This is a genomic window from Nocardiopsis sp. NPDC058631, from assembly GCF_042716955.1.
Taxonomy (GTDB): Bacteria; Actinomycetota; Actinomycetes; order Streptosporangiales; family Streptosporangiaceae; genus Nocardiopsis.
On the sequence record NZ_JBHXQY010000055.1, the window covers coordinates 1 to 43,656 of the forward strand.

A 43,656-nucleotide genomic window follows, 5' to 3' on the forward strand; every position below is an offset into this window, starting at 1 on the left:
CCTCCCGCTCGTAGCCGTTGCCGTAGACGGTGGCGCTGCCGGTGCCGAACCTGGCCGCGAGCAGCAGGCCCGCCACACCGGCCATGACGCGGCGGGAACACCCCCGTGCTCCCCGCCGGGTACGGGCTCCACGTGCGCACCGCCGTCAGCGGAGGGGTTCCCCTGACCGGACGGCACCTGCTGGTCGGCGGGCTCGGCGGGAAGGTGGGCGTTCCCGGTCGCCGCACCGTACTCGGTACCTGTACTCGGTTCGTTGGGGTTCAACTCATCCTCCGACTGGCGGGACGATGTCTAGTGGACGGGCTCCATCATGGGCCGCATGGGTTAGAACAGGGTGAGAGCCCGATATACCAGGGTTTCGAGTCCACGGAGCACACGGGGACCGGGCGCGGTGGAGGCGGGCGCTCCCGGAACCGCCGCAGGGGTCGACCCCTGCGGTGCGTGGGTCTCCCGTACCTGCAAGAACCTTATGCACCACAATGTCCGGAACGATACCGCGCTGAAGCCCCAGTCACACCGGAGAAGGGCTGACCTTGATCAAGATCGTGCTGGCCGATGACGAACACCTCGTCCGAGGGGCCATCGCGGCCCTCCTCGGACTGGAGGACGACCTGGAGGTCGTCGCGCAGGTCGGCCGCGGCGACCAGGTGGTCGACACGGTCCTCGAACACGCCGCCTCCATCGCCGTCCTGGACATCGAGATGCCCGGCGCCACCGGCCTCGACGTCGCCGCGCAGCTCAAGAAGAGCGCCCCGGACTGCGGTGTCGTCATCCTCACCAGCTTCGGCCGTCCCGGCTACCTGCGCCGGGCCCTCGCCTCCGGGGCGCGCGCGTTCCTCGCCAAGGACGCCCCGGTCGACCAGCTCGCGGGCGCCATCCGGCGCGTCCACGAGGGCGGGCGCTACATCGACACCGACCTCGCCGCCGCCGCCATGGTCGGAGGGGAGAGCCCTCTGACCGACCGGGAGGCCGAGGTGCTCCGCGCCGCGTCCGACGGCGCCACCGTCGCCAGGATCGCCGCAGCCCTCCACCTGACCGAGGGGACGGTCCGCAACTACCTCTCCAACGCCATCGGCAAGACCGGCGCGGGCAACCGCATGTCCGCCATCCGCACGGCGCAGGACATGGGATGGCTGTGACACGGGGGTGAGGGCCCGGGTCCTACGGCGGCCCCGGGCCCGTCACAGGAAGCGCAGCACCATCATGGCCGTGTCGTCCGTGTGCCCGCCCGGTGCGTACTCCTCCAGTTCACGGTCGATCCGGCTGATGACCGCCTGCGCGGTCAGGCCGGAGCACCCGGAGAAGATCTCCATCAGGCCCTCGTCGCCGAGCATGTCCATGTTGCTGCGCCGCTCGGTGACACCGTCGGTCACCGCGAGGACCACCTCGCCCGGACGGATGTCCACGCTCTCCGTGGTGAAGCCCACGTCCTCGAACGCGCCCAGGAGCGGCTGCGAGCTCCCGAAGTTCTCCACCTTGCCCTTCTGGGTGAGCCGCATCGGCAGCGGGTGTCCGGCGGACACCATCCGCACCCGCATGCCGCCGCCCTCGTCGGTGGCCGGGGTCATCTCGCCGTAGAGCATGGTGAGGAACCGGGTGGAGGTGTTCTCGTCGAGGATGGCCATGTTCAGCCGCTGCATGATGTGCGACGGGGTGAACCCCTCCTTGGCGAGGGCGCGCAGGGTGTGCCTGGCCAGACCGGTCACCGCCGCGGCCTCCGGGCCGGTTCCGCACACGTCGCCGATGGCGAAGCACCAGCGGCCGCTCGCCGCGAACACGTCGTAGAAGTCGCCGCCGACCTGGTTCTTCTCGTCCGCGGGGCGGTAGAACACCGCGTGGTCCACGTGCGGGATCACCGGCTCCTTCTCCTTCGCGGGAAGGAGGCTGCGCTGGAGGGCGCTGCTCATCGCGGCCTGCTTCTCGTGCAGGCGTGCGTTCTCCATGGCGGAGGCCACACGGCGGCTCAGGTCGTCCGCGACGTCGACCTCCTCGCGGGTGAAGTCGTCCGCCTCGTTCTTGCCGATCGTCATCCGGCCGAGCGCGCGGCCGTGCGCGACCAGCGGAATGCTGATCGCGGGGCCGCTGGCCAGCTCGCGGCCCAGCTGCTCGTCGAGTCCCTCCTCGGCGAGTTCGGCCGTGGACCACAGCGGCTGCGGTTCGCGCTGCTCGCGCGGCGGCAGCCCGATCAGCAGGGCACGCAGGACGTCGTTGTAGTTCTCGTCCCCGTGCACCACATGGGTGAGCTGGGAGCTGCCCAGCTCGTTGATGGTGTGGATGGCGCACCACCGTCCCAACCGGGAGGTGATCAGCTGAGCGGCGAGCGCCCCCGTCATCCGCTCGTCGAGCGTGCCGGCGAGCAGATCACTGGCCTCGGCCAAAAAGCTCAGCGACGCACGCCGGTTGAGCTCCACCTCGGCCAGGCGCGAGCGCTCCACCGGCAGCGCGATCAGGTCCGCGCCCTCCTGGAGCCGTTTGGCGGCCGACGGGCCGAAGTACCTGGCACGCATGGAGGCGACCCCGAGCAGCCCGGCCACCCGGCCGTCCACGATCAGCGGCGCCGTGACCAGTGAGCGCATCCCGGCGCGCGACAGGCGCCCGCGCCCGGTGCGGGCGATCATGAGGTCGTCGTTGATCACCGCGCCCGGTTCGGGGGCCGCGGACGGGAACGTCTCCTCCGTGCGCACGCGCAGCGGACGCCACGGCGCACCGCCCGGCGTCAGCCCGACGGCGGCGCGGACCTCCCACATGGTCTCGTCCGAGGTCGCCAGTGTGATGTAGGCGGCGTCCCCGCCCAGGGCGGTGGTCGCGTACTCCACGGTGCGCTCCAGCAGCTGCGGCAGGGAGAGCCGCGAGCCGAGGGCGGCGTCCAGAGCCGACCACGGGGCGGGGCGCACCGGGCGGGCGGGTCCCCGCCGCACCTGGGGCGACTCCAACGAGGGGTGCGCGCCGGGGGAGTCCTCGATTCGGAACCACACCGCCTTGTCGTTGCGCCCGTAGCTCACACCCCAGCTGGACGCGATCGCCGAGGCCAGGGCCAGCCCCAGCCCGCCGCTGCGCTCGTTGTCCCTGGAAGGAGAGGTGTCCACGGTCAGGGGGCCCGCCTGCGGGACGGCCCGCTCGGGCGCGGAGTCGGTGACCATCACCTCGGTCGCCCCCTCGGAGCGGCGCACGGTCACGTCCAGGGCCGACCTCGCGTGGATGACGGCGTTCGTGACCAGTTCGCTGACCAGCAGGATCACGTCGTCGAACGGATCGGGAACGCCCCAGGTCAGGAGGGTGTCGTGAACGAACTCACGGGCAGCGGCCGCGGTCTCCGGGGCAGGAGGGAACTCTCGTCGAGCGACCTTCAACGCGTCGTGTGCTGGCAAGCCGTCGGTGTCCTTCGTCGCTGGATACGGGAGCGGGGGGAGGTGGTCACTGACACGATACGCGTGCGTCCGGGGTCGGATCCCGAGGTATCCCGCAGAACCTCCGAATCACGGGACCAGGTGTGCCGCACTCCGTGATACCACTCCACCCTCCGGGGGAGGAGCCCGCGGGGCGGCTGCGCGCTGCCGGGCTACGGGCGGGGGCGGGGAGCCCAACATGGCGAACCCGCCTGTCTGCTACGTTCCGGCCGGTTAGTGTAAGTCGACACATCCGCTTCTTTCGGGTGGTACTTCGCGCGGGTAGCGTGACGGGGTGTCACCAAGGGTACGTGGGACGGTCCGCGCACCCCCTGTCCGTGAGCCTCCGCCACGGCCCGGCCCGCCCCGACGGCGAGCCGGTACCGGCCGGGGCGGGCGCCCTGACGGGACATCGAGGTGGCAAGGCAGGTTGAGGAGGGGGTCCGATGCCCGAGGCGGTCAAGGAACTGGTGGCCGACGACCAGCTCGACGAGATTCTGCGTGCCCTGTACCGCATGCGCGACGGCGACTTCAGCGTCCGTCTCAGGAAGCGCGGCAGCGGCACGGTCCGGGAGATCGCCTCCGTCTTCAACGAGGTGGTCGACCACAGCGAACAGCTCAGCAAGGAGCTGCAGCGCGTCGGTGACGTCGTCCGCGACGAGGGACGGCTCAACGAGCGGATCAACGTCAACCCCTCCCGCGGGGCGTGGGGCGAGAGTGCCCAGGCCCTCAACGAACTGCTGGACGAGGTGGCCGAACCCCTGTCCGAGGTCGCGCAGGTCCTGGACTCGGTCGCCGAGGGCCAGCTGAGCCGCCGCGCTTCCACGGACGGCCGCCGCGGCGAACTCAGGGGCGACCTGCTCCGCCTGGCCACCACCGTGAACCGCATGGCCGACCAGATGAGCGGGTTCACCGAGGAGGTCACCCGGGTGGCCCGCGAGGTGGGCACCGAGGGCAAGCTCGGCGGCTCCGCCCGGGTCGAGGGCGTCTCCGGTGCCTGGCGCGAGGTCACCGAGTCCGTCAACCAGATGGCGTCCCGCCTCACCGTGCAGGTCCGCGACATCTCCGAGGTGACGACGGCCGTGGCCCGGGGTGATCTGAGCAAGAAGATCACCATCGACGTCCAGGGCGAGATGCTCGACCTCAAGGACACCGTCAACACGATGGTGGACCAGCTGTCCACGTTCGCGGACGAGGTCACGCGTGTGGCCCGCGAGGTGGGCACCGAGGGCAAGCTCGGCGGCCGGGCCAACGTGCGCGGCGTGCAGGGCATCTGGAAGGACCTCACCGAGAACGTCAACTCGATGGCGGACAACCTGACCAACCAGGTGCGGGACATCTCGCAGGTGACGACGGCGGTCGCCCGGGGCGACCTCACCCAGAAGGTCCAGGTCGACGTCCAGGGCGAGATGCTGGCCCTGAAGAACACCGTGAACACCATGGTCGACCAGCTCGACTCCTTCGCCGACGAGGTCACGCGCGTGGCGCGCGAGGTCGGTACCGAGGGCAAACTGGGCGGTCGCGCCAATGTCAAGGGCGTGTCGGGGATCTGGAAGGACCTGACCGACAACGTCAACTCCATGGCCAACAGCCTCACCTACCAGGTCCGCAACATCTCGCAGGTGACCACCGCCGTCGCCGCCGGTGACCTCGCCAAGAAGATCACCGTGGACGCCCAGGGCGAGATGATGGAGCTGAAGGACACCATCAACAAGATGGTGGACCAGCTCGACTCCTTCGCCAGCGAGGTGACCCGCGTGGCGCGCGAGGTGGGCACCGAGGGCAAGCTCGCCGGACAGGCCCACGTCCGCGACGTGTCCGGGGTCTGGAAGGACCTGACCGACAACGTCAACTCCATGGCCAACAACCTGACCTACCAGGTGCGCCAGATCTCCATGGTCACGCGCGCGGTCGCCGCGGGCGACCTGACCAAGAAGGTCACGGTCAACGCCAAGGGGGAGATCCTCGAACTCAAGGACACCATCAACGTGATGGTCGACCAGTTGTCCGCCTTCGCCGACGAGGTCACGCGTGTGGCCCGTGAGGTGGGCACCGAGGGCAAGCTGGGCGGTCGCGCCAACGTCAAGGGCGTGTCCGGCATCTGGAACGACCTCACCGAGAACGTCAACTCGATGTCGCACAACCTCACCACGCAGGTGCGCAACATCTCCGAGGTGACGACGGCCGTCGCGGCCGGCGACCTCACGAAGAAGATCGACGTCAACGCCCAGGGCGAGATCCTGGAGGTCAAGACGACGGTCAACACCATGGTGGACCAGCTGTCGGCGTTCGCCACGGAGGTCACCCGCGTCGCACACGAGGTGGGCAGCCAGGGCCAGCTGGGCGGTCAGGCCAAGGTCGACGGCGTCTCGGGTACGTGGAAGCAGCTCACCGACAGCGTCAACGGGCTGGCGGGCAACCTCACCACCCAGGTGCGCGCCATCGCCGAGGTGGCCAGTGCCGTCGCCGAGGGCGACCTGACCCGCAACATCCAGGTCGACGCCCGCGGTGAGATGGAGCAGCTCAAGGACAACATCAACCTGATGGTGTCCAACCTGCGCGAGACCACCGCCACCCAGCGGGACGCCGACTGGCTCAAGTCCAACGTCGCCCGCATCTCCGGCCACATCCAGGGCCACCGCGACCTCAGGGAGCTGGCCCGCCTCATCATGACCGAGGTGACGCCGCTCATCGGGGCGCAGCACGGAGCCTGCTACCTGCCCGAAGCCCAGGACGACCAGGAGAACTTCCAGTTCTACGCGGGCTTCGGCTTCGACCCGGGGGAGAGCCGCCGCCGCGTCCGCAAGGGCGTCGGGCTCATCGGCGAGGCACTGGCCCAGCAGGTGGAACAGCAGGTGGGCAACATTCCGCCGGGGTACGTGAAGGTCGAGTCGGGCCTGGGCGAGGCCTCGCCCCGCAACCTGTACATCCTCCCGATCGTCTCGGAGGGGCGCGCCCTCGGCGTCGTGGAGTTCGCCTCCTACGACGAGTTCCGCGAGATCCACAAGAACTTCCTGCGGCAGCTGGTCGCCCTGCTCGGCACGACGATCAACACCATCCTGGCCAACAACCGCACCGAGCACCTGCTGGAGCAGTCACAGCAGCTCACCAGCCAGCTGCGGGAACGCTCCAACGAGCTCCAGCGCCAGCAGGAGGAGCTGCGGGGCAAGAACGCCGAACTCCGGCAGAAGGCCACCCAGCTCGCCAACCAGAACCGGGCGATCGAGCTCCAGAACCAGCAGATCCAGCGTTCCAGGAACGCGTTGGAGGAGCGGGCGCACCAGCTCCAGGTCTCCTCCAAGTACAAGTCCGAGTTCCTGGCGAACATGTCGCACGAGCTGCGCACGCCACTGAACAGCCTGCTGATCCTGGCGCGCCTGCTCGCCGACAACGGGGAGCAGAACCTCTCGCCCAAGCAGGTCGAGTTCGCCCAGACCATCCACAAGGCGGGCAGCGACCTGCTGCTGCTCATCGACGAGATCCTCGACCTGTCCAAGGTGGAGGCGGGCCGTGCGGAGGTCCAGCCGAGCGAGGTGTCCATCGAGCAGTTGGTGGACTACGTCGAGGCGACCTTCCGCCCGGTCACGGGGGAGCAGGGGCTCGCGTTCGCGGTCGACGTGTCGCCGGACATCCCGGGGACGCTGTGGACCGACGAGCAGCGGCTCCAGCAGATCCTGCGCAACCTGCTGTCCAACGCGGTCAAGTTCACGTCGCAGGGCGAGGTGCGCCTCCTCATCGAGCCCGCGTGGGCGCTGGAGGACACCGACCTGGAGATGTTCGTGGAGAACGAGGAGGTCATCGCCTTCACGGTCGCGGACACCGGGATCGGTATCGCCGAGGACAAGCTCCAGGTCATCTTCGAGGCCTTCCACCAGGGAGACGGCGGCACGTCCAGGCGGTTCGGCGGCACCGGCCTGGGGCTGTCGATCAGCCGGAACTTCGCCCGCCTGCTGGGCGGGGAGATCCGGGTGCAGAGCGTCGCGAACCAGGGGTCGACCTTCACCCTGCTGCTGCCGGTCCGCCTGCCCGAGGACGCCGGGGACCGGGACGACCGGGCGGTCGGCGGTGCGTCGTCGGTGCCCATGCTGGACACCGGACGAGGCGACGCGGACGCCTTCACGGACGCCTTCACGGACGCCTTCGGCCCGGGGAGCGGGAACGACGTCTCGCTGCACGACGACTTCGCCATGCCGGACGAGGACTTCGACGCGGCGGTGGCCGCCCTCACCGACATCGGTCACGAGCCGCTGCCGACGGTTCCGGTGCTCAAGGCGCCGGAACCGGCCGCACCGGCCGGCCACGAGACGGCGGAGGAGTCGAAGGAGGTCGAGGCGCGCACGGATCCCGAACGGCGCGCGATCCTGGCCGGCCAGCGGGTCCTCATCGTCGACGACGACGTGCGCAACGTCTTCGCCCTGACGAGCGCCCTCGAAGTACAGGGGCTGGAGGTCCTCTACGCGGACAACGGCCACGCGGGCATCGCCAGGCTGGAAGCCAACGAGGACATCTCCCTGGTCCTCATGGACGTGATGATGCCGGAGCTGGACGGCAACCAGACGACCCAGCGAATCCGGGAGATGCCGCAGTTCGCGGACCTGCCGATCATCTCGCTCACCGCCAAGGCCATGCAGGGGGACCGCGAGCGCAGCCTCGCGGCGGGTGCCACGGACTACGTGACCAAGCCCGTCGACCTGGACCACCTGCTGGACGTCATGAGGCGCTGGCTCACCGCGGGCCGCGAGGAGACCATCGCCGGAGCGGCTGCCCAGGACGCCGCCGCCGCGGCGGCGTCCGACAACACCGGAACCGACGGTTCCGGAGGAGGCGAGCCGGGGGGCGAAGACGCGGAGGGCGCGCAGAAGGGGCAGAATGACGCGACCGCCGGTAACGGTAACAACACCCGCACCAGCACCAGGGATAACACCGACCCGAACGGGGACACTGGCACCAGCACCCCGACCGAAGACCTGGAGTAACCCGAAGTGACCCAGAAGGCCAACATCCTTCTCGTCGACGACCGCGACGAGAACCTGATCGCGCTGGAGGCCGCCCTCACGTCCCTCGACCAGAACCTGGTCCGTGCGAACTCCGGTGAGGAGGCGCTCAAACACCTCCTGGGCACCGACTTCGCGGTCATTCTGCTCGACGTGGTCATGCCGGGAATGGACGGGTTCGAGACCGCCGCGCACATCAAACAGCGTGAGAAGACCAAGGACGTGCCGATCATCTTCCTGACGGCCCAGGAGATCGACCGGCACCAGGTCTTCCGCGGCTACGCGTCGCGCGCGGTGGACTTCCTGCTCAAACCGTTCGACCCGTGGGTGCTGCGTTCCAAGGTCGAGGTGTTCGTGGAGCTGCACCAGCTCAAGGCGCAGATGCGCGAACAGGCCCGCGCCCTCCAACGGGACCTCGGACAGGAGACCGGAGAGCCGGGCAAGGTGCTGGCCGAACAGCTGGCACAGCGCGCCCGCCAGGTACAGTCCGACCTCGCGGAGCTGCGCGAGCACATCGTCACCAACTACCAGGACGTGGACCAGCCACTGGTCAACGGCGTGCGGAGGATGGACCGCTCCGTGGCGCAGCTGACCACGCTGGTGGACACCCTGCACGGCCCCGAGTAGGTGTGCCTGCTGCTGTGCTTGTTGTGGGGCTCCGCTGTGTTTGTTTTGGGGCTCCGCTTCGCTTCGCCCCGGGTTCGGGCGCCCCGAAGCCGGAATGCTTCGTGCTTGTTTTGGGGCTCCGCTTCGCTTCGCCCCGGGTTCGGGCGCCCCGAAGCCGGAATGCTTCATCCTCGTCTGCGCCTGACGCTCGTTCCTCGCTAGCGGCTTGACTCGTCTTGCAGCATCCCGGCGGCGCCCTCACGGGTACCCCTCTGGGGTTGGGGGTGGTTGTCTCGTGGGGTGCGGGGGGCTTGGTTTGTCTTGCGGCATTCTGGCGGCGACCCCTCTGGGGTTGGGGGTGGTTGTCTCGTGGGGTGCGGGGGGCTTGGTTTGTCTTGCGGCATTCTGGCGGCGCCCTCACGGGTACCCCTCTGGGGTTGGGGGTGGTTGTCTCGTGGGGTGCGGGGTGGCTCGTGTGGTTGTGCGGCCTTCCGGCGGCGCTCTCACGGGTACCCCTCCGGGCGGGTTGACCGCGCCCCGGTCCCGGAGTCAGGCGGAGGGGCGGGGAGGCAGCGCGAGCCCGATGTGCTCGCCGATCTCCTCGATGAGGCCGAGGTCGGCCAGGCGGAAGCTGCTCCGGTTGCTGCGGCGGATCAGGGTGAGAGCGCCGCGTACGCCACGGCTCCCCCGGAGCGGGACGGAGAGGATCGACCCGGCCCCGAGCACTGCCAGGAGGGGGGCACCCGACGCGGCCACCCCCAGCACCGACTCGTCCTCGATGAGCGGGAACAGCAGCGACTGGCCCCGGCTGAGCACCTCCCCGGGGATGTCGGACCCTCCGGGCGCCACCGCCGCGACCTCCTCCCGCAGTCCGGGAGCCGCGTCGGGAGGGCCGGCGACGACGGCGCGCCGGGCGACCCCGGGGTCGGTGGGAAGGTCGCACACGTCCACGACCACCCAGTCCGCGTAGGAGTCGGCGAGCAGGTCGGCGGCGTCGGCCAGGGCGAGCGGCTTTCCGGCCCCGCCGGGGCCCGCGGAGCGCAGCAGCAGCCGCGTCATACGGGTCAGCACGTCCAGCCGGCGCGCGGCCAGGACCACGACCTGGTCCTCCACCTCCGGTTCGAGCGGGGAGGGTCCCTCCTCCTCGGTACCGTTCATCGGCGGCGCCATCGCCACCAGGACCAGCGGGTTCGGCTCGGTGGGCAGTTCCACCCGGGTGAGGGTGAGGTGGACGTCCTCCGCCCACCCCCGCTGCGCCAGCCTGGTTCCCAGGGAGGCCGGCCCGTCACCGCGCAGCACCGCGGCGAGCCAGGACTGCATCGCGGCCCGCTTGCGCAGGTCCACGAAGTGGGCGAAGGGCTTGCCGGTGAGGTAACCGGGCGCGCTGCCGAGCTGGGCGGCGCCCGCGTTGTTGATCCGGCGGACGTACCCCTCGTGGTCCAGGAGGACGACCGGGACGCTCAACTCCGTGAACACCGCACGGAGCAGCGTGCGGTCGTCGTCGTGCTGGCGGCGCGGTCCGGGCTGGCTGTGGGACCGCGCCAGCTGTGCCCCCGCGTCGTTGAGCAGGCGCTCCGCGTACTCCAGCTCCGCCAGGGCCGCCTCGGCGGTGCCCTGGGCGTCGTCCGGGTACATGGTGTGCGTGTTTCGGAGGGCGCTTATCCGCTCGCTGAGAGCAGTGGTCTCGCGTTGCAGCCCGGCGAGGTTCTCCGACACGCTCAGGTCTCCCGTCGTGGCTGGTCTCTCCCGGATGTCCGGGTCGATGGTCCCCCAAGGTTACGGTTAGTGGGCGAGCCCCCGACGCGGAAGGAGGGCCCACCGTGTGGATCGAACGCCTGGCCCGCGACATCGGTGCCCTCGGACAGCTGGAGAACACCACCCTCGAACGCGCCCTCGACCAGATGAGCAGGGCAGCCGCCGTCGGGGTCCCCGGTTGCTCGGCCGCCCTCGTGGTGGTCTGGCGCGAGGTCGAGGGACCCGACGGGTCGGTCCGCCACGTGGTGACCGACTACGGTGCCTCCCACGCCGACCTCTCGGTCGCCTTCGAGCACCAGTACACGACCGACCAGGGTCCGACGGTGGAGGCCGTTCGGGAGATGTCCCAGGTCAGGGTCGGTGACGTGCTCAGGGAGCCCCACCGGTGGCCGCGCTACACCAGCATGGCGGTCCAGTGCGGTGACCGGTCCTCCATCACCCTGCCCAGCCTGCTGCTCGGAGACGGCGCCGACGACGGCCGCGTGGTCACGTTCGGGGTGCACTCCGGCCGCGCCGACGCCTTCGACGAGCAGGTCGTCGCCCCGCTCACCGCCCTGCTGGCGGAGCACGCGGCCGCGGCCCTGCACGCGGTCGGCCGCCAGGCGGACGTGGCGCGGGAGACCGCGCACATGCGCCGGGCGATGTCCGCGCGCACGCTCATCGACCAGGCCAAGGGCATCATCATGCACGCACGCGGCTGCGACGCGGACACGGCTTTCGCCTCGTTGCGGGAGGTCGCCCAGCGCAACCGCAAACGGGTCGTGGACGTAGCCAGGGAACTCGTCATCGAGAACACGGCGGGTGACGAGTCCCGAGCGTGATCGAAAACCGCCATGATGAGGCTCCTACCCGCAGCGACAAGGAGAAGCGACCGTGACGTCAGACATCTCGATCCGCCGCGAGCACGACGTCGTCGTCGTCGCGCCCGTGGGGGAGATGGACGCGGTGACCTCTCCCGGCCTGGCCGACGTCCTGGAGGGCGTCCTGGCCGCCGACCGCCCGCGTGGCGTGGTGGTCGACCTCGCCAAGGTCGGCTTCTGCGACTCGCGCTGCATCGGGGTACTCGTCGCCGCCTACCGGCGCAGCCGCGACCTGGACGTGGGGTTCATGGTCGCCGAACCGCAGCAGCAGGTCAACCGCCTGTTCGTGATAGCGGGGATCGACCAGGTCATCCCGATCGTGCCGAGCACCGCAGGGGCAGTCGACTCGCTCAGAAGCTGAGCGCGCCGAGCCCGTCCACGAAGTGGAGCCGCACCGTCGAACCCTCGCCGTTCCCGCTGATCTCCATGAAGTCGCAGATCTGCCGTGTGATCCAGAGCCCGTAACCGCGCGGGCGCATGCTGTCTACGGGGCGGTAGCCCGCCAGCGGGTCGGCGAGGCCCCCGTGCTCGTCGAACACGTCGCACACCCACCTGTCCGGACCCCGCCAGACGCTGACGGAGCCCTTGCCCGCCCCGTGTTCCAGCACGTTCGCGGCCAGCTCGTTCACGGCCACCACCAGGCCCTCGGCCCGGTGCGGCGCGATCGGCAGGGACACGCAGAGGGCGGTCAGCTCCCGGCGCAGCCGGGGCAGGGACATCCCGATCTCCAACCGGTGCACGGGCCCGGTTGCCGACAGGGGCTCCGGTGCGTCCGGTCTCGCACCGGACGCCGCCGTGCCCAGGTAACCGGGGTTGGGGCGGGGGCCGTCGGGCCCGACCATCGCCGGATGGGTGGCGCGCACCGCGGCACGGGCCCCCGCGGTGAGGGCCCGTGCGTCGTAAGCACACAGCAGTCGCAGGCGCAGGGGGGCCAGCGCCGTGCACAGGACCGACTCCAACCGCCGCCACTCGCGTGACTCCATCGCCTCGGAGGAGGACGGAGGCTCCGCCACCAGCGTCACGGGTTCATGGATGAGGGCCAGGCGGTGCAGGGCCGCCAGGGCGCGTCCAGGGGCTTCGTAGAGCCCGTCCCTGTCGATCACGTGGACACGTGCGCCCTCCGACGGTGTCAGGGAGTCGACGAGCACGGCGGCACGGGCACCGGAGACGGCGAGGACCGCGTGGGCGTTCTCGCCCAGCGCGGACCGCAGCCGATCCCGGGCCGTGTCGAGGAACAGCCCTTCGTCGTCGAAGAGGAGTCCCTCGTGGTCGAAGGTCATCGGGGCACGGCTCCGCGCCCCGGCGGCGGCCCGGAGGGGGTTCCGCCGTGCTCGGGGCGCGGACACACGAGGGGAGTGGGAGACCACACGGATCAGCGAGCGGCTCCGGACAGCAGGAGGCCGTCCACTTCGTCGGCGCCCTCGTCCTCCTCCGCCTGCTGCGGGAGGGCCCGCTCGTAGGCGATCGCGGTCTCCACGGCGATCCGCTGCCACGTGAACCGCGAGCGGGCGCGGTCCACGGCGGCGATCCCGTACGCGGTGCTCATGGTCGGGGTGCTGAGCACGGCGCGCACGGCGCGGGCGACCTCGTCCGGGCGGCCGAACCGCATCAGCACACCGCTGGTGCGGTGCAGGACCGCCCCCGGGGTCGCTCCGGTCGCGGTGGCCACGACGGGAAGTCCGCAGGCCATGGCTTCCAGGACGGCCCCGCCGTAGGGGTCGTAGGAGGCCGCGGACACGTACACGTCCGCGGAGCGCAGCAGGCGCGGCAGCTCCTTGCGCTCGACCGGTCCGACCAGGTGGACGCGGTCGTCGACCCCGGCCTCCTTGGCCAGGACCTCGACCCTGCGGGCGTTCTCGTCGAGGGCGACGTCGAGGTCCTCGGCGGTGGAGACGACCAGCAGCTCGGCCTCGGGAAGGCGGGTCATGGCCTCGACGAGGCGGTCGGCGCCGCCCGCCTCGGTCAGGGAGGTGACCGACACCAGCCGTGCGCGCTCCTCCCGACGCGAGGTCCAGTGGTCGGCGGACGTGCCGCCCTCCATGCTGAAGTGGTCGGCGTCCACGCCGAAGGGGACGACGCTCACGTGGTGGCGGGGCACGCCCAGGCGGGCGAGCTCACCCTGCTGGTCGGTGGAGTTGACCAGGACGTGATCGGCGCGGGAGGCGAGGATCGTCTCCATGCGGGCGCGTTCCGGGTGGTGGGCCAGCCCGGAGCGCTGTTCGCTGGCGTTCAGGGAGTGGAAGGTCTGGACGATGGGGGTGCCGCTCTGGTCGCCCTCGCTGCGCGCCTGGGCGTGCAGCGCCGCCAGACCGCTGGTCCAGCCGATGGCGTGCAGGACGTCGGGGGTGTCCTCGTCCAGGACGGCGGCGAGGGCGGTGCCGAAGGCGCCGGTGTGCTCGGCGTGCTCCTCGGCGGAGAGCGGCCGGGCGGGTCCGGCATCGAGGTAGGAGACGGAGACGCCCCGCGCCATCCGGGTGCGTCCGTCCGGCTGCCCGGGGTCACTGCGACGGGAGTAGACCGTCACCTTGTGGCCGAGCTTGGCCAGCTGCCTGGAGAGCGCGCAGATGTGCAGGCTCGCCGGGCAGGCGGGCTCGCCCCGGTGGGCGGGGAGGGGGTTGGCGTGTTCGGCGATCATGGCGATCTTCACTGGGCTGAACTCCTTGGGCGGGAACGGTGCCCGTCGTGGGTGCGAAGGCCCGAGGTGACTCCGGAGCGGGGATCGGAATCTTCCGGGGCGGGACGGTGGCTGTGCGACCCGGGAAAGGGCGGGCGCACGGTGCGGGGTCGTCCGCGCACAGCGGGTGGTGGGCGCCCGGCAGCGTTGAGGACCGTGCGCACGGAGGGCACACGGTTGCCGCGGGGCGGACCGAGGGAGGAAAGAGGGAAGGGCAGACGCACGGAGATCACACCAAACGACCGTCGAAGGAGATCGAGCGCCACCGGGCGCGACGGAGTCGCGGTGCACGGGGCGGGTCGTGTGTGTCTGCGTCTTAGACACCCAACGGCGCCCATTCTGCCAGACGCCCCAAGCGCGGACAACGTACGGCCGATCTCGCACCGTGCCCCAACGCGGCTTCGGGGCGGACCGTAATCCCCCGAGACCCGCTGTGCGCTGCGGGTTCTCCGCACCGGCCGATCGGCCCTGTCGGGTACGCCTGGACGCCGCTACTGTCGGACCGGAACAACGGAAGGCCGCCTCACACACCGGGTGCACATCCGTCACAGCACTTTTGTCGGCCGGAACCGGTGCGGGAACTGCATATCCGGGTGTTTTCCGCCATGATGTACGCGGATTTTGACCGACTCCAGCAGTAGGTCGGTACGGTTACAGAATCCAGACGTTGAACGGGACTCGACCAAGGTCCGGCGCGTGGCGCCGGGCAACCGGCCACGGCCGACGAAACGGGAGGAAGGGCGTATGGGTGTCGCTGGTGGGGAAGTCATTGTCACGGCCCTCACGCACCGGGGCGCTATCCGCCCCGCCAACGAGGACGCCGTCGTCATGGGTGCCCTCACCGTCGCCAGTGCGAACATGACCTCGCCGGTCCGCTGTGTGCTGCCGGTGAGCGAGCCCGTCATCCTGGCGGTCGCCGACGGGATCGGCGGACAGGCCGCAGGGGAGATCGCGTCGGAGCACGCCGTGCACCGCATGGCCGAGATGGGGCCGCGGCTCAACGGCCCCGAGGAGATCGCCCAACTGCTGAGCAACATCGACGAGGAGATCAAGGACCACGCCCTCCAGCACACCGAGTTCTCCGGGATGGGGACCACGGTCGCTGGCGTCCTGCTCAACAGCGACGGCAACTTCTGGTTCAACGTCGGAGACTCCCGCACCTACCGCCTGGAGGGCCGCCGTCTGAGGCAGCTCTCCGAGGACGACTCCCCCGCACTTCCTCCCTCGGAGGACGGCCGCCCGGTCACCACCAACTTCATCACCCAGTCCCTGGGCGGCAGCTCCGGCGGTTCGATGGTCCCGCACGTGGGGCGCGACGACGCTGCCGACCCGAGCGCGTGGCTCATGTGCAGTGACGGGCTGTCCGACCTCGTCATCCCCGAGGATATGGAGCGGATGATCGCGGAGGCGGGCAGTGACGAGGCCGCCGTGCACGCCCTGTGGCAGGCCGCCATGGAGGCCGGCGGCAAGGACAACATCAGCATCCTCCTGGCCCGCCGCGTCTGAGTCCGGCTCCGGCACGCGCCGGGCACGGGTCCATGCCCGTGGGACCCGGTCCGGCGGGAGCCGAGGACGAAGGGGCCCGTACACCGCGCGGTGTACGGGCCCCGTCGTGTTCACGGGCCACGCGGGCCCGAGCGACTCCTACCTCTGGTCACCGTTGCCCGGGCGGTTGCGCATGCGGGAGAGGACGAGCACCACCGCACCGATGCCCGCGACCGCGACCACGGCGACCACGGCCAGTGCCGTCAGGGAGACACCGCCCCCGTCGGTCTCCTCGGCGGAGACCTCCTCCGCCGCGGGCTCCTCGGCGGGCTCGTCGGCCTCCTCGGCGGAGGGCGGCCCGCTCTCTCCCGCCTCGGGCTCCGGGGCCGCGGCCGCCACGGCCTCCTCCGTGACCGTGAACGCCAGGCTCTCCTGGATGGGGTGGCCGTCGGAGGACACGACACGGAACCCGATGGTGTACTCACCGGCCTGGTCCAGCGGGCTCAGCGCCACGGACACGTCCACGTCGTCGAACGTGAGCTCGCCGTCCTCGTAGGTGGTCTCGCCGTCCGGCCCCGTCACGACGACGGCGCTGCCGCTCCCACCCTCCATCGGCGCGTTGTTGAAGGTCAGCACGACCTCATCGGGGACGGTCTCCAGGGTCTCCCCGTCCTCGGGGGAGGACCCGGTCAGCACGTCGTGGGCCAGTGCGGGCGAGGGCGCCAGTGCCAGGGCGGCGACGGCCAGGGGCGCCAGGAGGACGGTGGCCGCGCGCGGGAACAGGCGGGGAGCGGCCCCGGTCTCGGGGGCGGGGGAACTGCTGCTGGTGGTGGTCATGTTCTTCTCTCAGCGTTCGTGTTCGGTTCGGGCCCGGTGCACGGGTCTCCTCCGGGGAGGGGGTGCGCGGGGCGGGCCCCTCAGGCGGCGAGGGCGTGCGAACCGGGAGGACCCCGCGGTCGGTGCGCCGAGGGCGGGGCGGGGGAGGGCGCCGGGGAACGGTCCGGGTACCGGACCGGCGAGGGGGCGCCGAACACGAGGCCGGGGACGAGCAGCGGCGGCACCGCGCGGGCGAGCAGAGCGGCCAGGAACCACAGGGCCGCCTCGCCGTGGGCGAGCAGTGCCGAGGCGAGCAGGGCGGCCCACAGGTGCGCCAGCAGCATGCCGGGTGCGAAGCCGAGCGCGTGCGCGAGGATCCCGTGGCCGGTGTGGTCGGAGTCGGCGCCGAGGGCGCCGAAAGCGGGATCCGCCGACCCCTGGAGGACGAGGTGCAAGGCGACCTGGACCGTCGCCATGACGGCGAGGATGTCGCCGAAGCCGCGCATGGAGCGGGTGAAGAGCCAGAGCACGGGGAAGAGCACCGCGGTCGCCGCGGCGAACCCGCCGGCGGAGGCGGGGACCTCCGCCCACAGGTTGTGGCCGCCCCAGGCGAGCCCGGTGCACGCCGCGGCGAGGGACGCCGTGCGTGTGAGGCGGAGTGTGCCGTGAGCGGGTCGCACGTGAACGAACCTAGGCCGTGCCCCGAGGGGCCGCAAGATCCCCCAAAGGTGAGAACCGCGCCTTTCCGTTCGCGGCACGGGGCGGCACGGGGCGGGGCTCCGCGGTGCGGCACCTCACGGCTCCGGTCGGGCCGGCAGCCCTTCGCATCACGGTGCGGGCGCCCGGAGCGCTTCTCTCGTCAGGCCCCACCGGGTCGGGCTTCGCACATCGCCCCGGGCGAGACCGCCCGGGCGGGCGCTCCGACCCGAAAGCCTTCCGGACAACACTTCCTAACTGGCCGGTACGAGCTCGCGCCGCATGTAGCGGCGCTGCTCGGGGGTGGTGCCACCCCAGACCCCGTGAGCCTCGCCGGAGCGGAGGGCCCACCGCAGGCACTCCTGGCGCACAGTGCAGCTGCCGCAGACGGCGACGGCCTGTTCGGTGTCGGCGCGCCCGATCCCGGTGCTGCTCACCGGGAAGAAGATCTCCGGGTCGTACGAGCGGCAGTTGCCCTGCTCGACCCAGTCCTCGCTCTCGTGGTACAGGCGGTTCACGGGACGCCTCCGATCCGTGGCTTGGTCCATGGTCCTCGGACCGCGCCGTGTTCCCACGGCGAGGCCCGCACCCTCCGCCTCGCCGAGGTTCCCGTCGACCGGTGGAACTGCGGCGAAGCGATGCGACTAAGTGTAGTACTACATGAGGTCGTACTACACGGAGTCTGCTGCAAATCCACCGAATCATCAAGAGCCTTCGCCCGTGTCGGGGTTCCGCCCCGTCGGGTGCGTGCCCGTCCCGGGCCGCGCGTGCGGGGCGTACCGGTACTGGAGGGGGTGAAGGAAATTCCAGCGCACAGACCTTTTTCTGCGCCCCAGCGCGTAGCGTGTGACCTGAGCCGCCATCTGACCGGGTGTTATGTCGCGAGGTTCCCACCGAATTGATGTGACTTAACGCACGCTTAATATTGCTTGGTATGACTCTATGTTTGACCCTGTCGGTCGGCCGCCGCGCGAGGTGACGGCTCCGAGGCCGCGCGCCTGGCGGGCCCGGTCCGATCGCCGAAGTGCCTGATCAACAGGGTGTGGATGGCGGAACCCGCGCCTTCGGGACACCCCTCGAAGGCCCTGCTCGGGGCTCTGGTCCGCTGCTAAATAAACGGGCCATACCCGATGCGAACCTCTCCAAACATCTGCGCGGAATCTCTCCGGAACCTCATTGACATTCGTTCGCTAAGTTCGATCGACGTGCCACATCTACGAACGAACCTCCAAGCACGCGACCGAACTGACACCGGGGCCGAGAGCCCTGAGACCACAGAGGCCGCGGGCCGTGGGGACGTGTGCCTAGCGCACCCCTCCCCGGAGGACGGGCCGCACATGTGGCGGCTGGCTCGGGAGACGGGAATGGATGTCAACTCCCCGTACGCCTACGCACTCTGGTGCAGGGACTTCGCTGCGACCAGCGTCGTCGCACGCGACGACGCCGGCCGTGTCGCGGCCTACGTCACCGGGTACGTGCGTCCCGACAGCCCCGACACGTACTTCCTCTGGCAGGTCGCCGTCGACTCCGCCTTCCGCGGACAGCGGCTGGCCCGCCGGATGCTCGACTTCATCGGTGACCAGATCACCGACCGTGGTCTGCGCTACCTCGAAGCGACCGTCACACCCGACAACACCGCTTCGCGCGCACTGTTCGCGTCGTTCGCCCGGGACCGGGGTGCCGAGGTCGTGTGGAGTCCGCTCCTGACCGGGGAACACTTCCCCCAGGAGGGCGACGCCCCGCACGATCCCGAGGACCTGGTACGCATCGGCCCCTTCGACCCGACCGGGTCAGGGGCATGACGACCATCCGCAGCGGATCGACCGATCCCGACCCACCCCGTCGTCCAAGCCATGAGCCCACGAACCTGGGGAAAGGAACCGAGGTACACACGATGGAGACCTTCCAGCGCCTGGAGTCCGAAGTCCGCGGATACTGCCGGAACTGGCCGGTCGTCTTCGACAGGGCGGTCGGAAGCCATGTCTACGACGAGACCGGTAAGCCCTACCTCGACTTCTTCGCGGGAGCGGGCTCGCTCAACTACGGGCACAACCACCCCGAGCTGAAGACCTCGCTCATCGAGTACCTGACGGACGACCGCATCGTCCACAGCCTCGACGCGTACAGCGTGGCCAAACGCGACTTCCTGCAGACCTTCGACGAGATCGTCCTCAAACCGCGGGACCTCGACTACAAAATCCAGTTCCCCGGCCCGGCGGGCAACAACGCCGTCGAGGCCGCGCTGAAACTGGCCCGCAAGTACACCGGCCGCTCGACGATCGTGAACTTCACCAACGGCTTCCACGGCATGACCCTGGGCGCCCTGGCCGTCACCGGCAACTCGATGAAGCGCGGTGGGGCGGGAGTCCCGCTCGACCACGTGGCCACGATGCCGTTCGACAACTACCTCGACGGCCGCACGCCCGACTTCCTGTGGCTGCGCAGCCTGCTGGACGACAGCGGCAGCGGCCTGGACAAGCCGGCCGCGGTCATCGTCGAGGCGATCCAGGGCGAGGGCGGCATCAACGTCGCCAGTGCCCAGTGGCTGCGCGAGCTCTCCGATCTCTGCCGCGAGTACGAGATCCTCATGATCGTCGACGACATCCAGATGGGCTGCGGCCGCACCGGAGACTTCTTCAGCTTCGAGGAGGCCGGGATCACCCCGGACATCGTCACGCTGTCCAAGTCCATCAGCGGTTACGGCCTTCCCATGGCGCTCACCCTGTTCAAGCGCGAGCTGGACGTGTGGGAGCCGGGCGAGCACAACGGCACCTTCCGCGGTTTCAACCCGGCGATGGTGACCGGGGCCGAGGCGCTGCGCCGCTTCTGGAGCGACGACGCCTTCGCCGCCTCCACCAAGGCCAAGGGCGACATGGTCGCCGCCCGCCTGGGGGAGATGGCCTCCGAGCACTCCGACTTCGGGGCGCACGTGCGCGGTCGCGGCCTCGCCCGCGGTCTGGCCTTCGAGCAGCCCGGAATCGCCAAGAAGCTCGCGGCCGAGTCGTTCGACCGCGGCCTGCTCCTGGAGACCTCCGGTCCCGAGGACGAGGTCGCGAAACTTCTTCCGCCGCTCACCTCGACGGAAGAGGAACTCACCGCCGGGCTTGACATCATGGCTGACGCGGCCCGTTCCGCGGTCAAGGTGGCCCAGCCCGCCTAGGGGAGACCCTGGCAGCGGTTCCACATCCACGCGGTACGGGGTCGGACGGCATCCCTCAGGGGGGTCGTCCGGCCCCGCGCCGCGTCGCCCCACCCGAGCAAGGCGCAGCAGCGCGTTTCAAGGAGGAAACCAGTGATCGTTCGCAGCATGGACGAGATCAACGACACCGAGGCCGACATCAAGACGGAGAACTGGCGCAGCCGCCGGATCATCCTGGCCAAGGAGAAGGTGGGTTTCTCCTTCCACGAGACCGTCCTGTACGCGGGCACCGAGTCGACCTTCTGGTACGCCAACCACGTCGAGCTCGTGCACTGCATCGAGGGCGAGGCGGAGCTGACCAACGAGGAGACCGGGGAGAAGCACACCATCACCCCGGGCACCCTCTACCTCCTCAACGGCCACGAGAAGCACACGGTCCGCCCCAAGACGGACTTCCGCGTGCTGTGCGTGTTCAACCCGCCCGTGACCGGGCGTGAGGTCCACGACGAGAACGGTGTCTACCCGCTCGTCGTCGAGGAGGACGCCCCCGCGTAGGGCGCCACACGGCAGGAGGTGGGCGGGGTCCGCGTGGCGGACCCCGCCCACGGTCGTCACCTGGGTTTTGATGATCCTCTCTGGAGCGGGACTCGGGGGCGGGGTGAGGGGAGAACAGCGCATCGGTGAGTCGACACCCCAGTGTGACCGGGTTCCGGACCCAGGGTCACCAGTCACAGGTGACCCGCCCTGAGCAGGTGGAAAGCCGGGTAACCCGACGACCGCGTATCCATAACCAGTGCATAACGGACTAAACATGTCTTGTTACTGCTGAGTGTGCTCGGGGAGAGAGACCCCGTACCAGCGCCGCCGCTCCGTGTCCCGACCGGCGGCCGCAGCCGCGGTCCAGCGCCGCGCACCGCCCGCACCAGGCGTCCCACCATCCGAATGCGCGGCGCACCCGCCCTGTGCTCTGGGCGGGAGCGTCGCTCTCGCGAACCATCGAGGAGCAGTCGTGAAGAAGCAGGTACCAGCGATCAGCCGAGGCACCTGGGGCCGCCGAGACGCACTCCGACTGGGAGGGGTGGGGCTCGCCACGGTCGGTCTCGCCGCCTGCACCCGTGTCGACGGGGGCGGAGGCGGGGAGGAAGGGGGGCAGTCCACCCTGGAACGCCTGCGTGAACAGGGCTTCGTGAGCGTCGGCCTCGCCAACGAGATCCCGTTCGGCTTCATCGACGGCAGCGGAGCGCCCGCCGGGCAGTCCCCGGCCGTGGCCCAGGCGGTCTTCGAGGAGCTGGGCGTTCCCGAGATCCAGCCGACCCCCGTCACCTGGGACGGCCTGATCCCCGGACTCCAGGCGAATCGCTTCGACATCCTCGCCGCCGGCGTGTTCATCACGCCCGACCGCTGCGAGCAGGTCGCCTTCAGCGAGCCGACCGCGACGTCTCCGGAGGCCTTCCTCGTCAACGAGGGCAACCCCGAGGACATCCAGCACTTCACCTCCTTCGTGGACAACCCCGACCTGACCGTGGCCGTCCTCAACGGCTCGGTCGAGCAGAGCTACGCCGAGCACTTCGGGGTGCCCGAGGGTCAGATGGAGCTCATCCCCGACCAGACCACCGGCTACGAGCTGTTGGAGTCGGGCCGGGTCGACGCGATGTCCATGCTCAAGGTCTCCCACGAGTACCTCCTCATCGACCGCGGCGGCCCCTTCGAGGTGACCGAGGCGTTCTTCCCGGAGATCGACGGCCGGGAGGAGAAGGGCTGGGGCGGTCTGTGCGTCCGTCAGGACGAAACCGAGCTCCTGGAGGAGATCAACCGCGTCATCGCCGAGTTCAAGGAGAGCGGACGCCTCCTGGAACTGGGCGAGGAGTGGGGCTTCACCGAGGCGGACCTGCCCGACGACGCGACCACCGCCGAACTCTGCGAGGGATGACCACGACGTGGAATTCCTGATCGAGCAGCTACCCCGATATCTCGACGGCGCTCTGATCACCATCCAGCTCACCGTTGGTGGCAGTGCGCTGGCCTTCGTGCTCGCCATGGCCTTCGGAATCCTGGGCACCATGCGGCACTGGCTGCCCAGAGCCGTGGCCACGGTCTACGTGGAGGTCTTCCGAGGGATCGCCGCACTGGTCCTGATGTTCTGGATGGCGTACGCCCTGCCGTTGGTGTCCGGCTTCAAGCTGGACGACACCTTCGCGGCGATCGTCGCCCTGGGCATCAACGTCGGTGCCTACGGCGCCGAGGTGGTGCGCGCGGCCATCAACGCCGTGCCCAAGGCCCAGGTCGAGGCGACCGTCGCGCTGAACATGTCGTGGCTCCAGAGGACGCGCCTGGTGGTGCTCCCGCAGGCGTGGGCGCAGATGCTGCCCACGTTCGGCAACCTCGTCATCGAGCTCATGAAGGCCACCGCGGTGGCCTACCTCATCGGTGTGGCCGACCTGACGGCCGTGGCACAGCAGATCCGCTCCGCCACGGGTGAGACGGTCCTGGCCTTCACCGGGGCCCTCATCCTCTACTACCTGATCGCGCAGGTGCTGATCTTCGGCATGCGACTGCTCGAACGCCGCGCCAACCGCAAGCTCGGGCGGACCCCGCCCGGAGGCACCGGTCTGCTGGCGCTCCTGCGGCCCCCGTCCGCGAGCACGAAGGTGGGTGTCGCCAAGTGATCTGGGACTTCGAGTTCACCCTGGAGGTCATGCCCGACCTCCTGCGCGGTCTGTGGGTCACCATCCAGGCCACCGTGTTCGGCTACCTGATCGCCCTGTCGCTGGGCCTGGTGATCGCCATCGTCCGCCGGGTCCCGGTGTTCGGGGCGATCGTCCACTTCGTGATGGAGTTCATCCGCACGACGCCGCTGCTGGTGCAGCTGGTCTTCGTCTTCGCCCTCGTACCGGCGGGGTTCTCCCCCCTGCTGGTCGGCATCATCGTCCTGGGCGTGCACTACGCGGCCTACACCGCCGAGGTGTACCGCTCGGGCATCGAGGGCGTGGCCAAGGGCCAGTGGGAGGCGGCGCGCGCGCTGAGCCTCCCGTCCCGGCGCACGTGGGGCGCGATCGTGCTGCCGCAGGCGATCCGCAAGGTCATCCCCGCGCTGGGCAACTACCTCATCGCGATGTTCAAGGACACCCCGCTGCTGTTCGCCATCACCGTCGTCGAGCTCTTGGCCACCGCCCAGCAGGTGGGCCAGGCGAGCTTCAAGATCGTGGAGGCGTTCACCCTCGTGGGCTTCCTGTTCCTCCTCGTGAGCATTCCGTCCGCGATCATCATCCGACGACTGGAGCGACGCTATGCCGCCGTCTGATACCCCAACGAACGCACAGACCCAGGGTGTCGGGGCCGAGGCCCAGGGGAACTCCCTGATCGTCTTCGACCAGGTGGTCAAGCGCTTCGGGGACCTCACCGTGCTCGACCACCTGGACTTCTCGGTCGACCCCGGCGAGCGGGTCACCCTGATCGGTCCCAGCGGTTCGGGCAAGACCACCATCCTGCGACTGCTGATGACCCTGGAGAAGGTCACCGAGGGCGTCGTCTGGGTGGGCGGCGAGCCTTTCAGCCACATGCCCCGCGGCGGTGCGGGAGGCCTGGCCCCGGCCAGCGAGAGCTACCTGCGCGAGCGCCGCAAGCGCATCGGCATGGTCTTCCAGCAGTTCAACCTGTTCCCGAACATGACCGTGCGGCAGAACATCATCGAGGCCCCGGTGCACGTCCTGGGGACCCCCAAGGAGCAGGCGAACGCGAAGGCGGAGGAACTGCTGGAACTGGTGGGCCTGGAGGACAAGATCGACGCCCACCCGACCCAGCTGTCCGGCGGTCAGCAGCAGCGCGTGGCGATCGCCCGCGCACTGGCGATGAGCCCGGAGATCCTCCTCCTGGACGAGGTCACCTCGGCGCTGGACCCTGAACTGGTCGCCGGTGTGCTGGACGTCCTGCGTGAGGTCGCCGAGAGCACGGACATCACCATGCTCTGCGTGACCCACGAGATGGGGTTCGCCCGCGACGTGTCGCACCGCGTGCTCATGTTCGACGCGGGTCAGATCGCCGAGGAGGGGACCCCGGAGCAGATCTTCGGCGACCCGCAGGAGGAGCGGACCAAGACGTTCCTCAAGTCGGTCCTGGACAACGGGGACTGACACGGGCTTTCGTCAGCCCCGCCGCCGGCCAGGACCAGTGCGGGTCAGGGAGAGTTCGCGCGGGGAGTCATCACGGGGCGGCCCCGAGCCGGTACACGGCTCGGGGCCGCCCCGCCCCGTCTCCCGGGCGAGGGCCCAAGACTGATGGCGACATACCGTAGTCACCAGGAAGCTTTTAGCTATCTCTTGGGCAGAATGAGAGTCCTGATACGGGAGGGGCTCTTGTGACCATGGTGCGAAGATGGGGGCTCGCCTGGTGGTCCGCCCTCGCCGTCCTGCTCGTCGCGGTGCCGATGCTCACCCACCCCGCTCTGCGCTCCGACGTCCTGGGCGACTCCGCCGTCCTCATCCTGATCTCCTGGACGCCGATGCTGGTCGGCGGCCTCCTCGCCTGGGCCCTGGTCAGGTGGTTCGGGGCCCGTGACGAACTGGACCGCAGGATCGCCGCGGCGATGGTCGGCCACCCGATCAATAGGGAACTGGTCTGGCTTGCGGCCTGCCTGGGCGGCTTCGTGCTGACCATGGTGCTGCTGTCGATGATCTTCGGCATGTACGAGGCGACGATCGGCGCCAACCTGGCGATGTCCGAGGCCCTGGTGTCCCGGCTGCTGTTCCTGTTCACCCTGCCGCTGCTGGCCATGGACCGCTCCGGTGTCACGATCGACGGGAAGGGCACCGCCATGCCGTCGGTCGCGCTGAAGGTGACCGAACCCTGGCGCTGGCTGGGCCTGCTCCCCGTGGGCGTCGCACTCGGCCTGATCGGCTACCTGCTCATCCCGCACACCGGGCTCCCCCGCCCGTCCTTCCCCCTGCTCGGTTTCGTGCTCGCCTTCGCCGTCGTCGCGGTCTGCGAGGAGATCTTCTTCCGGGGGATGGTGCAGAGCCGCCTGGAGATCCTCATGGGGCGGTGGGGCGGCATCCTGGCGACCTCGGTGGTCTTCGCGCTCACCTACGCGGTCATCCAGCCCTACGACGCGGTGTCGCAACTCACCGGGGTCGACCTCGTGTACGACACCGGGCTGGCCCTGCTCACCTACGCCTCCGCCGGCCTGCTGTACGGCTACCTGTGGGCCTGCTTCCGCAACACGTGGATCAACGTCATCATGCGGATCGGGATGTTCGTCATGATCATGCCGCCGAACCTTCGGATCGGCATCACTTAGCTCCCTTCGCGCGCGTCCGCCTGCGTCCCCGGCAACCGAGGGGCGTCGTTTTCGCGTCCGTGGTGCGAAAGCTGGGCAATCTATGCGCGAAAATCCCGGGCGTTCGCGGCCGGGTGGGTACAGAAGCTCCATAGAGGCCGCATGGAGGTCATTTTCCCCTCACGGGGTTGTCACCGTGCGGTCATGAAAGAGGGGGAGTCTGCCCACTGTGAGCACGGAATCAGCGCCAACGCCAGCGGGTCCCACCACCGAGCTGCCCGCCGACAGGTTCATGGATCGAGAGGAGGGGTGGCTCCGGTTCAACCAACGGGTCCTGGAACTCGCCGAGGACGAGGACATCCCGCTCCTGGAACGCGCCCGGTTCCTGGCCATCTTCTCCAGCAACCTCGACGAGTTCTTCATGGTCCGGGTCGCCGGACTCAAACGCCGCCTGGCCACCGGGGTCGTCGTGGCCTCCTCCAGCGGACACCGGCCGCGCACCCTTCTCGAACGCATCTCGCGGTTCACCCATGAGCTGATGCTCCGCCAGGCCGCCTGCTTCGAGGACAGCGTCGCCCCCGGCCTGAGGGCCGCGGGCATCCGCATCGTCCGCTGGAGCGATCTGGACACGGACGAGCGCGAGTACCTGCACGGCTACTTCCTGCGCTCCGTCTACCCGCTGGTCACCCCCTTCGCGGTCGACTCCGCGCACCCCTTCCCCTACATCTCCGGCCGCTCCCTCAACCTCGCGGTCACCGTCCGCGACCCGCTCGACGAGCGCCGCATGTTCGCCCGGGTCAAGGTGCCCAGCGTCCTGACGCGCTTCATCGAGCTGGGCCCCCGGCAGAGCGGCCGGTTCGTCCCGATCGAGGACGTCATCGCCGCCCACCTGCCCCAGCTCTTCGAAGGCATGCAGATCCTGGAGCACCACGCCTTCCGTGTCACCCGCAACGCCGACCTGGAGGTGGACGAGGACGAGACCGACGACCTCGTCACGTCGTTGGAGAACGAGCTCCTGCGCCGCCGCTTCGGCCCCCTCGTGCGCCTGGAGGTCGAGGACAGCATCTCCCCCGAGGTCCTGTCGATCCTCACCGAGGAGCTCGGCGCGGAGGAGGAGGAGATCTACCGCGTGCCCGGCCCGCTCAACCTCGCCGGGCTGGCCCAGATCGCCGACACGGAGAGGCCGGAGCTGCGCTACCCGCCCATGGTCCCGGTCGAACCCCGCAGCCTGACCTCGGGGGACCTGTTCACGACCATCCGGGAGCGGGAGGTGCTCGTCCACCACCCCTACGAGTCGTTCGCCACCACCACCGAGCGGTTCCTGGCCCTGGCCGCCACCGACCCCGAGGTCGTGGCGATCAAGCAGACCCTCTACCGCACCAGCGGCGACTCACCCATCGTCGAGGCGCTCATCGAGGCCGCACGCGCCGGCAAGGAGGTCGTGGTCCTGGTCGAGATCAAGGCCCGCTTCGACGAACAGAACAACATCCAGTGGGCGCGCAAGCTCGAACTCGCGGGCTGCCACGTCGTCTACGGCGTCGTCGGCCTCAAGACGCACTGCAAGCTGTCCATGGTCATACGCAAGGACGACGACGGGCTGCTGCGCCGCTACTGCCACGTCGGCACCGGCAACTACAACCCCAGCACCGCCCGCGTCTACGAGGACTTCGGCCTGTTCAGCGCCGCGTCCGAGGTGGGAGAGGACGTCAGCGAGCTGTTCAACAGCCTCACGGGATTCTCCCGCAAGAAGCACTACCGCCGTCTGCTCGTCGCCCCGGCCGCACTGCGCGAGGGCCTGCTCCGGCAGATCGACCAGGAGATCGAGAACAGCCTCAAGGGAGAGCCCGCCCGCATCCGGATCAAGGTCAACTCCCTGGTCGACGAGGAGATCATCGACGCCCTCTACCGGGCCTCGCAGGCAGGTGTGAGCGTGGACCTGTGGGTGCGCGGCAGCTGCGTCCTCCGCGCGGGCGTCCCCGGCCTCTCCGAGAACATCCGGGTCCGCAGCATCCTGGGGCGCTTCCTCGAACACTCCCGCATCTTCGTGTTCGCCAACGGCTGGCGGCCGCAGGTGTGGATCGGGAGCGCCGACCTCATGCCGCGCAACCTGGACCGCAGGGTCGAGGCGCTGGTGCGGGTCTCCGACTCCGATCAGTGCCGCCGCCTGGTCGGCCTGATGGACCTGGCGATGGCCGAGAGCACCTCGTCCTGGCGGCTCGAACCCGACGGCACGTGGACCCGGCACACCCGCGGCGAGGACGGGCAGCCCCTCGTCGACCTCCAGGACAGCCTGCGCGGTGACCGCCACCTGCGAGTGGTGGAGAGCGGATGAACGGGATGACGGAGGACGGCGCGGACGCTGCGGGCCCGCACGGAAACGGCGGGCAGCCCCCGGAGGGGGCGGGCCCGGTCGAGGGCGTGCGTGTGACCAGTGCCTTCCCGCCGCGTGACACGGCGGTCGGGGGCTACCTCGAACCCATCCGCGCGGGGGGCGCCCTACTGTGGCGCGCGGGCGCCGGCGGAGGCACCGAGGTGGTCCTCATCCGCCGCCCCGACCGGGGCGACTGGACCCTGCCCAAGGGCAAGCTCAAGAACGGCGAGCACCCCGTCACCGGAGCGGTCCGCGAGGTCGAGGAGGAGACGGGGCTGACCCCGCTGATGGGACGCAGGCTCCCGCCCCAGCGCTACCTGAAGGACGGGTGGCCCAAACAGGTGGAATGGTGGGCGGCCACTCCGGACCACCCCGACGGGACGATCGACTACCAGCCCAACGAGGAGGTCGACCTGGTCGAGTGGGTTCCGGTGGAGGAGGCCCGGGACCGGCTCACCTACGACCACGACGCCCAGGTCCTCGACAACTTCCGCGCCGGGCCCGCCACCACCTTCCCCGTCATCCTGTTGCGGCACCTGTCGGCGGGGGAGAAGCGCGGATGGCCCGACAGCGACCTGTTGCGCCCACTGGACGAGGCCGGGCGGTCCGATGCCCTGGCGCTGCCCGAGGTGCTCGGCGCCTACGGGAGGCCCCGGGTGGTGTCGTCGGCCGCCGCACGGTGCACGGAGTCGATGCTGCCGTACGCCGTGGAGCACGATGTGCCGATGCGGACCGAGCGCGCCTTCACCGTGCGGGAGGGCTCACAGTACGACGTGGAGGAGGCGCAGGAGGCGTTCGCGCGCCTCGTCGTCGAAGGGCTGCCGACGGTGGTCTGCACGCACGGCGAGCTGGTCCCGAAGCTGATGTCCGAGGCGCTCACCCGGCTCGGAGCGCCGGTCACGCAGCAGCTGGGGCTGCGCAAGGGGTCGTTCTGGGTGGTGCACGTGGATTCCCGCTCGGGAACGCTGGCGGGGGTGGAGCGGCACGCGATCCGCGGCTGACAAGGCTTCGCCGGACCCGGCGGGGACACGTCGGGCGGCGGTGACATGATGCGGTCATGGCCAAACACAAGGTTGCGCGGAGCGTCGTGGTGGACGCTCCCGCCAAGCGGATCTTCGACATCGTCGCCTCACCGGCGCTGCACTCCGAGTTCGACGGCTCCGGCACGGTGCGCGGCACCCACTTCGGTCCCGAGAGGTTGGAGAGGGGCAGCGAGTTCGGCATGGACATGCGGATGTTCGGTGTCGGCTACCGGATGGCCAACCGGGTGGTGGAGTACGAGGAGAACCGGCTCATCGCCTGGCGCCACGCGGGCCCCCACCGCTGGCGCTACGAACTGGAGGAGCTGCCGGAGGGCGGCACCCGGGTCACCGAGACCTTCGACTACTCGCGGGGGTTTCCGGCCTTCTACGTCCTGATGGGGATGCCCGCGAACAACGGGCGCAGCATCGAGAGGACCCTGGAGCGGCTCAAGGCCGCTGCGGAGCGGGACGGGAGCTGAGCTCCTCCTGATTCTCGGCCCGCAGACCCTCGCGGGCGCACGGCGGCGCCCACGGCCCCTGGCCGTGGGCGGTGCTGTACGCGTGGGTCCGCGGCCGCGGTGGAGCGGGCTTGGACGCGTCGGCTACTAGTAGCCGGGGTGGACGGCCGCGGTCTCCGCGCCCTCGGTCGTCTCGGCTTCCCCAGCCTCCCCAGCCTCCTCGGTCTCGGCGGCCTCGACGGCCTCGACGGCTTCCTCGGCCTCGACGGCCTCGGTGCTCCCGGTCTCGGCCCCTTCCACGGGGGTTACCTGCTCCGCCTCGGCGGCCTCGGCCTGGTCCTGCCAGTGGCCGTCGTAGCCCACGTGGCCGAGCGGCGAGGCGATGAGCTGCTCGACGCCGTTCATGGCGTCGTGGCCGATCCACGCGGAGGCGGGCGAGGCGGCGAGACCGATGGCCGCGCCGGTAGTCAGGGTGATGAGGGCGAGTCCGGCGATACGCTTCACAACAGAATCCTCACTAAGAGTAATCGTAAAACTACTGACAGTAGTTAATGTAGGTCGATCTCTCCTGTTTGGCCAGTTCATCGGTGCCGTTTGTCCGTGTCTTCCTTCCAGGTGGGCCGTCATCCACAGGGCACCCGCAGCACTCGTCCACATGCCCTAAAGTTCGGCAAGGGCCCGTATTCTCCGCGTCTCCCGGCAACCGTGGCGCGCACCGGGCGGGCCCGTCGACGGTACGCCGAGCAGGAGTCAGGGGCAGTGGTGGGAACAACCTTGGGTGACGTGTGGCAGGAAGTCCTGTCCGTGCAGCCGGAGCCGGAGCGGTGGATCATCATCGCCGCGGCCGTCCTGGCCCTGGCAGCCGTCCTGCTCGGCCCGCCGTGGCGGATCGGGCGCAACGTCGTCACCATCGCCCACGAGGGCGGGCACGCGCTCGTCGCGCTGCTCAGCGGCCGGCAGCTCACCGGCATCCGGCTCCACTCGGACACCTCCGGTGTGACCGTCTCCCGAGGCAAGCCGACCGGCATCGGCATGATCCTGACCGTCTTCGCCGGCTACATCGCCTCGTCGGTCATCGGACTCCTGGGCATCCTCATGCTCATGTCCGACCGCATCACCGCCCTGCTGTGGCTGAGCATCCTCGTGCTCGCCGCGATGCTCCTGATGATCCGCAACGTCTACGGCGTGGTGTCGATCGTCGCCACGGGCGCGGTGGTGTTCGGTATCAGCTGGTTCACCCCGACCGAGGTCCAGGCGGCCTTCGCCTACCTGTTCATCTGGTTCCTGCTCTTCGCGGGCGTGCGCCCGGTCTTCGAGCTCCAGGCGCAGCGCAGACGCAACCCGTCCCCCCACTCCGACGCCGACCAGCTCGCCAGGCTCACCGGTGTACCCGGCACCCTGTGGGTGGTGGTCTTCGCCCTGGTCAACCTCGCGGTGACCGCGCTGGGTGTGTGGCTGCTGCTCTTCTGAGGGGTTCCGGCCGGCCCGCTGCCCGGCAGATGGCCGGTTCCGGACACGCGGCGGTCCCGGACACGCGGCGGTTCCGGACACACAGAAGGGCGCGGCCCCGTGGTCGCGCCCTGTGCATTGCCGGGAGGGCCGGTGCGGCCCTCGCCGACCGGGGAGCGGGTCGGGGCTCCCCGTCGGAGAACGGTCAGTTCACACGCGGCGCGGCGAGCGCCTCGGAGACCGTGGTGAAAACGGGGATGCGCGTGTCGAGCGACGTCACCCGCAGGGTCTGCATCACCCGGTGGATGGGTGAGGCGATGGCGAGGACCGCCTGCTGCTCCTTGGCGGCCTTGTGCGCGCGGATGAGCACGCGCAGACCACTGGAGTCGATAAACCGCAGGTCGGCGCAGTCCAACACGACCCGCCCGAACGGCTGTGTGGTCAGGGCCTGGGTCACTGCCTCCTGGAAGCGGTGCTCGGTGGCCATGTCGATCTCCCCGTCCAGCGCCAGAACCCGTCCGGCGTCGTGCAGGGTGGAGGAGATGTTCAGGTCGGGCATTGCGACTCCGGCGTATTCGGGACGTGCCCGAGGGGTCGGCGACACAGGCCGTACGCCGCTCCACGAGCGCGTGCCGACCGATACGTTCGCGGCGTTACCGCGGTGGCCAAGCTGATGGTTCATCAAGTTCCTTGCGTGGTGCCCCGGGTTGGAACCGGGAACGAAACGCCTTCTCACCTGGGTGTCCTGGGGACTCCGCGCGGAGCGCGGATGTCCGTCGAACGTGCGAACCCGGATCGAAAGTTCCTGGGCGTGTCCCGTCCTGCGGATGGCGGCGGAGACGCGTGGTGCGTCGTGGGACGCGTCGCTTGTCGCTTCGGGCCACTCCCAGCCCTCTGCAACTGTGAACCCACTCGTGGGAGCGGGCATTCCCCCGAGGTCGGGGGTGGCCTGCTGGGGCGGCGAAAACGGGGCCGCGCCCGTGTACTGGGCGGTCTACCCGGGAGACCTGCAGTCCCCGGCCGCTGCTGTCTTTCCTGAGCGGACCCGCCCAGCCTCGCACTTTACCATAAGGCCGTGGCCGATTCGTGACGTGAGCGACGCAAGGTCGTGCTCGTGACGTTTGCTCTGCCTGTGCTGCATGAGGTATGGATCACAGGCAGTGGGCGTTCTCGGTCGGTTCGCGGCCGGGTGTCTGGTCCAGGTCCTCCCGCTGGACCGCCCACACACACGCGGAGAGCGTCAGCGGAACAGCCACGGTGAGGGCGATCGCGGGAATCGCCACCCCCGAGTCGTTGGCCCCGAAGCCCGTGAGGGCGGTGACCAGCGATCCGGTGAGCCCGGCCCTGAGCGTCGGCGCGTACTCGTAGGCACGCTGGAGCGCTCCGATCCGCCACTTGGTCGGCCGGTTGAGCACGACGAACAGGAAGACCAGCGCGCAGGCCGCGAGCAGGGTCAGCTGCCAGTTGCCGAGGGTCCCCAGCATCGCGCCCAGTTTGCGGGTCAGCACGGTTCCGGCCTCCCCGTTCACCACCTGCGCCGCGAACGCCCCCAGATGGCTGCGCTCCTCCGGCGGGCGCAGGTAGTCCCGCCACGACAGCACCGTGATCGCTGCCACCGCCATCAGCCCCACCGCCGCCAGCCGGACCGGTGTGATCCTCACCCCGGCGATCATCATCGTCGTCACGGCGAGACCAGGGATCAGGGCGATCACACCGCCGAAGTCGGTGCCCAGGCCGGGCCAGCCGATGATCAGGACGGACGCGGCCCCGACGGTCAGGGTCGTCGCCACGGCCGCGCGTTGCCGACCCCGGGCGATCAGCTCGTGGGCGACCCCGGCGACCGCCATGAGCATGCCGGTCGCGAACGTCGCGAAGGCGATGTTCCCGATCCCGTAGAACCGGCCTCCCACGATCGGCGAGTAGCCGGTCGGCGAGTTCATCTGGAGGTTCGCCCCGAAGCACAGGTCGAGGAAGAGCACCGCCGTGGTCGCCCCCGCGACGACCGTCATCGGCCCCAGGATGCTCCGTCGCCACGGCCCGGCCACGGCCAGCGCCACCACCAGCGCGTCGGCGGTGACCACACAGGCGAGCAGCGCCACCAGCGGGCTCTCCGAGGCCCACCACGGGATGAGGTTGGCCAGGTAGCTGGCGACGGGGAACGCGGCACCAGCCAGTGCCACGATGCGCGTCACCGACAGCACCAGGGCGCGCTTGCCGCGCTGGTGACCCGAGTACCGGTGGAGGGCGTACGCCGCCGCTGCGTAGATCAGGAGCTGGAAGGCGACCAGCCCGCTGAAGAAGCCGGGGATCGCCGCGCCCACGACCACCGCGGCGGTGTTGAAGTCCACCAGGCGAACCACGGCCTGCTCGACTGTCGGCGGCCGGTCCGTCAGGTGCCAGACCCGCCCGCTGGTCGGCGCGGTCGCCTTCAACCCCAACGCGGTCAGGACGGTGGGCGTGGTGTCGGTCAGGGCCACCAGTCCCGGGCGACGCGTCGACTCCGACGCCAGGAACGCCTCGCTCCCGGAGAACCCCTCCTCGGTGATCTCCCCGTACAGGGCCGCGGTGAGCTGTGAGGGGCCGGTGTCCATGGACACGCCGACGACCATCAGGGACGAACCGACGGGGAGGATCCGCTCCAGAGCCCTCAGACGGCCGTCCAGGTCGGCCAGCGCCTCCTCACGCGCCCATTCGGGGACGTCCTCGGGGTCGGGTTCCGGAGGTTCCTCCGCGTCGGCCGCCCCCCGTGTCCCCGGGGGGTCGGGGTACAACCGGGTGAGCTCGGGCAGTTCCACGGCGGCCAGGGACACTCCCGCCAGGCGTTCCGTGGTCAGATCGAGCGGACCGTCGACGTAGTGGTCGACACGGCCGGAGGTGTCGGCGACGCCGAGGGCGGCGCCGGGGCCCGCGGCCAGGGTCGTTCCCCCGGAGTCGCGGACCGTCTGCCCGAGCACGCCGATGGGGGCGGAGAAGGACGAGCGCTCGTTCACCCGCACGTAGGAGTCGAAGCCGGGGACGACCGCTCCCGAGCCGTCGCCCTCGGGTTCGGGAGCGGCCTCGCACACCGTGAAGCGCTCGCGCTCGGACAGGGCGCGCTGTCCCGCCGACACCGACAGCCAGCCGTCGGTCGGACAGGTGCGTGAGGTGGCGCTGCGGATCGACACGTTGCCGACGGAACCGCCTTCGGCCATCCCCCACAGGGTCGGTGTGTGCTCAGGGGTCACGTCCTGCCACAACAACCCTGGCACGCCCACCAGAATCACCGGGCCGCTGCGCCTGTCTCCCGGGCCGGGGTCGTCCCCGGCACGGAGGGCCGCCACCGGTGCGGGCGCTGCGGAGGCCGGGGGCGTCGCCGGAGCCGCTGTGGCGGACGCGGACACCAGCACAGCTCCGGACAGGAGGAGGGATCCCAGGCGCGCACCCCAGCGCGCAGCCGCCCCTCTGACGAGCCGTCGTGGCATGGCGAACCCCCCAGTCGCGCTCAGCCGGACTGGCCACGATAGTGATCATCCGCGCCGGGTAGGGGGACCCGCGGGATCCGGGCGCGTGTGGCGGCCCGCACCCGGTCCGGGCCCGCGCCCCTTCACCACCCGGGTTTCGGCGTGGCCGTGGCTGCGACGCTAGAGCTGATAATCACTGGCCCGGGCTCCGAGTACATTCAGCAGGGCCAGAGCCTCGGCGCCGGGGGATCCTGGCGGCGCGCTGTAGAGCACGAGGTGGAGGTGGGGAGAGACGAATACCGATCACGCGATCACCGGCCTCCGCCAGATTCGCGCCCTGGATACACTGCTCCCCGCCCCGACCGGAGGTCATCTCAGTGTTACCTACACGAGTATTCGCCGTTGCCCCGCTGGCTCTGGTGATTCTCACCCTGTCCGGGTGCTCTTTCTGGGGCTGCACCGACACAACGGCGGAGCGCGGTAAGGCCGGTGCCAGGGTGGAGGTCGTGGACACGGAGGGGCAGCCTCTCGGCGTCACCGCAGCGGTCGTTGACTGGCGCCTTGAGCCCCACCCGCAAGTGCCCTCCGAAGGTGACCGGGTCCACTTCTACTTCCGCTTCGACGGCGCCGACGAATATTCCGACCCCGCAGTGGACGCCTGCGCGGTCGACAAGGAGCGTGTGGCGTTGGGGTGCCAGGCGGTTTACTCGTCCCAGGCGTTCGGGCCGGCCGACGATCCCCTCACGGGCGACGACTGGCTCGCCGTCGAGCACCCTGAGCAGGTTGCCGAAGTGTTGTTGATCCCCAATGACCAGTCCTACGACCGCCCCACCTGTGAAGTGGACATCAAGGACGGTGGCGGGATGCATCCTCCGGAAGCACCCAGCAGGGGGGACCAGCTGTAGGGAGGTCAAGGCGGTTGAACGCGTCGGCGACCCACCGACCCCGGTCCCCGAACCCTTCGCCGACCTGTTGCTCCAGGCCAAGGATCAGCGGACCGATATGAACACCACCAACCGGCATGCGGCCTGGCTGTTCCCCGGCCGCAGGGCCGGGCGCCCCACGCACCCGCACAGCCTCGCCGACCTGATCCGCGACACCGGCATCCCCGGAACAGCGGTGCGCACCTCCGCGCTGCGCCAACTCGTGCCCCAGGCCCCCGCTCCGGTCATCGCCCGGGCGCTGGGCTTCCATGACAAGACCACCACCCGAGTCGTTGCCCAGGCGGGAGGGACCTGGAACCGCTACGCCCTCAGCGACCACACACAGTGATCGAAGCGGTGGGGCCACGGAGAATACCGATCACTCGATCAACGGCTCTTACCAGTCCCGTCCCCCGTCGAGGGGTGGGCCGGTGGCGACCCGTGACCGCGGAACCGGTCAGGTGGTGATGCCCCACTCCCGGAGCGTCGTGTCGGTGTCGGGCTGCTCGCGTCCCCGGGTGACGCCGCCCGGGGTGCGGTCGAAGCGCGGCGCCGGGCCGGAGACCAGCCGTTCGCCGTCGCGGACCAGGGACCCGCGGGCGCGCACGTGGGGATGGTCGGGGGCCTCCTCCAGGGACAGGACCGGCATCACGCACGCGTCGACACCGTCGAACACCGCGGCCCACTCGTCGCGGCCGCGGGTGCGCAGGACCTCCGCGAATCGTGCGCGCAACCGGGGCCAGCCCGACCGGTCCCACTGGTCGGGGAGGTCCTCACCGGTCAGCCCCAGGCCTGCCAGGAACGCGGCGTAGAACTGGGGCTCGATGCAGCCCACCGAGACATGGCCGCCGTCCGAGCACTCGTACACGTCGTACCAGGGGGCACCGGTGTCCAGGTAGTTCGTCCCGCGCTCGTCGCTCCAGGAGCCGCGCGCGCGGTCCTCGTGCACCATCGACATGAGCAGGGAACTGCCGTCCACCATGGCGGCGTCCACGACCTGGCCGAGCCCGGAGGTCTGCCGCTCGACCAGGGCGGCCAGGATCCCGGTGACCGCGAACATGGTGCCCCCGGCGAAGTCGCCGAGGAGGTTGATCGGCGGCACCGGCGGTCCGCCGGCGCGACCGATGGCGTGCAGGGCGCCGTTGACGGAGACGTAGTTCATGTCGTGTCCGGCGGTGTGGGCGAGCGGACCGTCCTGGCCCCATCCGGTGACCCGGGCGAACACCAGGCGGGGGTTGAGTGCGCGGCACGCCTCCGGGCCGAGCCCGAGGCGTTCCATGACGCCGGGGCGGAACCCCTCCAGGAGGACATCGGCGCGGGAGACGAGGTCGAGGGCGAGAGCGCGCCCCTCGTCGGACTTGAGGTCGGCTGCCAGGACGGTGCGCCCCTCGCTCATGTGGGGGCCGCGGGATCCGGCGTTCATCGCGTCGGCGGCCGGAGGGCGGTCCAGTCGGATGATGCTGGCGCCCAGGTCGGCGAGGAGCATCCCGGCCATCGGTGCCGGGCCGATCCCGGTGAACTCGACGACACGGATTCCGGTGAGGGGTCCCATGGGTGCAGGCCTCCAAGCGAGCGAGCTGACTAGAACGTCGTTCGGGTCATTGTGCAGGTTCCGGGCCGGGGGCGCCACGGCGGTGTCCGGAGAAGGCTACCGAAGAAGAAAAGGAAAAGGGATGACTAAAGCTGACAGAAGGGCCGCCCTTTTGGTCAAGTAAAAAACGTGGTCCGCCGCTGGTGTTAATGTGTCCGTGCTCGTGGGGAGAGAACCGCGAAGCCGCGTGGAGACCCTGCGGGCCACCGGCGCCGTCAACGGCGACGGCTCCAGGGCGCGCCCGGTTCGGGCGAATCCGGAGAAACCCGATCCACCCCTTTTCCGAAAAGGACGCAGCCGCCATGCCCGGTACCCCGAAGAAGCGCACACACCGCGCCAAAGGCCGACGGCGAGCACGGGGCAGGCTCCCGCTGCCGCTCGCCGCCGCCTCGGTCGCCGGGGTCCTCGCGGTCGCCGCCGTGGGGACCGCCTTCGCGATGGACCGCAGCGTCGTCCTCGACGCCAACGGCCGCGAACAGACCGTGCACACCTTCGGCGGTACCGTCCAGGACGTCCTCGACTCCGCGGGGATCACCCTGGAGAAGGGCGACGTGGTCGCCCCACCCCCCGACACCCGGATCGCCTCCGGCGACCACGTGCTCCTGCGCTCCTCGCGTGACGTGACCGTCGAACTCGACGGACACCGGGTCTCCCACAGCGTCAACGCCCTCACCCTCGACGAGGCGTTCCGCCAGATCGGGCTGGACCCCGAGGGGATCGAACTCTCCAAGGACCACGACACCCGCATCCCCGACGGCGGCCTGACCGTCACCGCCGAACGGGCACCGCGCATGGTCGTCATGTACGACACCGTGCGCACCGAGACCCGCTCCACCGGAGCGACCGTCGCCGACGTCCTCCTGGCCGCCGGGGTGGACACGGGCGAGCACGACATCATCTCGCCCGAACCGACCGCACAGGCCGAGCCAGACATGGTCATCGAGGTCACTCCCGTCCTCGGCGAACCCGTCACCGAGGACAGGGTGATCGAGGCAGAGACCGTCGAACGCGACAACCCCGACCTGCCCGAGGGAGAGCGCAAGGTCGTCACCGAACCCGTGGACGGCCTCCGGAAGATCACCACCGTCACCATCCTGCGCGACGGGGAGGAAGTCGAACACGAGATCGAGAACGAGGTCGTCACCGAACCCCTGGACGGCCTCGTCGAGATCGGCACCAAGCAGCCCACACCATCCGGGGGAGCGGCCGCAGGCCTCAACTGGTCCGCCCTCGCCCAGTGCGAGTCGGGCGGCGACCCGACCGCCGTCAACCCCTCTGGCGGCTACTACGGCCTCTACCAGTTCAGCACCACCACCTGGCAGTCCGTGGGCGGAACCGGGCTGCCCTCCGACGCCAGCACGTCCGAACAGACCCAGCGCGCCCAGCAGCTCTACACCACCGTCGACGGCAACTGGCAGAGCCAGTGGCCCCACTGCGGAGCCCACCTCTTCGAATAGGCCTCCGGCCCGGGTGCCCCTCAACGCGGGAACCTTCGGCCCGGGGTGCCCTTTAGCGCGGGAACCTTCGGCCTCTTCGCGCGCGTCCTCGTTCCTCGGAAGCGCACTGCGTGGCCTCCAGAGCCTCCGGGAGTCCACGTGTGACCGGGGCGGACGGATGCCCGAGAAGCGCACCCCGCCGACAGGCACCAGGGCAGCGGGTGGGAGCTGGCAAGATATGGGAGTGACTCAGACACCCGTACCCGACGACCGCTCCCGCCTGCTGACGCCCGCCGACGTGCGAGCACTCGCCGAGCGGTTCGGCATCCGGCCCACCAAGACCCTGGGCCAGAACTTCGTCATCGACCACGGCACCGTCCGCCGCATCGTCCGGGTCGCGGGCGTCACCGACGAGGACGTCGTGGCCGAGGTCGGACCGGGCCTGGGCTCGCTCACCCTGGCGCTGCTCCCGCACGTCCGCCACGTGACCGCCATCGAGATCGATCCGGCACTGGCCGCAGCCCTCCCCGGAACCGTCGCCGACCACGCACCCGAACTCGCCGACCGGCTCACCGTCGTCCCCGGCGACGCCATGCGCATCGGCGAGATCCCCGGCCCCGCCCCCACGGCGCTGGTGGCCAACCTGCCCTACAACGTGTCCGTGCCCGTTCTTCTGCACCTGCTCGAACTCCTGCCCAGCCTCCGGCGGGTCCTGGTCATGGTGCAGGCCGAGGTCGCCGACAGGATCACCGCCACCCCCGGCGGGCGCATCTACGGCGTCCCCTCCGCCAAGGTCGCCTGGTACGCCCAGGCACGTCGCGCGGGGTCGGTCGGACGCAACGTGTTCTGGCCAGCCCCCAACGTCGACTCCGGGCTGGTCGAACTCGTCCGACGCCCCCAGCCCGACACGAAGGCCACCCGCAGGGAGGTCTTCGCGGTGATCGACGCCGCCTTCGCCCAGCGCCGCAAGACGCTGAGAGCGGCCCTCGCGGGTTGGGCCGGGTCCCCTCCCGCCGCCGAGACCGCGCTGCGCGCCGCGGGCGTCGACCCGGGCGCTCGCGGTGAGTCCCTCGGGGTGGCCGAGTTCGCGGCCATCGCCGAGCAGCGCCCCACCACCGGATAGCCCCCGGCTTCGCAACGCCCGCGTCGCAACCTTCGGCAACCCCGGCGACGTCTCCGCCGCGCGCACGCGGAAGGGCGCCGCCCCCGTCGGCCGGCGCCCTTCCGCGTGTCCCGTCGCCCTGCCCCCACGGGTCCGGGCGGCCGTCGGCGTCAGTCCCTCGTCTCGCTTCGGCCGTCCGCCGGGGCAGGCTCCTTCCGGGACCGGCGTGTGAGCGCACGGGCCACCCCGGCCGCACCCAGCCCGGCGACCAGGACCGGCAGCACCCAGACGACGTTGAACTCCCAGTCGCCTGTGCCGCGCACGACGAACGCGACCGCCAGGGCGAGGAACAACAGACCCGCCACCAGCGAACCCCAGTCGGTCCTACGCTTCGCCATGTCGTACCTCCACTACCCCGACCAGTGAGTCGGTGCGCACATTGATCAACGGGGGGTCGGCCGCGCCGTCTTCCGCCGACGCCTCTCCCGCCCCGCCTCCGGAATCCCCGGCGGGTTCGTACACCTCCTCGTGCACGAGGGAGCGTCCGACCAGCTCGCCACCGTCCTCCGTCCCCCCGAGGTCCACCACCCCGAAGCCGACATCCGTGGTCAACGCGACGCGCGCGTCGTCCGGGAGGACGACCTCCAGGTGGCCCGCGCCCATACTCACCGACACGTCAGCGGTCTCGCCGGGCTCCAGGTCCCCAAGACCGGACAGGTCCAAGGTCCCCGAACCGACGGTGAGCCGGTGGTCGCCCGACTCCGCCTCGGCGACCGTCGCGGGCCGCCACGTCTCGCCGCCTACCCGTACCCGGGTGAGGTCGGTCACCGACGCCAGTGCCAGTGCCAGTGCCGCGACCAGTCCCATGGACATCAGCCCCCGGGGATCACCCGCCCAGGTGCCGACCAGTGCGTAGAGGCCGACCACGGCCAGCACACCGGACAGGAAGAACACACCCGTCTCCGGACCGAACAACAGGGTCGCCGACTGCGCGCTCCACAACGAGGGCGACCACCCGAACACGGTCACGGGGACAAGGACCGCCGCGGTGACGACGGTCCACAGCGCGAACGACGCCAGCGGAGCCCCCGTACGGCACGTCCCGTCCGATCCCAGGTCCCGCCCGCCTCCGCGCCATCCGTCGGCCCCGTCGTCCGGCTCGTCGTCCTCCTGGACCCCGTCGGCCCCATCGGCGTGCGCGGACCGCTCCGCCACCACCGCCAGGTCCACCGGACCCTGTGGAGCGGAGGCCCACGGCTGCGCCGGGTTGTAGTAGGTCGGGGTCGGTCCTGGAACCGGGGCCGCGGGCGGCGGCTCCTTCGATCTCAGGTCCTGCCGCAGTTCCGCGAACGCCGCCCGCAGGTCCACCCCGCGGTTCCGCGCCGTCAGCAACCCCAGCACCAGCGGTATCGCCAGCACCAGAGTCGACCACCCCAGACCGCCGACCACGCTGAACGCCGTCGCGACCGCCAACCCGACCGCGAGGAGCTTCGGCACCGCGCGCGACGGGAAACTCCGGTTCAGCATCTGCTCGAACGTCGCCGGACCGCCCTCCGGGCCGCGCATCAGCATCCACGCGGCGATGTAGAGCAGCAGGCCCGTACCACTGGCGAACGCGGTGAGCACGAACGCCGTCCGCCACACCACCGGGTCGACCTGGGTGTACCGGGCCAGTCCCGCGCACACTCCTCCCAGGACCCGGTCCTCGTCCTCCTTGCGGAGCTCGCGCCCGAGCGCCTCCGAACGCGTCCCGGCGGTCGCCGGACCGCCCCCCGGAGCCCCCGGCGAGCCGGACGCGGCGAAGGCGCCGCCCCCGGAGCCCTCGGTCGTCGGATCGTCAGCCATGGTCACTCACCGCACTTTCCTCACCCACTCATGGTCACCCGGAACCGCCGGTCAAGGAATCCGGGACGACCCTGAAGACACCCTGACCGAAACCAGGGCCGGACCAGGGACGCGCCCCGGATGCCGAACAGGGGGCCTGGGAGGCATCCTGGACCAACAGGACCTACGAGCGCGGCGCGTGAACCCGAGCCGCACGACAGAAAGCGGTGATCGGGCGGTGGCAGCAACGGCCACGGACACCCCGAGGCTCACCCGCGCGGTGGACGGCAGACTCCTCGGGGGAGTCGCCGCCGGGCTGGCCCGGCACCTCGGACTCGACCCGGTGGTCGTCCGCCTCGCCTTCATGGCACTGTCCGTCGGCGGCATGGGCATCGCCGTGTACGTCGCCCTGTACTTCTTCGTGCCCACCGACCCGGAGGAGGCGGAGCAGCGCGGCTCGGGGGAGGCGGACAGCCGACGCAAGGGGCGCGACATCTCCCAGGTCGTCGCCTACGTCGGTCTCGCCGCCGCACTCGGCTTCCTGTTCCTGCTCTTCGGCGGCGTGTTCGACCCCCTGCTGTGGTTCGTGGTGTTCGGAACGCTCGGAGGCGTCATCCTCTGGCAGCAGGCCAATCCGACCCAGCGCGACGAATGGGTGACCAGCGCCGTCGGCCGGGGAGGCAGGGGCGGCAAGGGGATCATGCGCGCCGGCACGGGAGTCCTCCTCGTCGTGGTCGGCGTCATCGGCTTCCTCGTCTTCCAGGAACAGCTCCAGAACGCCCGCGCCGGTCTGACCTTCGCCTTCACCCTCCTGGCGGGGGTCTCCCTGATCGCCGCCCCGTGGATCATCGGACTGGTGCGCGAACGCGACCAGGAGCGTCGCGAGCGCATCCGCAACGCCGAGCGCGCCGAACTCGCCGCGCACATCCACGACTCCGTCCTGCACACCCTCACCCTCATCCAGCGCCGCGCCGAGGACCCCCGGGAGGTCCAGCGCCTCGCCCGCGTCCAGGAGCGCGCCCTGCGCAGCTGGCTCTACCAGCGGCCCGCCGACGCCGACACCACTGTGTCGCCCGCGCTCGAACGGGTCGCCGCCGAGGTCGAGGAGGAGCACGGCGTGCCCATCGAGGTGGTGTGCGTGGGCGACTGCCCCATGGACGACGCGCTGTCCGCGATGCTCCGCGCCGCCCGCGAGGCCATGGTCAACGCGTCCAAGTACGCCGGGACCGACAGCATCTCCGTGTTCGGCGAGGTCGACCAGGAGGAGGTGCTCGTATTCGTCCGCGACCGGGGCGCCGGGTTCGACATGGACGACATCCCCGAGGACCGCATGGGAGTGCGCGGGTCCATCCTCGGCCGGATGGAGCGCCACGGCGGTTCCGCCCGTATCCGCACCGAACCGGGTGAGGGCACCGAGGTGCAGCTGCGTATGGCCCGCGTTCCGGATGCGTAGCACCGGGGAGGCCGAGGGCGGGCGCTCCGGGGCACCCGCCGCCGACCGGATGCGGACAACTGGCCCCGCGACCGCCTCCACGGCTGTCCCCGCCGCCCCCGGCGTGGGTAGAGTCCAGGGTGTGGGAGACGAGAGCACGACCTTCAGTGACGGTGACGCGGTGCCCCGCGTCGTGATCGTGGACGACCACCGGCTGTTCCGCAGCGGTGTCCGTGGTGAGCTGGGCGACGCGGTCAACGTCGTCGGGGAGGCCGGGGACGTCGACAGCGCCGTACACGTCATCGGGGAACAACAGCCCGACCTCGTGCTCCTGGACGTCCACCTGCCAGGCGGCGGCGGTGTGGAGGTCCTGCGCAGGACCCTGCCCCAGCACCCGCAGATCCGCTTCCTCGCGCTGTCGGTCTCCGACGCGGCGGAGGACGTCATCGGCGTGGTGCGCGGTGGAGCCCGCGGCTACGTCACCAAGACCATCTCCGGCAGGGAGCTGGCCAACGCGATCGTCCGTGTGGCCGACGGCGACGCGGTCTTCTCCCCGCGCCTGGCCGGGTTCGTGCTGGACGCGTTCTCCGCGACCGACGCCCCGCCGGTGGACCCCGAGCTGGACCGCCTCACCCAGCGCGAGCGCGAGGTCCTGCGGCACATCGCCCGCGGCTACGCGTACAAGGAAGTCGCCAAGGAACTGTTCATCTCCGTCAAGACGGTGGAGACCCACGTGTCCTCGGTGCTCCGCAAGCTCCAGCTGTCCAACCGCCACGAACTCAGCAGGTGGGCCACGGCCCGCAGGCTCGTCTGACACGGCGCGGGCGCCCGCGCCGGCGAACGGCGACGGGGGGGGGCCCCCCCGGGGGGGCCGCCCGGCGCGGCGGCGGCCCGGGGGGGGAGCCAACAGCCCAGGGACACGGCC

Annotated in this window: 37 protein-coding genes; 24 read left to right on the forward strand and 13 right to left on the reverse strand. The window is 70.4% G+C overall.

The window, feature by feature from the left end; genetic code table 11:
* Positions 1-533 precede the first annotated feature (533 nt).
* Complete coding sequence (locus ACFWTE_RS18550; RefSeq protein WP_378780759.1) at positions 534-1,139, forward strand: response regulator; 606 nt, start codon at positions 534-536, stop codon at positions 1,137-1,139.
* A gap of 42 nt (positions 1,140-1,181) precedes the next feature.
* Here ACFWTE_RS18550 and ACFWTE_RS18555 read toward each other — a convergent pair whose 3' ends face one another.
* Positions 1,182-3,350 carry a SpoIIE family protein phosphatase gene (locus ACFWTE_RS18555; protein ID WP_378780800.1) on the reverse strand — a complete coding sequence of 723 codons (2,169 nt, stop codon included), beginning with the start codon at positions 3,348-3,350 and terminating at the stop codon, positions 1,182-1,184.
* 482 nt (positions 3,351-3,832) lie between these two features.
* Between ACFWTE_RS18555 and ACFWTE_RS18560 the strand changes: the two genes are divergently transcribed.
* Positions 3,833-8,362, forward strand: coding sequence for a HAMP domain-containing protein (locus tag ACFWTE_RS18560; RefSeq protein WP_378780760.1), 4,530 nt, complete (start codon positions 3,833-3,835; stop codon positions 8,360-8,362).
* 6 nt (positions 8,363-8,368) lie between these two features.
* Positions 8,369-9,007: a two-component system response regulator gene (locus ACFWTE_RS18565; RefSeq protein WP_378780761.1), complete on the forward strand. Its 639-nt coding sequence runs from the start codon at positions 8,369-8,371 to the stop codon at positions 9,005-9,007.
* A gap of 528 nt (positions 9,008-9,535) precedes the next feature.
* Here ACFWTE_RS18565 and ACFWTE_RS18570 read toward each other — a convergent pair.
* Entirely contained in the window at positions 9,536-10,702 is a 1,167-nt protein-coding gene (locus ACFWTE_RS18570) for a PAS domain-containing protein (protein WP_378780762.1), read from the reverse strand.
* 104 nt (positions 10,703-10,806) lie between these two features.
* Between ACFWTE_RS18570 and ACFWTE_RS18575 the strand changes: the two genes are divergently transcribed.
* Positions 10,807-11,562 carry an ANTAR domain-containing response regulator gene (locus ACFWTE_RS18575; protein WP_378780763.1) on the forward strand — a complete coding sequence of 252 codons (756 nt, stop codon included), beginning with the start codon at positions 10,807-10,809 and terminating at the stop codon, positions 11,560-11,562.
* A 52-nt stretch (positions 11,563-11,614) separates the two neighbouring features.
* Entirely contained in the window at positions 11,615-11,962 is a 348-nt protein-coding gene (locus tag ACFWTE_RS18580) for an STAS domain-containing protein (protein WP_378780764.1), read from the forward strand.
* On the opposite strand, the gene ACFWTE_RS18585 is transcribed toward ACFWTE_RS18580, so the two are convergent.
* Both ACFWTE_RS18585 and ACFWTE_RS18590 read right to left on the reverse strand, forming a co-directional pair.
* Positions 11,952-12,881, reverse strand: a complete 930-nt coding sequence (locus ACFWTE_RS18585) for an anti-sigma factor RsbA family regulatory protein (RefSeq protein WP_378780765.1) — start codon at positions 12,879-12,881, stop codon at positions 11,952-11,954. The two genes, ACFWTE_RS18580 and ACFWTE_RS18585, sit on opposite strands and share 11 nt — an antisense overlap.
* A gap of 92 nt (positions 12,882-12,973) precedes the next feature.
* Positions 12,974-14,248 (reverse strand): glycosyltransferase, encoded by a 1,275-nt coding sequence (locus ACFWTE_RS18590; RefSeq protein ID WP_378780766.1) that lies wholly within the window; start codon positions 14,246-14,248, stop codon positions 12,974-12,976.
* A gap of 771 nt (positions 14,249-15,019) precedes the next feature.
* On the opposite strand from ACFWTE_RS18590, the gene ACFWTE_RS18595 reads away from it, so the two are divergent.
* Positions 15,020-15,781 (forward strand): PP2C family protein-serine/threonine phosphatase, encoded by a 762-nt coding sequence (locus ACFWTE_RS18595; protein ID WP_378780767.1) that lies wholly within the window; start codon positions 15,020-15,022, stop codon positions 15,779-15,781.
* 138 nt (positions 15,782-15,919) lie between these two features.
* Here ACFWTE_RS18595 and ACFWTE_RS18600 read toward each other — a convergent pair whose 3' ends face one another.
* From ACFWTE_RS18600 to ACFWTE_RS18610, 3 genes are all read right to left on the reverse strand, one after another.
* The gene (locus ACFWTE_RS18600) at positions 15,920-16,597 is read right to left on the reverse strand and encodes a copper resistance protein CopC (protein WP_378780768.1); all 678 of its coding nucleotides are present in this window, start codon (positions 16,595-16,597) and stop codon (positions 15,920-15,922) included.
* A gap of 80 nt (positions 16,598-16,677) precedes the next feature.
* On the reverse strand, positions 16,678-17,256 hold the full coding sequence (locus ACFWTE_RS18605; RefSeq protein WP_378780769.1) for a copper resistance protein: 579 nt from the start codon (positions 17,254-17,256) through the stop codon (positions 16,678-16,680).
* 270 nt (positions 17,257-17,526) lie between these two features.
* The gene (locus ACFWTE_RS18610; RefSeq protein WP_378780770.1) at positions 17,527-17,790 is read right to left on the reverse strand and encodes a WhiB family transcriptional regulator; all 264 of its coding nucleotides are present in this window, start codon (positions 17,788-17,790) and stop codon (positions 17,527-17,529) included.
* Positions 17,791-18,570: 780 nt separating this feature from the next.
* On the opposite strand from ACFWTE_RS18610, the gene ectA reads away from it, so the two are divergent.
* The 11 genes from ectA (at position 18,571) to ACFWTE_RS18665 (ending at position 29,555) form a co-directional block, all read left to right on the forward strand.
* On the forward strand, positions 18,571-19,074 hold the full coding sequence (gene ectA, locus ACFWTE_RS18615) for a diaminobutyrate acetyltransferase (RefSeq protein WP_378780772.1): 504 nt from the start codon (positions 18,571-18,573) through the stop codon (positions 19,072-19,074).
* 92 nt (positions 19,075-19,166) lie between these two features.
* Positions 19,167-20,432: a diaminobutyrate--2-oxoglutarate transaminase gene (ectB, locus tag ACFWTE_RS18620; protein WP_378780773.1), complete on the forward strand. Its 1,266-nt coding sequence runs from the start codon at positions 19,167-19,169 to the stop codon at positions 20,430-20,432.
* Positions 20,433-20,564: 132 nt separating this feature from the next.
* Positions 20,565-20,966 (forward strand): ectoine synthase, encoded by a 402-nt coding sequence (locus ACFWTE_RS18625; RefSeq protein ID WP_378780775.1) that lies wholly within the window; start codon positions 20,565-20,567, stop codon positions 20,964-20,966.
* A gap of 523 nt (positions 20,967-21,489) precedes the next feature.
* Positions 21,490-22,341 carry an ectoine/hydroxyectoine ABC transporter substrate-binding protein EhuB gene (gene ehuB, locus ACFWTE_RS18630; protein ID WP_378780801.1) on the forward strand — a complete coding sequence of 284 codons (852 nt, stop codon included), beginning with the start codon at positions 21,490-21,492 and terminating at the stop codon, positions 22,339-22,341.
* Between the two features lie 7 nt (positions 22,342-22,348).
* Positions 22,349-23,077, forward strand: coding sequence for an ectoine/hydroxyectoine ABC transporter permease subunit EhuC (gene ehuC, locus ACFWTE_RS18635; RefSeq protein ID WP_378780776.1), 729 nt, complete (start codon positions 22,349-22,351; stop codon positions 23,075-23,077).
* Positions 23,074-23,712 (forward strand): ectoine/hydroxyectoine ABC transporter permease subunit EhuD, encoded by a 639-nt coding sequence (gene ehuD, locus ACFWTE_RS18640; protein ID WP_378780778.1) that lies wholly within the window; start codon positions 23,074-23,076, stop codon positions 23,710-23,712. Before ehuC ends, ehuD begins: the two co-directional genes overlap by 4 nt.
* Complete coding sequence (gene ehuA, locus ACFWTE_RS18645) at positions 23,699-24,541, forward strand: ectoine/hydroxyectoine ABC transporter ATP-binding protein EhuA (RefSeq protein WP_378780780.1); 843 nt, start codon at positions 23,699-23,701, stop codon at positions 24,539-24,541. The genes ehuD and ehuA overlap by 14 nt, the downstream gene beginning before the upstream one ends.
* A gap of 230 nt (positions 24,542-24,771) precedes the next feature.
* Positions 24,772-25,704, forward strand: coding sequence for a CPBP family intramembrane glutamic endopeptidase (locus tag ACFWTE_RS18650; protein WP_378780781.1), 933 nt, complete (start codon positions 24,772-24,774; stop codon positions 25,702-25,704).
* Positions 25,705-25,912: 208 nt separating this feature from the next.
* A complete protein-coding gene (locus tag ACFWTE_RS18655) occupies positions 25,913-28,015 on the forward strand; it encodes an RNA degradosome polyphosphate kinase (protein WP_378780783.1) in 2,103 nt (700 codons plus the stop codon).
* Complete coding sequence (locus ACFWTE_RS18660) at positions 28,012-29,055, forward strand: NUDIX domain-containing protein (protein WP_378780784.1); 1,044 nt, start codon at positions 28,012-28,014, stop codon at positions 29,053-29,055. Before ACFWTE_RS18655 ends, ACFWTE_RS18660 begins: the two co-directional genes overlap by 4 nt.
* Before the next feature lie 56 nt (positions 29,056-29,111).
* Positions 29,112-29,555 (forward strand): SRPBCC family protein, encoded by a 444-nt coding sequence (locus ACFWTE_RS18665; protein WP_378780786.1) that lies wholly within the window; start codon positions 29,112-29,114, stop codon positions 29,553-29,555.
* 126 nt (positions 29,556-29,681) lie between these two features.
* Here the strand turns inward: ACFWTE_RS18665 and ACFWTE_RS18670 are convergent, their stop codons facing one another.
* Positions 29,682-30,038 (reverse strand): hypothetical protein, encoded by a 357-nt coding sequence (locus ACFWTE_RS18670; protein WP_378780787.1) that lies wholly within the window; start codon positions 30,036-30,038, stop codon positions 29,682-29,684.
* Between the two features lie 270 nt (positions 30,039-30,308).
* On the opposite strand from ACFWTE_RS18670, the gene ACFWTE_RS18675 reads away from it, so the two are divergent.
* The gene (locus ACFWTE_RS18675; protein ID WP_378780802.1) at positions 30,309-31,004 is read left to right on the forward strand and encodes a M50 family metallopeptidase; all 696 of its coding nucleotides are present in this window, start codon (positions 30,309-30,311) and stop codon (positions 31,002-31,004) included.
* A 184-nt stretch (positions 31,005-31,188) separates the two neighbouring features.
* Here ACFWTE_RS18675 and ACFWTE_RS18680 read toward each other — a convergent pair whose 3' ends face one another.
* Together ACFWTE_RS18680 and ACFWTE_RS18685 are read right to left on the reverse strand one after the other, a co-directional pair.
* Entirely contained in the window at positions 31,189-31,542 is a 354-nt protein-coding gene (locus ACFWTE_RS18680; RefSeq protein WP_378780788.1) for an STAS domain-containing protein, read from the reverse strand.
* A 592-nt stretch (positions 31,543-32,134) separates the two neighbouring features.
* The gene (locus ACFWTE_RS18685; protein ID WP_378780789.1) at positions 32,135-34,444 is read right to left on the reverse strand and encodes a hypothetical protein; all 2,310 of its coding nucleotides are present in this window, start codon (positions 34,442-34,444) and stop codon (positions 32,135-32,137) included.
* Positions 34,445-34,842: 398 nt separating this feature from the next.
* Here ACFWTE_RS18685 and ACFWTE_RS18690 point away from each other — a divergent pair, with 398 nt between their 5' ends.
* Both ACFWTE_RS18690 and ACFWTE_RS18695 read left to right on the forward strand, forming a co-directional pair.
* Positions 34,843-35,328 (forward strand): hypothetical protein, encoded by a 486-nt coding sequence (locus tag ACFWTE_RS18690; protein ID WP_378780790.1) that lies wholly within the window; start codon positions 34,843-34,845, stop codon positions 35,326-35,328.
* 97 nt (positions 35,329-35,425) lie between these two features.
* Positions 35,426-35,695 (forward strand): hypothetical protein, encoded by a 270-nt coding sequence (locus ACFWTE_RS18695; protein WP_378780791.1) that lies wholly within the window; start codon positions 35,426-35,428, stop codon positions 35,693-35,695.
* A 108-nt stretch (positions 35,696-35,803) separates the two neighbouring features.
* Here the strand turns inward: ACFWTE_RS18695 and ACFWTE_RS18700 are convergent, their stop codons facing one another.
* A complete protein-coding gene (locus ACFWTE_RS18700; RefSeq protein WP_378780792.1) occupies positions 35,804-36,898 on the reverse strand; it encodes a CaiB/BaiF CoA transferase family protein in 1,095 nt (364 codons plus the stop codon).
* A 341-nt stretch (positions 36,899-37,239) separates the two neighbouring features.
* On the opposite strand from ACFWTE_RS18700, the gene ACFWTE_RS18705 reads away from it, so the two are divergent.
* Positions 37,240-38,394: a ubiquitin-like domain-containing protein gene (locus ACFWTE_RS18705; RefSeq protein WP_378780793.1), complete on the forward strand. Its 1,155-nt coding sequence runs from the start codon at positions 37,240-37,242 to the stop codon at positions 38,392-38,394.
* Positions 38,395-38,611: 217 nt separating this feature from the next.
* Entirely contained in the window at positions 38,612-39,496 is an 885-nt protein-coding gene (gene rsmA, locus ACFWTE_RS18710) for a 16S rRNA (adenine(1518)-N(6)/adenine(1519)-N(6))-dimethyltransferase RsmA (protein WP_378780794.1), read from the forward strand.
* Between the two features lie 149 nt (positions 39,497-39,645).
* Here the strand turns inward: rsmA and ACFWTE_RS18715 are convergent, their stop codons facing one another.
* Together ACFWTE_RS18715 and ACFWTE_RS18720 are read right to left on the reverse strand one after the other, a co-directional pair.
* A complete protein-coding gene (locus ACFWTE_RS18715; RefSeq protein ID WP_378780795.1) occupies positions 39,646-39,873 on the reverse strand; it encodes a hypothetical protein in 228 nt (75 codons plus the stop codon).
* Positions 39,860-41,326: a PspC domain-containing protein gene (locus ACFWTE_RS18720; protein WP_378780796.1), complete on the reverse strand. Its 1,467-nt coding sequence runs from the start codon at positions 41,324-41,326 to the stop codon at positions 39,860-39,862. The genes ACFWTE_RS18715 and ACFWTE_RS18720 overlap by 14 nt, the downstream gene beginning before the upstream one ends.
* 211 nt (positions 41,327-41,537) lie before the next feature.
* Here ACFWTE_RS18720 and ACFWTE_RS18725 point away from each other — a divergent pair, with 211 nt between their 5' ends.
* Complete coding sequence (locus ACFWTE_RS18725; RefSeq protein WP_378780797.1) at positions 41,538-42,752, forward strand: PspC domain-containing protein; 1,215 nt, start codon at positions 41,538-41,540, stop codon at positions 42,750-42,752.
* Between the two features lie 121 nt (positions 42,753-42,873).
* A complete protein-coding gene (locus tag ACFWTE_RS18730; RefSeq protein WP_378780798.1) occupies positions 42,874-43,545 on the forward strand; it encodes a response regulator in 672 nt (223 codons plus the stop codon).
* Positions 43,546-43,656 lie beyond the last annotated feature (111 nt).

What these genes read in the sequence shown, in the direction of transcription:
- ehuA (WP_378780780.1), top strand. Translation starts at nt 23,699, where the DNA reads ATGCCGCCGTCTGATACCCCAACGAACGCACAGACCCAGGGTGTCGGG.
- ACFWTE_RS18700 (WP_378780792.1), bottom strand. Translation starts at nt 36,898, where the DNA reads ATGGGACCCCTCACCGGAATCCGTGTCGTCGAGTTCACCGGGATCGGC.
- ACFWTE_RS18705 (WP_378780793.1), top strand. Translation starts at nt 37,240, where the DNA reads ATGCCCGGTACCCCGAAGAAGCGCACACACCGCGCCAAAGGCCGACGG.
- rsmA (WP_378780794.1), top strand. Translation starts at nt 38,612, where the DNA reads ATGGGAGTGACTCAGACACCCGTACCCGACGACCGCTCCCGCCTGCTG.
- ACFWTE_RS18695 (WP_378780791.1), top strand. Translation starts at nt 35,426, where the DNA reads ATGAACACCACCAACCGGCATGCGGCCTGGCTGTTCCCCGGCCGCAGG.
- ACFWTE_RS18685 (WP_378780789.1), bottom strand. Translation starts at nt 34,444, where the DNA reads ATGCCACGACGGCTCGTCAGAGGGGCGGCTGCGCGCTGGGGTGCGCGC.
- ACFWTE_RS18595 (WP_378780767.1), top strand. Translation starts at nt 15,020, where the DNA reads ATGGGTGTCGCTGGTGGGGAAGTCATTGTCACGGCCCTCACGCACCGG.
- ACFWTE_RS18680 (WP_378780788.1), bottom strand. Translation starts at nt 31,542, where the DNA reads ATGCCCGACCTGAACATCTCCTCCACCCTGCACGACGCCGGACGGGTT.
- ACFWTE_RS18560 (WP_378780760.1), top strand. Translation starts at nt 3,833, where the DNA reads ATGCCCGAGGCGGTCAAGGAACTGGTGGCCGACGACCAGCTCGACGAG.
- ACFWTE_RS18665 (WP_378780786.1), top strand. Translation starts at nt 29,112, where the DNA reads ATGGCCAAACACAAGGTTGCGCGGAGCGTCGTGGTGGACGCTCCCGCC.
- ACFWTE_RS18600 (WP_378780768.1), bottom strand. Translation starts at nt 16,597, where the DNA reads ATGACCACCACCAGCAGCAGTTCCCCCGCCCCCGAGACCGGGGCCGCT.
- ACFWTE_RS18650 (WP_378780781.1), top strand. Translation starts at nt 24,772, where the DNA reads ATGGTGCGAAGATGGGGGCTCGCCTGGTGGTCCGCCCTCGCCGTCCTG.
- ACFWTE_RS18715 (WP_378780795.1), bottom strand. Translation starts at nt 39,873, where the DNA reads ATGGCGAAGCGTAGGACCGACTGGGGTTCGCTGGTGGCGGGTCTGTTG.
- ACFWTE_RS18660 (WP_378780784.1), top strand. Translation starts at nt 28,012, where the DNA reads ATGAACGGGATGACGGAGGACGGCGCGGACGCTGCGGGCCCGCACGGA.
- ectB (WP_378780773.1), top strand. Translation starts at nt 19,167, where the DNA reads ATGGAGACCTTCCAGCGCCTGGAGTCCGAAGTCCGCGGATACTGCCGG.
- ACFWTE_RS18585 (WP_378780765.1), bottom strand. Translation starts at nt 12,881, where the DNA reads ATGACCTTCGACCACGAGGGACTCCTCTTCGACGACGAAGGGCTGTTC.